This window comes from Novosphingobium sp. SG751A, from assembly GCF_013149295.1.
GTDB lineage: Bacteria > Pseudomonadota > Alphaproteobacteria > Sphingomonadales > Sphingomonadaceae > Novosphingobium.
The window spans coordinates 1-56644 of sequence record NZ_JABGCB010000009.1 but is presented as its reverse complement, the minus strand read 5'-3'; the positions used below and the strand labels follow the sequence as shown (position 1 = coordinate 56644).

52 protein-coding genes (1 of these 52 cut by a window edge) are annotated in these 56644 nt (G+C 63.3%); 24 read left to right on the top strand and 28 right to left on the bottom strand.

Features of this window, described 5'->3' with window-relative positions; genetic code table 11:
• From FHW96_RS13385 to FHW96_RS13365, 5 genes are all read right to left on the bottom strand, one after another.
• A protein-coding gene (locus FHW96_RS13385) for a class III extradiol dioxygenase subunit beta (protein ID WP_172341088.1) crosses the window boundary here: on the bottom strand, window positions 1–721 show its 5' portion. The gene continues 119 nt to the left of window position 1, outside the view; the window shows 721 of its 840 coding nt (coding positions 1–721); it begins with the start codon at window positions 719–721; its stop codon lies off the left edge, out of view.
• A 1-nt stretch (window position 722) separates the two neighbouring features.
• Window positions 723–1169, bottom strand: a complete 447-nt coding sequence (gene ligA, locus FHW96_RS13380; RefSeq protein WP_172341087.1) for a protocatechuate 4,5-dioxygenase subunit alpha — start codon at window positions 1167–1169, stop codon at window positions 723–725.
• 56 nt (window positions 1170–1225) lie between these two features.
• Window positions 1226–2251 carry an amidohydrolase family protein gene (locus tag FHW96_RS13375; RefSeq protein ID WP_172341086.1) on the bottom strand — a complete coding sequence of 342 codons (1026 nt, stop codon included), beginning with the start codon at window positions 2249–2251 and terminating at the stop codon, window positions 1226–1228.
• Window positions 2252–2257: 6 nt separating this feature from the next.
• Window positions 2258–3097, bottom strand: a complete 840-nt coding sequence (locus FHW96_RS13370) for a DUF1932 domain-containing protein (protein WP_172341085.1) — start codon at window positions 3095–3097, stop codon at window positions 2258–2260.
• A gap of 93 nt (window positions 3098–3190) precedes the next feature.
• On the bottom strand, window positions 3191–4345 hold the full coding sequence (locus tag FHW96_RS13365) for a LysR family transcriptional regulator (RefSeq protein ID WP_172341084.1): 1155 nt from the start codon (window positions 4343–4345) through the stop codon (window positions 3191–3193).
• Window positions 4346–4459: 114 nt separating this feature from the next.
• On the opposite strand from FHW96_RS13365, the gene ligK reads away from it, so the two are divergent.
• The 7 genes from ligK to FHW96_RS13330 all read left to right on the top strand — a co-directional run bounded on the left by ligK (window position 4460) and on the right by FHW96_RS13330 (window position 12864).
• Window positions 4460–5134 (top strand): 4-carboxy-4-hydroxy-2-oxoadipate aldolase/oxaloacetate decarboxylase, encoded by a 675-nt coding sequence (ligK, locus tag FHW96_RS13360; protein WP_172341083.1) that lies wholly within the window; start codon window positions 4460–4462, stop codon window positions 5132–5134.
• Between the two features lie 271 nt (window positions 5135–5405).
• Window positions 5406–6467, top strand: a complete 1062-nt coding sequence (locus tag FHW96_RS13355) for a 4-oxalomesaconate tautomerase (protein ID WP_305849699.1) — start codon at window positions 5406–5408, stop codon at window positions 6465–6467.
• A gap of 42 nt (window positions 6468–6509) precedes the next feature.
• Entirely contained in the window at window positions 6510–7388 is an 879-nt protein-coding gene (locus FHW96_RS13350; RefSeq protein ID WP_172341082.1) for an amidohydrolase, read from the top strand.
• 67 nt (window positions 7389–7455) lie between these two features.
• On the top strand, window positions 7456–8385 hold the full coding sequence (locus FHW96_RS13345) for a LysR family transcriptional regulator (protein WP_172341081.1): 930 nt from the start codon (window positions 7456–7458) through the stop codon (window positions 8383–8385).
• A gap of 220 nt (window positions 8386–8605) precedes the next feature.
• Window positions 8606–10036, top strand: a complete 1431-nt coding sequence (locus tag FHW96_RS13340; RefSeq protein ID WP_253950946.1) for an efflux transporter outer membrane subunit — start codon at window positions 8606–8608, stop codon at window positions 10034–10036.
• Between the two features lie 6 nt (window positions 10037–10042).
• A complete protein-coding gene (locus FHW96_RS13335) occupies window positions 10043–11239 on the top strand; it encodes an efflux RND transporter periplasmic adaptor subunit (RefSeq protein WP_371815715.1) in 1197 nt (398 codons plus the stop codon).
• Window positions 11240–11328: 89 nt separating this feature from the next.
• Window positions 11329–12864 carry a DHA2 family efflux MFS transporter permease subunit gene (locus FHW96_RS13330; RefSeq protein WP_172341264.1) on the top strand — a complete coding sequence of 512 codons (1536 nt, stop codon included), beginning with the start codon at window positions 11329–11331 and terminating at the stop codon, window positions 12862–12864.
• 56 nt (window positions 12865–12920) lie between these two features.
• Here the strand turns inward: FHW96_RS13330 and FHW96_RS13325 are convergent, their stop codons facing one another.
• Both FHW96_RS13325 and FHW96_RS13320 read right to left on the bottom strand, forming a co-directional pair.
• Window positions 12921–13556 carry a CoA transferase subunit B gene (locus FHW96_RS13325; RefSeq protein ID WP_172341079.1) on the bottom strand — a complete coding sequence of 212 codons (636 nt, stop codon included), beginning with the start codon at window positions 13554–13556 and terminating at the stop codon, window positions 12921–12923.
• Window positions 13557–13559: 3 nt separating this feature from the next.
• Window positions 13560–14264 carry a CoA transferase subunit A gene (locus FHW96_RS13320; protein ID WP_172341078.1) on the bottom strand — a complete coding sequence of 235 codons (705 nt, stop codon included), beginning with the start codon at window positions 14262–14264 and terminating at the stop codon, window positions 13560–13562.
• A 323-nt stretch (window positions 14265–14587) separates the two neighbouring features.
• On the opposite strand from FHW96_RS13320, the gene FHW96_RS13315 reads away from it, so the two are divergent.
• The gene (locus FHW96_RS13315) at window positions 14588–15454 is read left to right on the top strand and encodes a LysR family transcriptional regulator (RefSeq protein WP_172341077.1); all 867 of its coding nucleotides are present in this window, start codon (window positions 14588–14590) and stop codon (window positions 15452–15454) included.
• Window positions 15455–15682: 228 nt separating this feature from the next.
• Here FHW96_RS13315 and FHW96_RS13310 read toward each other — a convergent pair whose 3' ends face one another.
• The 3 genes from FHW96_RS13310 to FHW96_RS13300 all read right to left on the bottom strand — a co-directional run bounded on the left by FHW96_RS13310 (window position 15683) and on the right by FHW96_RS13300 (window position 17910).
• On the bottom strand, window positions 15683–16075 hold the full coding sequence (locus FHW96_RS13310; protein WP_172341076.1) for a dihydroneopterin aldolase: 393 nt from the start codon (window positions 16073–16075) through the stop codon (window positions 15683–15685).
• Window positions 16076–16092: 17 nt separating this feature from the next.
• Window positions 16093–16965 carry a formyltetrahydrofolate deformylase gene (gene purU, locus FHW96_RS13305; RefSeq protein ID WP_371815714.1) on the bottom strand — a complete coding sequence of 291 codons (873 nt, stop codon included), beginning with the start codon at window positions 16963–16965 and terminating at the stop codon, window positions 16093–16095.
• 69 nt (window positions 16966–17034) lie between these two features.
• Window positions 17035–17910, bottom strand: a complete 876-nt coding sequence (locus FHW96_RS13300) for a methylenetetrahydrofolate reductase (RefSeq protein ID WP_172341074.1) — start codon at window positions 17908–17910, stop codon at window positions 17035–17037.
• 183 nt (window positions 17911–18093) lie between these two features.
• On the opposite strand from FHW96_RS13300, the gene FHW96_RS13295 reads away from it, so the two are divergent.
• Window positions 18094–18789 carry an alpha/beta fold hydrolase gene (locus tag FHW96_RS13295; protein WP_172341073.1) on the top strand — a complete coding sequence of 232 codons (696 nt, stop codon included), beginning with the start codon at window positions 18094–18096 and terminating at the stop codon, window positions 18787–18789.
• 28 nt (window positions 18790–18817) lie between these two features.
• The gene (locus FHW96_RS13290; protein ID WP_172341072.1) at window positions 18818–20206 is read left to right on the top strand and encodes an aminomethyl transferase family protein; all 1389 of its coding nucleotides are present in this window, start codon (window positions 18818–18820) and stop codon (window positions 20204–20206) included.
• Between the two features lie 42 nt (window positions 20207–20248).
• Here the strand turns inward: FHW96_RS13290 and mtnP are convergent, their stop codons facing one another.
• On the bottom strand, window positions 20249–21115 hold the full coding sequence (mtnP, locus tag FHW96_RS13285; protein WP_172341071.1) for an S-methyl-5'-thioadenosine phosphorylase: 867 nt from the start codon (window positions 21113–21115) through the stop codon (window positions 20249–20251).
• A gap of 120 nt (window positions 21116–21235) precedes the next feature.
• Between mtnP and FHW96_RS13280 the strand changes: the two genes are divergently transcribed.
• The gene (locus FHW96_RS13280) at window positions 21236–21862 is read left to right on the top strand and encodes a glutathione S-transferase family protein (RefSeq protein WP_172341070.1); all 627 of its coding nucleotides are present in this window, start codon (window positions 21236–21238) and stop codon (window positions 21860–21862) included.
• Between the two features lie 41 nt (window positions 21863–21903).
• Here FHW96_RS13280 and clpB read toward each other — a convergent pair whose 3' ends face one another.
• Both clpB and FHW96_RS13270 read right to left on the bottom strand, forming a co-directional pair.
• On the bottom strand, window positions 21904–24483 hold the full coding sequence (gene clpB / locus FHW96_RS13275; protein ID WP_172341069.1) for an ATP-dependent chaperone ClpB: 2580 nt from the start codon (window positions 24481–24483) through the stop codon (window positions 21904–21906).
• A gap of 176 nt (window positions 24484–24659) precedes the next feature.
• Window positions 24660–26426, bottom strand: a complete 1767-nt coding sequence (locus FHW96_RS13270; RefSeq protein WP_253950945.1) for a M28 family metallopeptidase — start codon at window positions 26424–26426, stop codon at window positions 24660–24662.
• Between the two features lie 240 nt (window positions 26427–26666).
• Here FHW96_RS13270 and FHW96_RS13265 point away from each other — a divergent pair, with 240 nt between their 5' ends.
• Together FHW96_RS13265 and FHW96_RS13260 are read left to right on the top strand one after the other, a co-directional pair.
• Window positions 26667–27257 (top strand): outer membrane protein, encoded by a 591-nt coding sequence (locus FHW96_RS13265; RefSeq protein WP_172341068.1) that lies wholly within the window; start codon window positions 26667–26669, stop codon window positions 27255–27257.
• An 88-nt stretch (window positions 27258–27345) separates the two neighbouring features.
• Window positions 27346–30210, top strand: a complete 2865-nt coding sequence (locus FHW96_RS13260; RefSeq protein WP_172341067.1) for a pitrilysin family protein — start codon at window positions 27346–27348, stop codon at window positions 30208–30210.
• Window positions 30211–30462: 252 nt separating this feature from the next.
• Here the strand turns inward: FHW96_RS13260 and gatB are convergent, their stop codons facing one another.
• The 5 genes from gatB to rpsU all read right to left on the bottom strand — a co-directional run bounded on the left by gatB (window position 30463) and on the right by rpsU (window position 35044).
• A complete protein-coding gene (gatB, locus tag FHW96_RS13255) occupies window positions 30463–31968 on the bottom strand; it encodes an Asp-tRNA(Asn)/Glu-tRNA(Gln) amidotransferase subunit GatB (RefSeq protein WP_172341066.1) in 1506 nt (501 codons plus the stop codon).
• Between the two features lie 177 nt (window positions 31969–32145).
• A complete protein-coding gene (gene gatA, locus FHW96_RS13250; RefSeq protein ID WP_172341065.1) occupies window positions 32146–33627 on the bottom strand; it encodes an Asp-tRNA(Asn)/Glu-tRNA(Gln) amidotransferase subunit GatA in 1482 nt (493 codons plus the stop codon).
• A complete protein-coding gene (gene gatC, locus FHW96_RS13245) occupies window positions 33627–33929 on the bottom strand; it encodes an Asp-tRNA(Asn)/Glu-tRNA(Gln) amidotransferase subunit GatC (RefSeq protein WP_168603735.1) in 303 nt (100 codons plus the stop codon). The genes gatA and gatC overlap by 1 nt, the downstream gene beginning before the upstream one ends.
• 139 nt (window positions 33930–34068) lie before the next feature.
• On the bottom strand, window positions 34069–34608 hold the full coding sequence (locus FHW96_RS13240) for an FKBP-type peptidyl-prolyl cis-trans isomerase (protein ID WP_172341064.1): 540 nt from the start codon (window positions 34606–34608) through the stop codon (window positions 34069–34071).
• A gap of 229 nt (window positions 34609–34837) precedes the next feature.
• On the bottom strand, window positions 34838–35044 hold the full coding sequence (gene rpsU / locus FHW96_RS13235; protein ID WP_168603737.1) for a 30S ribosomal protein S21: 207 nt from the start codon (window positions 35042–35044) through the stop codon (window positions 34838–34840).
• 305 nt (window positions 35045–35349) lie between these two features.
• On the opposite strand from rpsU, the gene FHW96_RS13230 reads away from it, so the two are divergent.
• The 5 genes from FHW96_RS13230 to FHW96_RS13210 are packed head-to-tail and all read left to right on the top strand — an operon-like array spanning window position 35350 to window position 38861.
• Complete coding sequence (locus FHW96_RS13230) at window positions 35350–36687, top strand: RluA family pseudouridine synthase (RefSeq protein ID WP_172341063.1); 1338 nt, start codon at window positions 35350–35352, stop codon at window positions 36685–36687.
• Window positions 36687–37286, top strand: coding sequence for an FMN-binding negative transcriptional regulator (locus FHW96_RS13225; protein ID WP_172341062.1), 600 nt, complete (start codon window positions 36687–36689; stop codon window positions 37284–37286). Before FHW96_RS13230 ends, FHW96_RS13225 begins: the two co-directional genes overlap by 1 nt.
• Window positions 37283–37948 carry an HAD-IA family hydrolase gene (locus tag FHW96_RS13220; RefSeq protein ID WP_172341061.1) on the top strand — a complete coding sequence of 222 codons (666 nt, stop codon included), beginning with the start codon at window positions 37283–37285 and terminating at the stop codon, window positions 37946–37948. The genes FHW96_RS13225 and FHW96_RS13220 overlap by 4 nt, the downstream gene beginning before the upstream one ends.
• Window positions 37945–38166, top strand: coding sequence for a hypothetical protein (locus FHW96_RS13215; RefSeq protein WP_172341060.1), 222 nt, complete (start codon window positions 37945–37947; stop codon window positions 38164–38166). The genes FHW96_RS13220 and FHW96_RS13215 overlap by 4 nt, the downstream gene beginning before the upstream one ends.
• The gene (locus FHW96_RS13210) at window positions 38166–38861 is read left to right on the top strand and encodes an ATP12 family chaperone protein (protein WP_172341059.1); all 696 of its coding nucleotides are present in this window, start codon (window positions 38166–38168) and stop codon (window positions 38859–38861) included. Before FHW96_RS13215 ends, FHW96_RS13210 begins: the two co-directional genes overlap by 1 nt.
• Window positions 38862–39003: 142 nt before the next feature.
• On the opposite strand, the gene FHW96_RS13205 is transcribed toward FHW96_RS13210, so the two are convergent.
• The 4 genes from FHW96_RS13205 to FHW96_RS13190 are packed head-to-tail and all read right to left on the bottom strand — an operon-like array spanning window position 39004 to window position 42503.
• On the bottom strand, window positions 39004–39582 hold the full coding sequence (locus FHW96_RS13205) for an ABC-type transport auxiliary lipoprotein family protein (protein ID WP_172341058.1): 579 nt from the start codon (window positions 39580–39582) through the stop codon (window positions 39004–39006).
• A complete protein-coding gene (locus FHW96_RS13200; RefSeq protein WP_172341057.1) occupies window positions 39579–40517 on the bottom strand; it encodes an MlaD family protein in 939 nt (312 codons plus the stop codon). The genes FHW96_RS13205 and FHW96_RS13200 overlap by 4 nt, the downstream gene beginning before the upstream one ends.
• Window positions 40518–40524: 7 nt before the next feature.
• Window positions 40525–41367 carry an ABC transporter ATP-binding protein gene (locus FHW96_RS13195; RefSeq protein WP_172341056.1) on the bottom strand — a complete coding sequence of 281 codons (843 nt, stop codon included), beginning with the start codon at window positions 41365–41367 and terminating at the stop codon, window positions 40525–40527.
• A complete protein-coding gene (locus tag FHW96_RS13190; RefSeq protein ID WP_371815713.1) occupies window positions 41364–42503 on the bottom strand; it encodes an MlaE family lipid ABC transporter permease subunit in 1140 nt (379 codons plus the stop codon). The genes FHW96_RS13195 and FHW96_RS13190 overlap by 4 nt, the downstream gene beginning before the upstream one ends.
• A gap of 108 nt (window positions 42504–42611) precedes the next feature.
• Between FHW96_RS13190 and FHW96_RS13185 the strand changes: the two genes are divergently transcribed.
• From FHW96_RS13185 to FHW96_RS13175, 3 genes are read left to right on the top strand one after another with little or no spacing between them, the layout of a single operon-like run.
• Window positions 42612–45311, top strand: coding sequence for a valine--tRNA ligase (locus FHW96_RS13185; protein ID WP_172341055.1), 2700 nt, complete (start codon window positions 42612–42614; stop codon window positions 45309–45311).
• Window positions 45308–46051: a radical SAM protein gene (locus FHW96_RS13180; RefSeq protein ID WP_172341261.1), complete on the top strand. Its 744-nt coding sequence runs from the start codon at window positions 45308–45310 to the stop codon at window positions 46049–46051. Before FHW96_RS13185 ends, FHW96_RS13180 begins: the two co-directional genes overlap by 4 nt.
• Window positions 46048–47487 (top strand): MATE family efflux transporter, encoded by a 1440-nt coding sequence (locus FHW96_RS13175; RefSeq protein ID WP_172341054.1) that lies wholly within the window; start codon window positions 46048–46050, stop codon window positions 47485–47487. The genes FHW96_RS13180 and FHW96_RS13175 overlap by 4 nt, the downstream gene beginning before the upstream one ends.
• Here FHW96_RS13175 and FHW96_RS13170 read toward each other — a convergent pair.
• The 5 genes from FHW96_RS13170 to FHW96_RS13150 all read right to left on the bottom strand — a co-directional run bounded on the left by FHW96_RS13170 (window position 47484) and on the right by FHW96_RS13150 (window position 53732).
• On the bottom strand, window positions 47484–49118 hold the full coding sequence (locus tag FHW96_RS13170) for an ATP-binding protein (RefSeq protein ID WP_172341260.1): 1635 nt from the start codon (window positions 49116–49118) through the stop codon (window positions 47484–47486). The genes FHW96_RS13175 and FHW96_RS13170 overlap by 4 nt on opposite strands.
• Window positions 49119–49270: 152 nt before the next feature.
• Window positions 49271–50023, bottom strand: coding sequence for a TIGR02186 family protein (locus tag FHW96_RS13165; protein WP_172341053.1), 753 nt, complete (start codon window positions 50021–50023; stop codon window positions 49271–49273).
• Window positions 50020–50931: a sulfite exporter TauE/SafE family protein gene (locus FHW96_RS13160; RefSeq protein WP_172341052.1), complete on the bottom strand. Its 912-nt coding sequence runs from the start codon at window positions 50929–50931 to the stop codon at window positions 50020–50022. The genes FHW96_RS13165 and FHW96_RS13160 overlap by 4 nt, the downstream gene beginning before the upstream one ends.
• A 69-nt stretch (window positions 50932–51000) precedes the next feature.
• Window positions 51001–52284: a hypothetical protein gene (locus FHW96_RS13155; protein ID WP_172341051.1), complete on the bottom strand. Its 1284-nt coding sequence runs from the start codon at window positions 52282–52284 to the stop codon at window positions 51001–51003.
• Window positions 52284–53732 carry a glycosyl transferase family protein gene (locus FHW96_RS13150; protein WP_172341050.1) on the bottom strand — a complete coding sequence of 483 codons (1449 nt, stop codon included), beginning with the start codon at window positions 53730–53732 and terminating at the stop codon, window positions 52284–52286. Before FHW96_RS13150 ends, FHW96_RS13155 begins: the two co-directional genes overlap by 1 nt.
• A gap of 88 nt (window positions 53733–53820) precedes the next feature.
• Here FHW96_RS13150 and nhaA point away from each other — a divergent pair, with 88 nt between their 5' ends.
• The gene (nhaA, locus tag FHW96_RS13145; protein WP_172341049.1) at window positions 53821–55005 is read left to right on the top strand and encodes a Na+/H+ antiporter NhaA; all 1185 of its coding nucleotides are present in this window, start codon (window positions 53821–53823) and stop codon (window positions 55003–55005) included.
• A gap of 19 nt (window positions 55006–55024) precedes the next feature.
• Here the strand turns inward: nhaA and FHW96_RS13140 are convergent, their stop codons facing one another.
• A complete protein-coding gene (locus FHW96_RS13140; RefSeq protein WP_172341048.1) occupies window positions 55025–55453 on the bottom strand; it encodes a VOC family protein in 429 nt (142 codons plus the stop codon).
• Between the two features lie 254 nt (window positions 55454–55707).
• On the opposite strand from FHW96_RS13140, the gene FHW96_RS13135 reads away from it, so the two are divergent.
• On the top strand, window positions 55708–56505 hold the full coding sequence (locus FHW96_RS13135) for a metallophosphoesterase family protein (RefSeq protein ID WP_253950944.1): 798 nt from the start codon (window positions 55708–55710) through the stop codon (window positions 56503–56505).
• A 44-nt stretch (window positions 56506–56549) separates the two neighbouring features.
• A partial coding sequence (locus tag FHW96_RS26495) for a hypothetical protein (protein WP_172340799.1) occupies window positions 56550–56644 on the top strand: 95 nt, incomplete at its 3' end.

Here is a 56644-nt window from a genome sequence, read left to right as displayed (position 1 = left end):
TTTCGATGCCCTCGCTGCCGGTTTCGCGCAGATATTCGATATGCGGGATATGGCGCACATCGTCATTGTCGCTTTCCAGCATGTCGAGGAACTTGTTGTCCCATTCGCGGTTCAGCAAGCCCGCGCGCGGCCCCTGAAGCTGGTGGCTCATGCCGCCCGTGCCCCAGATCTGGACGTTGAGATCTTCGGGAAAGCTCTCGACTGCCTTCTTGATCGCCTCGCCGATCGCCCAGCAGCGGTTGCCCGAGGGCACCGGATAGGTCACGACATTGACGGCAAAGGGAATGACCTTGCAAGGCCACTTTTCGGGCTGGCCGAACATCATCGAGAGCGGCACGGTCAGGCCATGATCGACATCCAGCTTGTTAAAGATGGTCATGTCGAAATCATCGAGGATCAAGCTCTGGGCGATATGCCATGCCAGATCGGGATGGCCTTCGACCTCAGGCACCGGGCGCGGGCCCCAGCCCTCATCGCAAATGCCGAAACGCTCACCGCAACCGATGGCGAAGGTGGGCACGATGTTCATGTCGAAATAGCTGGCATGGTCATTATAGACCAGCACAACGACATCGGGCTTTTCGGCCTTTTCCCATTCGCGGGTCCAGTCATAGCCACGGAAGATCGGGCCGAAATAATCGTCCTTTTCCTTGCCCTGATCCACGGCCACACCCAGCAGGGGCACGTGGCTGGAGCCGACACCGGCGGTAATCTTGGCCATCTTAGTTGCTCCCTTTTGCCGCGGCGGCGGCGGCAAGATTTTCGCGGATCGAGCGGTTGCCCTCGGGCTTGCGGCCGCCATCCAGCATCATCTGGCGATATTCGGGCCAGGTCATGTCGGTCATCGTGCTGCATGCCTCGGCAAAGGGAATGCCGTCGGCCGAAAACAGCTTCGACAGGTAATAGACATTCCCGCCCAGTTTGAGCAGCGCGTTATAATCGCGGCGCAGCAAGGCCTGCTTGCCTTCCTCCGAAATATCCCATTCGTCCAGATAGGCGCGCTCGTCCTTCTTGAAACGCTCGCGGTTTTCCGGCTTCATCATGCTCATGGCAAACTGGTTGATCCAATAGCCCTTGCGCGCACGCGCGGCAGTATAGACCAGCGTGCCGGGAATATCGTCGAATTCGGCCAGATATTCGTGAATATTCTGGATGGGGTTTTCAGCCATCTTCATTCTCCCAAACCCGCCCCCGCCCGGCGCACCGGACGGGGGCAAGTCGTTGATTACAGGCCGCGCGCCTTCAGCTTGGCGTCCAAACGCGGGAACACACGGCGGGCATTGCCCTCAAAGATCGCGTGACGTTCGGCGTCCGAAATCTCCAGCGCATCGACATAACGCTTGGTGTCGTCAAAATAGAAACCGGTGGTGGGATCGATCCCGCGCACCGCGCCCACCATTTCCGACCCGAACAGAATGTTCTTATTGTCGATCACATCGGCCAGCAGGTTGATGCCGGGCTGGTGATAGACGCAGGTGTCGAAAAAGATGTTGTTCATCAGATGGGTGTCGAGCGACGGCTTTTTCAGCATGTCGGCAAGGCCCCGATAACGGCCCCAGTGATAGGGCACTGCGCCGCCGCCATGCGGGATGATAAAGCGCAGCGTGGGGAACCGGCTGAACAGATCGCCTTCGAGCAATTGCATGAAAGCAATCGTGTCGGCCGCGATGTAATAGCCGCCCGTGGCATGCATCGCCGGGTTGCACGAACCCGAAACGTGGATCATCGCCGGAACGTCGAGTTCGACCATCTTTTCATAGAAGGGGAACCAGTATTCATCGGTCAGCGGCGGATGCTTGAAGTGGCCGCCGCCCGGATCGGGATTCAGGTTGCACCCGATAAAGCCCAACTCGGTCACACAGCGTTCCAGCTCTGCGATCGAATTGGTCAGGTCGGCCTCGGGCGACTGGGGCAGCATGCAGACCGGTTCGAACACGCCGGGGAACAGGTCCACCACGCGCCCGATCAGATCGTTGCAGGCCCGCGCCCATGGCACGGCCACGCTCTGATCGCCCACATGCGGGGCCATCGCGCTGGCGCGGGGGCTGAAGATGGTCAGGTCCGCGCCGCGTTCCTTGATCAGGCGAAGCTGGTTGGCCTCGATCGTCTCACGGATTTCATCGTCGCTGATCTTCGGATAGGCCGGAGCAGCAACGCCGGCCTTGAAGGCGGCCTTCTGTTCCTCACGCCACGCGTCATGCCCCTTGGGCAGCACGGTGTAGTGGCCATGACAGTCAATAATCAGGCTCACGGGGGTTTACTCCTTTCCCTCGATCAATCTTTCTGTGCGACCGGCCATCTCGCGCTGGCGCAGGACGGTGCCGTTGGTCATCATCGGCTCGATGCCAAGCCCGGTCAGAGTCTTGGCGGATTCCTCCATTTCGGCGGCGCGGCGCACACCATGCGTCACCATGCGCTCGATGTTATAGGCCGCGCGCTTGGCCCAGGGCCAAGCCTTCTCGCTGGCGTCCAGGCTGGAGAGCACTTCATCGACCACGCCCGCTTCCTGCGCCGCCAGCATCATTTCCGCGGTCAGCGCCTCGACGCCCTTGACCATGACCGAGCGGATCATCTTGATCGCGGACGCCCGCCCCACTTCATCGCCCACGATGCGGATATTGGCGAAACCGGCCTCGCGCAGCAGCGCCTCGGCCCGCCCCGCCTCGCGCCCGGCCAGCAGCAGCGGCACATTCAACCGTGCCGGATCGACCGGGGCCAGAACAGCCACATCGACATAGCAACCGCCCGCTGCCTCAACGGCGGCGGCGGCCTCGCGCTTCGTCCCCGGCGCCACCGAATTGCAATCGGCCCAGATCGCCCCCTTGGGCAGGAATGCGGCGTATTCCTGAGCGGCGGGCAAGGCGCTATCGGCGGTCACCAGCGAAAGGACCATCTCGCGCCCGGCCATCGCCTCCTGCGCATTTGCGGCCACCATCAGCCCGTCCTGCGCGGCCAGCGCCAGCCTTTCGGGGCGCAGATCCCACACACCGGCGCGGGCATTGCCGCCTGCCCCGTCCGCTGCCTCACCCCATCCGCCCGCGCGGGCAAAGGTGGAGCCTGCCTCGCCATAGCCGATCAGGGATATAGTATGTGACACGAACGAATCTCCTTATCACTACAGCCATGCCGCCAAGCCTCGCGCGCGCACCAATCGAAAGGCATCCGCCACCATAAGTTTTTGCAAAGCCCGTCAGCCTCCGCACTCGCGCAGCATCGCTACGAAAGCCTCCTGCGTTGACGTTGGCCGCCATCCCGCGCGGGTGGTAATCCCGATGCTGCGCGAAAACCCCGAGGCAAGGTCGCGCGCGGTCAACACGCCCGCATCCAGCTCGACCGAAACCTGCGACCGGCTGAGCAGGGTCAGACTGTCGCTGTCGAGCAGCAATTGCCGGATCGTCATCACCGACCCGCATTCGATGGCCACGCGCGGCGGCTCGGCCCCCAGCGCGCGCAGCATCGCCTGCCAATGGCGGCGCAGCGGCGTTTCGGAACCGGGCAAAATCCACGGATAATCGGCCAGCTCAGCTCCGGGCGCGGTCACATTTTCCAACGGGTGCCCCTTGCGCATCACCAGCACCGGCGTATCGGCAAACACCGCCTCGCCCGCCAGCCCCTCGGCCTCGGCCCCTTCGCGCAGGGCGCCCAGCATCAGGTCGATTTCACCATCACGCAACGGACCGGAGAGCTCGCCATGACTGCCTTCGACCACCATCACGCCCACGCCGGGATATTCGCGAGCGAAACGACTGATCGCCTCGGGCAGCCAGCGCGCCCGCGATAAGGGCATGGCACCTACGATAATGCGCCCCGCCGCCTTGCCCTGCCATGTGGCGACCTCGGCAAGACCTGCGCGCAATTCGGCCATGGCCAGGCCAAACCCGCGCGCGCGGCGCTGTCCGGTGGGGGTCAGCGCGACATGCTGCCCGCGCCGGTCCACCAGCCTTTGGCCCAGCGCCACCTGCAGATCGGCCACCGCGCGATGGAGGCTGGCCGAGGACAGGCCGGTTGCCTCAGCCGCCCCGGCATAGCTGCCCGCCCGCGCCAGAGCGAGCAGCGCGCGAAGCTGGGTTCCGGTGACGCGGGGGCTGCCGATATGGTCAATCGCGGCCTCAGCACGCGGGGCCATCAGCAGCGCCGGTTCGGTCGCCGTCATGCCCTGCGCGCTGCGCTCAAACAGGGTCACGCCAAGGCTCGATTCAAGACCTGCGATGGCCTGGGTCAGGGCGGGCTGAGTCAAGTTTACCGCGCGGGCGGCGCGGGTCAGACTGCCATGGCGCACCGTGGCAGCCAGAGCGGCAAAATGGCGGATATTGAGCGGGCGATCCCCGATTCCATTTTCTATCATGCTTGCACGTTTAGCAGAAACTTATGACCTTAGACAACTTCGCATTGGAGCGTGACTGCGCCCCGGCGCATGTCGCATGCCAGCCAACCTATCGACCATCCAGAGAGGATCTTCATGTCTTCCATCGTCGTCCAGAACATCGAGCGCGCACCCCTTGATGTCATCGACGGTCTCGCCGCCTGCGGCGTTGCCACCGTCCACGAAGCGCAAGGCCGCAAGGGCCTGCTGGCCAGCTATATGCGTCCGATCTATCCCCGCGCGCGCATCGCGGGCAGCGCCGTGACGATCAGCGCCGCGCCCGGCGACAACTGGATGGTCCATGTCGCCATCGAACAGTTGAAAGAAGGCGACATTCTCGTCCTCGCCCCCACCTCCCCGTGCGAAGACGGCTATTTCGGCGACCTCCTGGCCACCAGCGCGCAGGCGCGCGGCTGTCGCGGCCTCGTCATCGACGCGGGCGTGCGCGACGTGCGCGACCTGACAGAGATGAATTTCCCCGTCTGGTCCAAGGCCGTCTATGCCCAAGGCACCGTCAAGAACACGCTGGGCAGCGTCAACATCCCCATCATCTGCGCCAACCAACTGGTCAACGCAGGCGATGTGATCGTGGCCGATGACGACGGCGTCTGCGTCGTGCGCCGCGAGGAAGCCGCTGAAGTACTCAAGGCCGCGCAGGCTCGCGAAGCCAATGAAGCGGCCAAGCGCGAAAAGCTGGCAGCGGGCGTGCTGGGTCTGGACATCTACAACATGCGCGAGCGGTTGGAGAAGGAAGGTTTGAAGTACGTTTGATGTGAGCCGCTTAGAAGGTGCCTCCGGCGAGCCAAGGGCCTCGTCCCTTGGCAATCCCGTTAATGGGGTTGCGCCTTGATAGCGAAGGGAGCTTTTTGGGCGAGGCCATTATGAAAGCCTGCGGCGCGGCGGCGTTGCGCTGATCGGCACCGCAAGCTTTCATTACCAAACACCGCGTCCGGCACCCAAGGCCGAACCCTTGGCGCAACATAGCGGGAGCGCGAGGGTCTAGCCCCTCGCATTTCTTGCTTATCTATTAGGAACCAATCCCATGCCCACCAACCTCTCCTCCCCCTGTATGTGGATGCGCGGCGGCACCAGCAAGGGCGGCTATTTCCTGAAATCCGATCTGCCCACCGACGCCGTCACGCGCGATGCGTTTCTGCTGGGCGTAATGGGCTCGCCCGATCCGGTGCAGATCGACGGTATGGGCGGGGCTGATCCGCTGACCAGCAAGGTTGCGGTCGTCAGCAAATCCGAGCGCCCCGGCATCGACGTTGACTATCTGTTTTTGCAGGTTTTCGTTGATCAGGCGATTGTGACGGATGCGCAGAATTGCGGTAATATTCTGGCTGGTGTGGGGCCTTTCGCGATTGAACGCGGGCTGATCCCCGCCACCGGCGACGAAACCCGCGTGGCGATCTTCATGGAGAACACCGGGCAGGTGGCCGTGGCCACGGTCCAGACGCCGGGCGGCAAGGTTTCCTATAAGGGCGAGGCCAAGATCGACGGCGTTCCCGGCAGCCATGCCCCCGTGCCTCTCGAGTTCCGCGACACGGCCGGCTCGTCCTGCGGCGCGCTCTTGCCCACGGGCAACACGGCCGACGAGGTCAATGGCGTACGCGTTACGCTGATCGACAATGGCATGCCCTGCGTTGTGTTCAAGGCCGAGGACGTCGGCATCACCGGCTATGAAGACCGCGACTGGCTGGACGCCAATGTTGAACTCAAGGCCCGGATCGAGGCTATCCGTCTGGTCGTGGGCGAGAGGATGAACCTTGGAGATGTGAAGGAAAAGTCCGTCCCCAAGATGATGCTCGTGGCCCCGCCCAAGCATGGCGGCGCGGTCACTGTGCGCAGTTTCATCCCCCATCGCGCTCATGCCACGATCGGCGTTCTGGGCGCGGTCAGTGTGGCCACGGCCTGCCTGCTCAAGGGCTCGCCAGCCGCGGAGGTAGCGCAGATCCCCGAAGGCGCGCGCAAGACCCTGTCGGTCGAGCATCCCACCGGCGAGATGACCTGCGTGCTGGAAACTGACGAAGCGGGCGATGTGAAGACCGCCGCCCTGCTGCGCACCGCGCGCAAGCTTTTTGATGGCATCGTGTTCGGATGAACACATTCACACACATCGTGTTCGGCTGAACAGGAGAGAATAATGTCTGAACGTATCACCAGTTGGCACGGCAACCCGTCCAAGCCGACCTATACCCCGCCGCCGGGCGCGATTGACGCGCATTGCCATGTGTTTGGCCCGATGGCGGAATTTCCTTTCAGCCCCAAGGCGAAGTATCTTCCAGAAGACGCTGGTCCAGACAAGCTGTTCGCCCTGCGCGACCATCTGGGCTTTTCGCGCAATGTGATCGTTCAGGCCTCATGCCATGGCACCAACAATGCCGCCACGCTCAACGGCATTGCCGTCTCGGGCGGGAAAGCACGCGGCGTCGCCGTGGTCGATCCGGCGATCAGCGACGAGGACATCGCGGCTCTGCACGAAGGCGGTATGCGCGGCATCCGCTTCAACTTCCTCAAGCGTCTGGTCGATGACGCGCCCAAGGACAAGTTCCTTGAAGTGGCCCATCGCCTGCCCAAGGATTGGCACATCGTCATCTATTTCGAAGCCGACATCCTTGAAGAGATGCGCCCTTTTATCGCCGCCCTGCCGCGTCTTGTGGTGGTCGATCACATGGGCCGCCCCGATGTGACCCAAGGCCCCGATGGCGCCGACATGAAGGCCTTCCGCAGCCTGCTCGACTCTCGCCCCGACATCTGGTTCAAGCCCACCTGCCCGGATCGTCTCGATATGACCGCCGGCGATCCGTGGGACAATTTCGCCCGCGCGGTCGCGCCGCTGGTGGCCGATTATTCGGACCGCTGCATCTGGGGCACCGATTGGCCGCATCCGAACATGGAAAAGGCGATCCCCGACGATGGCCACATCGTCGACATGATCCCGCGCATCGCGCCCACGGCGCAGCTTCAGCAAAAGCTGCTCGTGACCAACCCGATGCGCCTTTACTGGCCCGAAGAACTCTGATGGTCTGAGGGGGAGGCGAGCGCAAAGCCCCCTTCCCCTTCTTCCGCGCATGGGGCAAAAGAGCGCCATGCCGCATTCGCTCCCCGATCTTGAAGCATGGGCCATTTTTGCCAAAGTGGCCGAATGCGGCAGCTTCAGCCGCGCGGGCGAGCAACTGGGCCTGGCCAAGACCACCGTGTCCAAGGCCGTCACCCGGCTGGAACAAAGGATGCGCGCCAGCCTTTTCCACCGCACCACCCGCAAATTGTCGTTGACCGAAACGGGCCGCCTCGCGCTGGAACGCGCCGCGCGCATTCTGATCGACGGCGCGGCGATCGAGGCCGACATTCTGGACGAAGCCGCCACCCCGCGCGGCCTTGTGCGCATCGCCTCGATCAGCGCGGTGGGCGTTGAAGTGATCGCGCCGGTCCTGCCCCAATTTCTCAAGGCCAATCCGGAAATCGAGGTCGATCTGGTGCTGACCGAAAACCGGGTCGATCTGGTGGCCGAGGGGTTCGATGCGGCCATTCAGGTCGGTCTGGACGGCGATTCCGCCAGCCTGCGTACGGTGCGCCTCTCCTCGCTGCGCCGCCCGCTGGTGGGCGCGCCCGAATTGCTCGAACGGCTGGGCATGCCGCAGTCACCGCAGGATCTGGCCCGCTATCCCGCCGTTCTGCCCAGCCACATCGCCAACAGCCACGAATGGCAATTCGCGCGCGGTGATGAGGACCCGGTAACCGTGCGCGTCAATGGCCGCTATCGCGCCAACCATGCCGATGCGCTGGTGCCCGCGCTGGTGGCGGGGGTGGGCATCGGGCTGATGGCCGAATATTTCGTGTGGGATCATATTCGCGCGGGACGATTGGTCGAATTGCTGCCAGAATGGAGCACCCCGCCCGGCCCGCTCTATCTGATCACGCCGCCGGGCCGGGCGCGTCCGGCGCGGGTGCGCGCACTGCTCGATTTTCTGCGCCCGCATCTGACCCTGCCCAAATGGACCAATGTGCCCAAGGGTTAAGTCGCGATTATAGTCAATTGAGAAACACTATTATGCCGCATGGGCGGATAATCCTTGACGCTGCACTGCACTATAACACAATTGTCAGTATCAGGACGGGCCGCCTATGGCCCGCCCTTGCAAAACTTTCTGTCGGCTCTCGGAAAACCGTCAGGAAGAGGAACGAAAGCTACCCATGACTCAAGCCCTTACAAAGCCGCGGGCATCGGCAAAGATGGCCATGGCTTTGACTCTGTCCCTGCTGGCCGGGCCGATGCTGGCCGGTTGCGCCAGCCTGCCCCATGACAAGCCGCAGTTGAAACCGCGCGAAGCCGCCGATCTGGGGCTTACCAATGCCGCGCCGGTTCCGGTCGCCGCCGACTGGTGGCAGGCGCTGGGCGACCCCCAGCTTGACCGCATCATGGCCGACGCGCTGGCGGGCAATCCTTCGCTCGATGAAGCGGCCGCTAGGCTGCGCATGGCGGGCAGCCTGATCGCCTCGGCGCGTTCGGGCCTGTTGCCGCAGGTTTCGGCGGACGCCTCAGCCATGGATCAGCGCCTGTCGAACCGCTATATCTATCCCGCGCCGCTGGGCGGATCGTGGACGTGGATCTCCAATGCGCAGGCCAATCTGGACTGGTCGCTGGATCTGGCCGGGCGGCAAAAGGAACTGGTGCTGGCCGCCAAGGTCTATACCCATGCCAACGAACTGCAATTGTCCGCCGCCCGCGTGGCGCTGGCGGGCAATGTCGCGCAGGCCTATGTGAATTTCGCCCGTGCCGAGGCCCAGGCCCGGATCGCACGCGAGTTTGTCGCCTCGCGCTCGGCCTCGCTGCGGATCGTGACAGGGCGACGCGACGCGGGCCTCGGCAATGAATTCGACATCGCCAGCGCGCGCACACTGCAATCGGAAGCCGAACAGGCGCTGACCCGCGCGCTGGGCGCAAGGGCGCTGGCGGTTCACGCACTGGCCGCACTGGCCGGGCGCGGGCCTGACTATGGCGCCAATCTGACCACGCCCACGCTGGCATTGGACAAGGCGCTGCCCGTGCCCGAAACCCTGCCCGCCGACCTGCTCGCGCGCCGCGCCGATCTGCTGGCCGCGCGCGAACAGGTCAAATTGGCGATGGCGGGGGAAAAGATCGCCAAAACCGATTTCTATCCCAACGTCAATCTGCGTGCCTTTGTGGGTGCGCAGGCGCTGGGCATCGGTTCACTCTTCACCGGCAGCGCGCTGACCGGCGGGTTTGGCCCGGCCATCCATCTGCCGATCTTTTCGGGCGGGGCAATCCGCGCGCAATATCGTCAGGCCGTGGCGGGCGCCGACATTGCCATCGCCCAATATAACAAGGCCGTGGTGGGCGCGGTGCGCGAGGCGGCCGATGCGCTTTCGAGCGTGGAGACCAACCGGGCAGATGCGCGCCAGCAGGCCGAGATCCTCACCGGGCTGGAAAAGACCGTATCGCTCGACAAGGTGCGGCTGCAATCGGGCCTCTCGACCAATCTGGACGTGCTCAGCGCAGGCGAACGCCTGCTCAGCGCGCGTCAGGCGCAGGTCGATCTGGCCGCCGATGGGGCCGTCAAACGCATTCAGTTGCTGATCGCGCTAGGCGGCGGCTTTGCCCCGATCCCCGATCAGCAGGCGGGCGCAGCTGCCCCGGCCGGAAAGTAATTCGCCATGAACCAGCAAAACCATTCTTTCGACAAGGACAATGCCCCTGCCATGGCCGACAGCTACAGCCCTCCTTCGGCCAAGAACGCCGCCCGCCGCAAAGGTCTTTTGATGCTGGGCGTGGCGGCGCTGATCGGGGCGGCCGGTTACGGCGCCTATGTGATGATGAGCGCGGCCAGCGAGGAAACCGATGACGCCTATGTCGCGGGCAACATCACCCAGATCACCGCGCGCGATCCCGGCACCGTCATCGCGGTCCATGCCGAAAGCACGCAGGGCGTGAAGGTGGGTCAACCGCTGGTCGATCTGGACCCGGCGCTGGCGGACGCGCAACTGGCCGCGGCCGAGGCCGAACTGGCCCGCGCGGCGCGCACGGTGCGTTCGGGCTTTACCAAGGTGGGCACCGCCGAGGCCGAAATCGCGCAGGCAGAGGTTCGCCTTGCCGCCGCCAGGAACGATCTGACGCGCCGCGAAAAGGCTGTCTCCTCAGGCGCAATTTCCGCCGAAGAAGTCGCCCATGCCGGCGAGGCCGTGCGCTTGGCGCAGGCCAATCTCGACCTTGCCCGCAGCCATCGCGCCGATGCCGAAAGCACCGTGGGCGGAACCGATGTGGCGGGCAATCCGGCGGTGCTGGCCGCGATCGCGGCGGTCAGGCGCGCGGCCATCATGCGTTCGCATATGCATCTTTCCTCGCCGGTCGATGGCGTCGTGGCCCAGCGCGCCGCGCAGGTCGGTCAGCAGGTCGCCCCCGGCGCACCGCTGATGTCGGTCGTACCGCTGAGCAAGGTCTGGGTGGACGCCAATTTCCGCGAGACGCAACTGGCCAATCTGCGCATCGGGCAAAGCGCCACGCTGCATTCCGACGCCTATGGCAAGAAGGTGACGTTCCACGGCAAGGTCATCGGCCTGTCGGCCGGTTCGGGCGCGGCCTTCGCGCTGCTGCCCGCGCAGAACGCCAGCGGCAACTGGATCAAGGTGGTTCAGCGTGTACCGGTGCGCATCGCGCTTGATCCCAAGGAGTTGGACGCGCATCCGCTGCGCCTTGGTCTGTCGGTCAATGTCGAGGTGGACACCTCGCAAGGCACCGGGCAGCCCGTGACCGCGATCCCCGCCGTGGCGCAGGCCAGCGAGCCGGTCGATACCGTCAGCCCCGAGGTCGAGGCCCGCATCCGCCGGATCATCGCGGTCAACGCAGGTCGCTGAAGGCAAATGTCATGAGCCAATCCCCCTCGCAAGATCTGGACGCGAGCGAATTCACCGTTGAGGAAGAGGATGAAAGCCCCTCCTCCTCTATGGCGACGCCGCCGCCGCTGCATGGCTTTGCGCTGTTTTCCGCCGCCTTTGCACTGGCGCTGGGCACCTTCATGCAGGTGCTGGATTCCACCATCGCCAATGTGGCGCTCAACACGATCTCGGGCAATCTGGGCGAAGCGAGCAGCACGGCGACATGGGTGATCACCGCCTTTGCCGTGGCCAATGGCGTGACCGTGCCGTTGACCGGGTGGCTGATGCGGCGCTTTGGCGTGGTGAACACGTTTATCGCCTCGGTGGCGCTCTTCACGCTGGCCTCGTTCCTTTGCGGGATCGCATGGTCGCTGCCCTCACTGATCCTGTTCCGCCTGTTGCAAGGCGCGGTCTCGGGTCCGATGATTCCGGGCAGTCAGGCTCTGTTGCTGGCGATCTTCCCCCCCGAAAAGCGCACCGTGGGCCTGTCGATCTGGTCGATGACCGCGCTGGTCGGGCCGGTGTTGGGGCCGATCCTTGGCGGCTATATTTCGGACAATTATCATTGGGGCTGGATCTTCCTCATCAACGTGCCGGTGGGTTTCATCACCGTTGGCGTGCTGATGGCGCGGATGCGGGCCTATAACACGCCGCCGGTCAAGCTGCCCTTTGACTGGGGCGGCGTAGCGCTGCTGATCCTGTGGGTGGGCTCGCTTCAGGTCGTGCTCGACCTTGGCAAGGATGAGGACTGGTTCAATTCGACCTTCATCTGCGTGCTGGCGGCTGTCGCGGTGGTGGCGTTCCTTGCCTGGCTGATCTGGGAATTGACCGAGGAGCATCCTGCGGTCGATCTCTCGCTGTTCAAGAGCCGCAATTTTGCCATCGGTACGCTGTGCTTCTGTCTGGGCTACGGCTTCTTCTTTGCCAGCAACCTGCTGATGCCGCTCTGGTTGCAAACGCAACAGGGCTATACCGCGACGTGGGCGGGGCTGGTGTCGGCGCCGGCCGGCATGGTGGCCTTTTTGCTGGCGCCCTTTGTGGCGCGGGCGGCGGGCACCATCGACCTGCGCTATGTCGCCACCTATGCGCTGCTGGCCTTTGCCGCGTCCTATATGATGCGCACCGGCTTTGCCCCCGATACCGATCTTTGGCACTTCATCCTGCCCTCGATCGTTCAGGGCACGGCGATGGGCACGTTCTTCATGTCGATGACCACGCTGTCGTTTGACCGACTGGGGCCGCATCGCATCCCCTCGGCCACGGGCATTTCGAACTTTGCCCGCATCACCGGGGGTGCCTTTGCCGCCTCGATCACCACGACGTTTTGGGACCGGCGCGAGGTCCTGCACCAGAGCCGTCTGGTCGAGGCCGCCAATCCGTCCAATCCGGCCTATGTGCAAGCGATGGACCATTTGCAGACCATCGGCATGAGCAAGGCGCAGGCCACCGGCGCGCTGACCGGCCAGGTGGTTAACCAGTCCTATCTGATGTCCTCGCTCGACATCTTCTGGTTTGCCGGGATGGGCTGTGTGGCGATGCTGGCGCTGCTGTGGTGTACGCGTAAGCCTGCGCCGCCGCAGGGTGGCGCGGTGGTAGTGGACTAAAGAAAAGGCCGGGGCAGTGATCCGCCCCGGCCTCTTTTATGGCGTTTGAAAGCGCCTTATTCGGTGTAATGCGCGCTGGTCTTGGCGCGCACTTCCTCCGCCGTCACGCCGGGGGCCAGTTCAACCAACTTGAACGGACCGCTGTGATCCGGGCGGGCAAACACGGCCAGATCGGTTACGATCATGTCCACCACATTACGCCCCGTCAGCGGCAAGGTGCAGGAGGGGATGAACTTCGGGCTGCCATCCTTGGCGCAATGTTCCATCACGACGATGATCTTCTTGACGCCCGCGACCAGATCCATCGCACCGCCCATGCCCTTGATCATCTTGCCCGGAATCATCCAATTGGCGATGTCACCGCCTTCGGACACTTCCATCGCGCCAAGGACGGTCAGGTCGATATGCCCGCCACGGATCATGGCAAAGCTCTGCGCGCTGTCGAAATAGGCCGAATGGGGCAGTTCGCTGATCGTCTGCTTGCCCGCGTTGATGAGGTCAGCGTCTTCCTCGCCCTCATAGGGGAACGGGCCGATGCCCAGCATCCCGTTCTCGCTCTGCAGCGTCACGGTCAGCCCTTCAGGCACGTAATTGGCCACCAGCGTCGGAATGCCGATGCCAAGGTTCACATAAAAGCCGTCCTGAAGCTCACGCGCGGCGCGGGCGGCCATTTCATTGCGGGTCCATGCCATGGCTCAGGCCTCCTTCGGACGGGTGGTGCGGAATTCGATCTTCTTGTCATAACTGCCCAGCACGATGCGCTGAACATAGACGCCGGGCAGATGGATCGCGTCAGGGTCAAGCTGACCCGGCTCGACGATCTCCTCCACCTCGACCACGGTGATCTTGCCGGCGGTGGCGGCAGGCACGTTGAAATTGCGCGCCGTCTTGCGGAAAATCACATTGCCCGTCGTGTCGGCCTTCCAGCCCTTCACAATAGCAAGGTCGGCAAAAATGCCCTGCTCCAGCACATATTCCTGGCCGTCAAAGACCTTGGTTTCCTTGCCCTCGGCCACCAGCGTGCCCACGCCCGTCTTGGTGTAAAAGCCCGGAATGCCAGCCCCGCCCGCGCGCAGACGCTCGGCCAAGGTGCCCTGAGGCGTGAATTCCACCTCAAGCTCGCCCGCCAGATACTGCCGCTCAAACTCCTTGTTCTCGCCCACATAGGACGAGATCATCTTCTTGACCTGCCGCGTGCGCAGCAGCTTGCCGATGCCCTCATTGTCGATGCCCGCGTTGTTGCTGGCAAAGGTCAGATCCTTCACCCCGCTGGCCTGAATAGCATCCAGCAAACGCTCTGGAATGCCGCAAAGGCCAAAGCCCCCGCTGGCAATCAGCAAACCATCGCGCAACACCCCTTCCAGCGCCGCTTCTGCGCTGGGATAAACCTTGCTCGCCATACAGCTCCCTCTCTCTCGGGGTAAATTCCGGGGCGAGTGTATCGAAGGAAAATGATGCGTTCTAATGATAGTTTTTTTGGGGTATTAATAGAAGATGGTGATGTATTTTAAGGTGCCTCCGGCGGGCAAAGGGCGGGGCCCCTTAACAATCCCGATACTGTCAATGTCGCGCCATGGGTTCAGCGTTGCGTGAAACGGCCGCGCCGCAGGCTATAAACCGCTTCGCGGAAGGGCGCATTATGGCAAACCATGCGCCACCTCATAACGGGATTGCAAAGGGCCCCCGCCCTTTGCCCGCCGGAGGCAAAAGAGACCTAAAACATATGAACCGCATCGCCCTCTACCACCTCGAAACCTTGCTCTGGATCGCGCGCCTCGGCACCTTCGCGGCAGCGGCGGAAAGATTGAACACCACCCAACCCACCATCTCGGCCCGCGTGCGCGAACTGGAGGCGCAGATCGGCTATCCGCTGTTCCGGCGCGAGGGGCGGCGGATGCTGCTGACAGTGCGCGGGCGGCAATTGGTGCGCGATACCGAACCACTGTGGGCGGCACTCGAACGCACATTGGCGGCGGGCAATCTGGCAGGCGCGCGGGGCGTCGTGCGGATCGGCACCGGCGAGATCGCGGCAGCCTCCTGCCTGCCCGGTTTCGTGGCCGAGATTGAGCGCGACATGCCCGCCGTCACGCTGGACATCACGATCAGCCTGACCGCGCAATTGCTGCAGGATTTGTTGGGTGCAACCAGTGATCTGGTGTTTCTGGCCGGGCCGGCGGCCAGTCCGGGGTTGCAAACCGCCTCGATCGGTGCGGTGGCGCTGCAATGGCTCGCCTCGCCCACGACGGCTGACGCGATGCGCGATGGCGCGACGCCCCCGCTCTGGTCCCTGCCCCGCCAGTCGCCGCTGCACCAGGTCATGCTCGAAACCCTCTCGGGCGAGGCCCTGCCTGCGATCCGCACCTGCAACAACGCCCGGATGCTGATCGACATCATCGCGGCGGGGCAAGGCATGGCCCTGCTGCCCGAAACCATGACGCGCGAGGCGGTCGCGGGTGGGCGCCTGCAAGAGGTCTGGCCCCGGCCAAAACGCGGGATCGAGTTTCAGGCCGCGATCCGCGCGGAAGAGAGTGATCCGCTGGTGCTGGAACTGTTCAGGCGGGCGGCGGGCTTGCGGATTGATCCTCGGTAGTGGAGGAAAAGTTTGCCTCCGGCGGGCAAAGGGACTCGTCCCTTTGCAATCCCCATACTGTCCATGTTGCGTTATTGGTGCGGCGTTGCGTGAACTTGCCGCGCCGCAGGCTATAAAGCCGCTTCGCGGGTAGGCCTAAATCAATCCATGTAGCGCAACCCCATTAATGGGATTGTTAAGGGCCACCGCCCTTAACCCGCCGGAGGCATAAACCCTAAAAACAAAACCCTAAACCGCCCGCACCATCACCGTCACCGAAGCCATCCCATTATCGACAGCCTCGGGCTTATCAATCCGCACCCGCGCCCACAAAACCGACCCCATCCCAAGACAAGCCTCACCCAATTGCCGGGCAAAGCTCTCGATCAGGTCGATGTGGGTGCGTGCCAGCCGTTCCGCCGCCGCGCCAATGTCGCGGTAATCGACGGTTTGCTCCAGCCGGTCGATGACGCCCACGCCAAGGCCCAGTTCGGCGTAGATCACCAGCGGTTGCCGCCGCCCGATTTCGCCATGGTTGACGCCAACGGCGGCCATCACCTCGAAACCCGACAGACGCACCACCGTTTCGGCCACCTCATAGCCCGCAACAGGCGCGGGGCGCAAAGAGATCACACTTTCCATACACCCCGCCTCCTGTATCAGCCCGGAAAGACCACGGTGCGGTGGCCATTGAGGAACACGCGGTCCTCGAGATGCGCCTTGACCGCCTCGGCAAGGACGCGGCGTTCGATGTCGCGCCCCTTGCGGACAAGGTCTTCGGGAGCATGGGCGTGGCTGATGCTGCCCACGTCCTGCGCGATGATCGGGCCTTCGTCGAGGTCGGCGGTGACATAGTGCGCCGTTGCGCCGATCATCTTGACCCCGCGCTCATAGGCCTGATGATAGGGCTTGGCACCCTTGAAGCCAGGCAGGAACGAGTGGTGGATATTGATGCAGCGGCCCGACAGGAAGCCCGCCAGATCGTCGCTCAGAATCTGCATATAACGCGCCAGCACCACCAAATCGGCCCCCGTTTCGGTCACGATGGCCTTTATCTGCGCTTCCTGTTGCGCCTTCGTGTCCTTGGTGATCGGCAGATGATAGAACGGCAGATCGCCGATCAGACTGGTGGTGATATGCTTGCGGTCATGGTTGCAGATGATAGCCACCACATCCATGTCGATCTCGCCGATGCGCCAACGATAGAGCAGATCGCCAAGACAGTGGTCGAATTTGCTGACCATCAGCACGACCTTCTGCTTTTCGCCATGGACGCGCAGGCGCCAGTCCATCGCATGTTCGGTCGCCAGATCGCCGAAATGGGCACGCCATTCCTCGGCCGTATCACCCTGGGGCAAGGCAAAAATCACGCGCATGAAAAAACGGTCAGTCAGGCGGTCGTTGAACTGCTGGGCATCGAGAATGTTGCCGCCGCGTCCGGCCAGATAGCCCGCCACCTTGGCCACAAGGCCGGGCTGGTCCCCACAGGACAGGCTCAGCGTACAAACAGTGTCGTGGTCAGACGTGGTCACTTGCATTGATCCTTTCTCTCTCCCGCACGGCACCTTTTCGCACCGGCGCTTATTCCTTTTCGCAGCCGATCAGCCGCGCGATTTGCGATACGAGTTGATCCACGCCACGGTTTTTTCCAGCCCGCCAAACGGATAGAAATGCAACCGCACCGGTCCATGGCTTTCATTCAGCCCCTTGGCAAGCGCGTCAACCAGCTTGTCCGGCCCGGCGCTGCCCAGCAATTGCGTGATCGAAATGCCATATTTGGCCAGCACGCTGGCCGAGGCGCCAACGCCGCAGCGCGCGGCAAAGCGCATCAGGGTCTTGATCCCCGCCGGCCCCGGCACGCCGATGCGCACGGGCGCAACAATCCCGCGCTGGCGCAAGGCAGCGAGCCAATTGAGCGCCGCATCGGGATCGAACCCGAATTGCGTGACCACCAGCGGGGCCATGCCGCGCGCGTCGATCTCGACGCATTTGCGGGCCAGCACCTCCCAGCACTGCTCTTCGGTCATGTTGGGATGGCCTTCCGGATGTCCGCCCACGCCGATCGCCTTGATGCCCGCCTTTTCAAACAGGCCGGTGGCGATCAACTCGCTCGAATCATTATAAGGCCCAGCGGCATGTTCCGGGTCGCCCGCGATGACGAAGCAGCGGCGCACGCCCGCTTCCTGCACTACAGTGTTGAGATAATCCTCGAACTCGGCCTCGCTGGTGATCCGGCGAGCGGAGAAATGCGGCATCGGTTCAAAGCCCAGCGCGCGCACAGCCTTGGCAGCGGCGATTCGCGCAGGCGCTTCCTCGCCGGGCAGGAAGGTGACGGCGATGGGCGTTTCGGGCGGAATGGCGGGCGCCGCGGCGCGCAGCGAATCGACATCCTTGGCCGTAATTTCCAAGGAAAATCCGTCGGTAATGCCGTCCGGTGCGCGTTCCCAATTGGGGTGGATCTGCGAAATGGCCACCATGGTCCTCTGCCCTTTCTCTCTGGCGCCTGGCGATGGGGGCTTTCATGCCTGCTTCATCCCCGACGGTTATTTTGTATGCGACGCATACTAAAACGAAATGCGTGTAACTTGAAGTGTCCTCTAGCGCAGGGCGATAATTTCGTATAGATGAATTTTTCATGGACGAGAAAATTGTGGGATACGATGTCTGAAAACCTCCCATTGCTGCTGGTTCCCGGTCTGATCTGCGATTCGCGGGTCTTTGCCGCGCAATGTGCCGCCCTGCCGCAGGCCGTTGCGCTGCCTGGCTGGGGCGTGATGGATTCGCTGGGCGCGATGGCAGAAAGGTTGCTGGCGCAGGCGCCTGAACGCTTTGCCCTGCTGGGTCATTCGATGGGCGCGCGCGTGGCTCTGGAAGTCGCGCGCCGTGCGCCCGATCGAGTCGAACGCCTCGCACTGGTTTCCACCGGCACGCATCCTGTCGGCACGGGCGAGGCGGACAAACGCTATGCCCTGCGCGACAAGGGCCGTGCAGCCGGGATGGAGGCGCTGGTGGCCGACTGGCTACCGCCGATGATCGCGCCGGGCAATCGCCCCGCGCTGATCGGGCCGCTGACCGCCATGTGCCTTGAACAGGGCCTTTCCGCCTTTGAGGCGCAGATCGAGGCTCTGCTCTCGCGCCCCGCGCTTGAGGATTTCCTGCCCACGCTGACCATGCCGGTATTGTCCTGCACCGGCGCGCTGGACGTATGGAGCCCGCCCGAACAAGCCGCCGCCATTGCCGATGCCATCCCCTGCGCCGTGCTGGAAATCGTGCCCGAAGCGGGCCATTTCCTGCCCATCGAACGCCCGGAAGCCTTCACCCAGATCATCGCCCGCTGGCTGACCCAGCGCGCCTGAAAACCAAGATCCACATAAGGAGAGCAAGATGACCCAGAGCCTGCAAGACGTCCTCGATGCCAGCGGCGACATTGTCGAGCTGCTGCGCAACGCGCAGGTCGGCCCCAATGTCTATCCCGGTGTTCCGGCAGAATATTCTAACTGGCGCACCGAGCAGCAGGCTTGGGCCAAGACCGCCGTGCTGTTCAACCAGTCGTACCACATGGTCGATCTGGAAGTTTCGGGCCCCGATGCTTTCGCGATGCTCAACTATCTGGGCATCAACAGCTTCAAGGGTTTCGTGCCAGATCGCGCCAAGCAATTCGTGCCTGTCACGGCCGAAGGCTATGTCATCGGCGACGTGATCCTGTTCTACCTCGCTGAAAACCTGTTCAATCTGGTGGGCCGCGCGCCCACCATCGAATGGATCGAATATCACGCCCAGACCGGCAAGTGGGACGTCAAGGTCGAGCGCGACGAACGCTGGGCCATGCGCACCGACGGCAAGCGCAAGTCCTATCGCTTCCAGCTTCAGGGGCCCAACGCGATGGCCGTGCTGTCCAAGGCGCTGGGCTATCAGGCGCCGGACCTCAAGTTCTTCCACATGACCACGCTGGAATTCGGCGGCGCCAAGGTGCGCGCGCTGCGTCACGGCATGGCGGGCCAGCCGGGCTATGAACTGTTCGGCCCGTGGGAAGATTACGCCGCCGTCCATGGCGCGCTGGTCGATGCGGGCAAGGAATTTGGCCTGACGCTGTGCGGCGGCCGCACCTATTCGTCGAACACGCTGGAATCGGGCTGGATCCCCTCGCCGCTGCCCGCCACCTACACAGGCGAAGGCTCGAAGGGTTTCCGCGCATGGGCCAGCGCCAACTCCTATGAAGCCAAATGCTCGATCGGCGGTTCGTATGTGCCGGAAAGCATCGAAGGCTATTACCTGACCCCGTGGGATCTGGGCTATGGTCCGTTTGTGAAGTTCGACCATGACTTCATCGGTCGCGAGGCGCTGGAAGCCAAGGCCGCCGGCCCGCATCGCCGCAAGGTGACGCTGGCGCTGGACAATGAAGACGTGATGCGCGTCCAGTCCTCGGCGCTCTCGAAGGGCGACCGCGCCAAATTCATGGAATATCCCAGCGCGGTCTATGCCATGCACCCCTTCGATCAGGTGCTTCAGGACGGCAAGCTGGTCGGCCTGTCCACCTGGATCGGCTATACCGCCAATGAGGGCAAGTTCCTGACGCTGGCCATGGTGGACGAAAGCGTCGCCACACCCGGTACGCAGGTAACGCTGCTGTGGGGCGAACCCGATGGCGGCACGCGCAAGCCCACCGTCGAACGCCATGTCCAGACCGAGATCAAGGCCGTGGTCGCCTCGGTGCCCTATTCGGAAGTGGCGCGCGACGCCTATGCCGACAGCTGGCGCAACCGTCAGGCGTAATGCCTGAAGCCCCCGGCCCGCAAAGGCCGGGGGTTTTCCTTTTTAGCGCAAGACCCGGCCTGCCACCGCATCCAACCGCGCCAGCAAAGCCGGATCACGCTGCGCCGGGGCCGTGGCAAAGGCACCATCCAGCGCCCGGTCGATCGGGCTGGCCTCGCGGCTGTCGGGCAAGAGGCGCACCAGTTCGCGCACCGCCGCGCGGGCCAGCGCCGCATTGGCCTTCATCGTGGCAAAGACCTCATGGGCCTCAACGCCCGCTTCCTCATCACGCCATGCGTCATAATCGGTGACCATCGCCAGCATCGCATAGGGCAGCTCGGCCTCACGCGCCAAGCGCACTTCGGGAAAGCCGGTCATGCCGATCACATCGGCGCCCCAGCCGCGATACATCCGGCTTTCGGCGCGCGTGGAAAATTGCGGACCTTCGATGGCGATATAGGTGCCCTTGGGATGCACGGTGCCGCCCGCATGATGCGCCGAGAGCGCCAGCAGTTCGGCCAGACGCGGGCAAACCGGATCGGCCAGCGCCAGATGCGCGACCATCCCGCTGCCGAAAAAGCTGCGCGCGCGGCCCTCGGTGCGGTCGATCATCTGATCCACGCAAACGAAATGGCCCGGCGCAAATTCCTCTCGTAGCGACCCCACCGCCGAGAGCGAGATCAGATCGGTCACGCTGCAACGTTTCAGCACGTCGATGTTCGCACGGTAATTGACCTCGCTGGGCGGGATGGCATGGCCCGGCCCGTGGCGCGGCAAAAAGGTGAAGCGCACGCCGTCCAGCGTGCCGGTGGTAACGCTGCCGCTGGGCGCGCCAAAGGGGCTTTCGACGGTAATCTCCTGCGCGCCTTCAAGCCCGATCCCTTCGGCCAGACCCGATCCGCCAATCACCCCGATATGCCATGCGCTCATCGAATAAACTCCTGTGTCTTATGCGCTGCCTAGCCGATGCCGGGCGGCGCTGAAACCGCTTTTCGCTTCTCTTGCCAAGAGTTGCGCGCCCGTGCAGTCTGTAGCCGAAAGGAAATCCTCATGCTTTTGATTGGCCAGTTTGACAGCCCCTTTGTCCGCCGCGTCGGGATTGCGCTCAGGATTTACGGCATGGCTTTCGAACACAGCCCTTTTTCGGTGATGGGCGATGGCGACAAATTCGCCCATCTCAACCCGTTGAAGCGGGTGCCGACTTTGGTGCTCGACGATGGTGAAGTGCTGATCGAGAGCGGGGCGATCCTCGATTATCTCGACGAAGCCTATGACCGCGACAAAGCCCTGATCGCCGCTTCCGGCCCGGCCCGCCGCGCAGCGTTAAAGCGCATCGCCACGGCCACCTCGGTTGCCGACAAGGCGGTGGCCTATTTCTATACGCGGCGCTTTGGCGGCGAGGTCGATCCGTTTTTCACCCAGCGCAGCGAAGCGCAAATCCGCGACGGCATGGCCGCATTGAACGCCGAATGCGCCACGCGCGATGACGATTGGTGGCATGGCGATGCGCCGGGCCATGATGACATCGCCGTGGCCGTGGTCGCGCGCTTTGTGTCCGAGGCCTATGGCTGGCTGGTATCACTGGCCGATTATCCAGCCCTTGCCGCCCACAGCGCCCGCGCCGAGGCCCGCGCCGAATTTCAGGCGATCCAGCAGGAATTCATCCCGCCAAGCTGACGAAAAAGGGGGCCGGGATTTCACCCCCGGCCCCCTTTTTTTCACGCGACGTCGATATGCAGCGCGCCATCGCCCTCGTCGATATTCACCGTGCTGCCATCGGGCACCTCGCCCCCCAGCAGCTTTTCGGCCAGCGGGTCCTGCAAATAGCGCTGGACCGCCCGCTTCAGAGGCCGCGCGCCATAGACCGGATCATAGCCCACCCGGCCCAGCCAGCGCTTGGCCGCCTCGGTCATGGCCAGCGTGATCTTGCGATCTTTCAGCAGCTTCTGCACCCGGCCCACCTGAATATCGACGATGGGCGCCATATGTTCATGGCCAAGCCGATGGAAGAGGATGATCTCGTCCAGCCGGTTGAGGAATTCGGGCCGGAAATGGCCGCGCACCACCTCCATCACTTGCGGCTCCACGCTTTCCACATCGCCGCCCTCGGGCAGATTAGCCAGATACTGGCTGCCAAGGTTGCTGGTCAGGATGATAAGCGTGTTGGTGAAATCCACCACGCGCCCCTGCCCGTCGGTCAGACGGCCATCGTCAAGCACCTGAAGCAGCACGTTGAACACATCGCTGTGGGCCTTTTCCACCTCGTCGAACAGCACGACCTGATAGGGCCGCCGCCGCACCGCCTCGGTCAGCACCCCGCCTTCATCATAGCCGACATAGCCCGGAGGGGCGCCGATCAGGCGCGAAACGGCGTGCTTCTCCATGAACTCACTCATGTCGATGCGCACCATCGCGCTGTCATCGTCGAACAGGAACCCGGCCAGCGCCTTGGTCAACTCGGTCTTGCCCACGCCCGTCGGGCCAAGGAAGAGGAAGCTGCCCAGCGGGCGGTTGGGGTCCTGCAAACCGGCGCGGGCGCGGCGAACAGCCTTGGAGACGGCCACGACCGCATCCTTCTGGCCGATCACACGCTGACCGATCACTTCTTCCATGCGCAGCAGCTTTTCCCGCTCTCCTTCCAGCATGCGGTCAACCGGCACGCCGGTCCATTTGCTGACCACACCGGCAATGTCATCGGCGGTCACTTCCTCGCGCAACATGGCGTTTTGCGCCTGAGACTGCGCCTCGGAAAGCTGACGCTCCAGGTCGGGGATGCGGCCATAGGACAGCTCGCCCGCGCGGGCCAGATCGCCCTTGCGCTGCGCCTGTTCCAACTCGATGCGGGCTGCATCAAGCTGCTCCTTGATCTTACCCTCGGCGGCGATCTTGTCGCGCTCGTTCTGCCAACGGGTGGTCAGCTCAGCCGACTTCTGCTCAGCATTGGCCAGTTCCTCGCGCAGAGCAGCCAGCCGATCCTTCGATGCCTGATCCGATTCCTTGGCCAGCGCCATTTCCTCGATCTTGAGCTGGATGATGCGCCGGTCGAGGTTTTCGATTTCCTCCGGCTTGCTCTCCACCTCCATGCGGATGCGGCTTGCGGCCTCATCCATCAGGTCGATGGCCTTGTCGGGCAGGAAACGGTCGGCAATATAGCGGTTCGACAGGGTGGCCGCCGCGACAATCGCATTATCCGCAATCCGCACGCCATGGTGCAGCTCGTATTTCTCCTTCAATCCGCGCAGGATCGAGATCGTGTCCTCCACCGTCGGTTCGCCCACGAAAACGGGCTGGAACCGGCGCTGCAAGGCAGGGTCCTTCTCGACATACTTTTGGTATTCATCCAGCGTGGTCGCGCCGATGCAATGCAATTCACCGCGCGCCAGGGCGGGCTTGAGCAGATTGCCCGCGTCCATCGCGCCTTCGCTTTTGCCAGCCCCGATCAGCGTGTGCATCTCGTCGATGAACAGGATGATCTCGCCTTCCGCGCCTTTCACCTCGTCCAGAACCGCCTTCAGACGTTCCTCGAACTCGCCGCGATATTTGGCGCCCGCGATCAGGCTGCCCATGTCGAGCGCCATCAACCGGCGATGCTTGAGGCTGTCGGGCACGTCGCCATTGGCAATGCGCAACGCGAGGCCTTCGGCAATCGCGGTCTTGCCCACGCCCGGTTCGCCGATCAGCGCAGGGTTGTTCTTGGTGCGGCGGGCGAGGATCTGCACCGTGCGGCGGATTTCCTCGTCGCGCCCGATGACGGGGTCGAGCTTGCCGTCCTTGGCCGCCTGCGTCAGATCGCGGGCATATTTCTTCATCGCGTCATAGGCGTTTTCCGCGCCCGCGCTGTCCGCCGTGCGCCCGCCGCGCAGGGCCGTGATCGCGGCCTCCAGCGCCTGCGGCGTGACATTGGCGGCCTTGAGCGCCTGTCCCGCCGCCGTGGTCGTGGCCAGAGCCAGCGCGACAAGGATGCGCTCTACGGTGACGAAACTGTCGCCCGATTTGGTGGCGATCTGCTCCGCGCTGTCCAGCACGCGCACGGCATCATTGTCGAGGCCGGGCTGCGCCTGCGCGCCCGATCCCGACACCGCCGGGATCTTGCTCAAGGCCTTGTCCAGTTCGGCGCCGGCAATCGCCGGGTTGCCACCGGCGCGCTGCAACAGCCCGCTGGCCATGCCCTCGCTGTCCTCCAGCAGGGCCTTGAGAATATGTTCCGCCGTGATGCGCTGATGGTTCAGGCGGATCGCCAAGGTTTGCGAGGCTTGCAGGAAACCCTTGGCGCGGTCAGTAAACTTTTCGAGGTTCATGGGGTCGGTTCCTCCGTTGCCTCACAAGGTAGTGTGACAAAATCGCCACACAAGCCCTTGCAACAAGAATTTACCGCCCCATGTTCCCCGGTTCTTTGATCTCAGGCAACCCGGATGGGCGATGAGAGAGATCATCGCCCAACGAACGCTCAAACGCCGCGCGGGCTTACTTGGGATTATTTGGCAGCCTTGGCCGACCCCGAGGCATAAGTATCGCCAAAGAAATCGCCCTTGAACCACAGCGGCGGCGTGTTGCCATCGGCCATGGCGCGGGTGATGCGATAATTGGCCTCGGCAAAGCGGGCGCCCGCACGCCAGTCCCACGCCTGATTCATGTCGTCACCCGGCTGGTGATAGGTCTTGGCCAGAAACGCCTCATTGGCCGCCGCCCCGCCATTGGCATAGCCCGTGGCCAGAAACACCGCCGGCACGCCTTTGCGCACAAAGCGATAGTGGTCTGAGCGCACAAAGATCGTTTCAGCCGGAATTGGATCGGGCGCAAGGCTCACCTGCATCGGCCGCACCGCCGCCGCCACAATCGGCCCCAGCGTCGAATGATCCGCTCCATAGGCCACCACATCGGTAAACGGATAGAGCAACACCGGCATGTCCAGATCGACATTGCCGACAATGCTGGCGGCCGGAACCGTGGGATGGTTGGCGTAATAATCGGCGCCCAGCAGGCCCTTTTCCTCCGCCGTCGAAATCAGGAACACCACCGAGCGGCGCGGCCCCTGCTTATCCTCGGAAAGCACGCGGGCGACCTCCAGCGTGGTCGCGCTGCCTGCGGCATTATCCATCGCGCCATTGTAAATGCGGTCCTTATCCGGCGCATCGCCCGGCTTGGCCACGCCCACACCAAGGTGATCGAGATGGCCTGAGAGCACCACGGTCTGATCCTTCAGATCGCCGCCGGGCAGCATGGCCACGATGTTCGGGCTGGTCACGCGCTCGGACTTGCTGCTGACGAAAGCGCGCAAGGAGGTCTTGAGTTCAAAGCTCTTGGGCCGCCCGCCGACCTTGTCCGCCTCGGCGCGGATCTGCGCCAGTGTGCGGGGCGCCCCCGCCAGCAGCGCAACGGCGGCCTCATCGCTGATCGACCCGGCCATGCGGATGCCAGGCGCAGCCTCATTGGCCTTGCCGTCCTCGCCCACCCAGGCATAGCTGGGATAGAAGGCATATTGCAGCGCCCGCTCCCAGGGCCGCGCCCGCGCCGAAATATTGGTGGCCAGTGTGATCACGCCGATTGCGCCATGCGCCTGCGCCATCTGCGCCTTGGTGGCCGAGAGATGCGCGCCCTCCTCGCTGGCCATGCCCGCCGGATAGCCGCGCAGCACGACCACGATCTTGCCCTTTACATCCAGCCCCTTGTAATCGTTGATGCCCAGCAGATCATTGTCGACGCCATAGCCGACGAACACCAGCGGCGCGGAAATATCCAGCTTGGGCTCATTGGCGCTGGCGCTGATCATCACCTGCTTGCCATGCTCAAAGCTGACCTTGCCCTTGGGTCCGGTGATTTCCATCCCCGCCGGGCCATCGGCATACGAGGTCTTTTGGAAGGTGATGCGCTGCAACCAGCCGCGCTTGCCGTCGGGGCCGATGTCGCCCATCGGCGTCAGGCCCAGCGAGGCAAAGCGCTGCGCCACAAAACGCGCGGCAATCTCATGGCCCCGGCTGCCCACATCGCGCCCTTCAAGCAGATCATCGGCCAGAAAAGCAATGTCGGACCGGATGCGCTGGGCCGAAAAACGCGGATCGAGCGGCAGGTCGGCTTCGGCGCGGACAGGCGCCTCGGCTTTGACCGCAGGCTTGGCGGCAACCGGCGCCCCGGCCTCTTCATACATAGCCTCGGTGGCCTCGACCGATTCAATGGCATGGGCCGGGCTGATCATCATCAACGCGGGGATCAGACAGGCGGAAAACTTGGCAACAGAGGGCATGTATCTCTCTTTTACGGAAACTGACATGCGTGTCAGCATAGGGGGCGGTCTTGCGACAGACAAGCACCGGTGCACCAAACCATTGCGCATAAAAATGCCATTAAAAATCAATAATGAAAACCAGTATTTAACCTTAAGACGACCAGTTGGGCGGGTTCGTCCCGTTTCATCCTCCCTCGGAGATACCCTTAAATGACCATTCTTTCCGCCGTCCGCCGGACGCTTGCGGCAACCGCAGTCATGGCCACATCACCCGCCATGGCGGCATCGCCGCGCATCGATTATCAAAATCCCGACATGGAGGTCTATGCTGGCCCGATCGTAGGCTATGACAGCGTGATCGGCAGCGATTCGACCACCTCCCTCGGCCGCAGCGGCGTAGCCTTTGGCGGCGTGGTGGGCGTGGACACCAGCACGGGGGAGCGCAGCCGTCTCGGCTTTGAAGTCGAAGTGATGGGCAGCTCGGCAGCCCTTCGCGAGACGATGGCCGGGGTTGGCTCTCTCAAGGTCGGCGTAGGCCGCGACATCTTTGTCGGCGCCAAATTCGGCTATATGGTCGCCCCGCATCTGCTCACTTATGCCAAGGCGGGCTATTCCAATGCGCTGGGCACGCTTGATGTGGCCGATGCCACGGGCGCCAATATCTATCACGGCAGCACGACGATGGACGGCATCCGCGTCGGGGTCGGCACCGAATATATGCTCAACAAAGTGCGTATGCGCCTCGAATATCGCTATACCAACTATGGCGAACTTACCCTCAACGGCGCCAAGACCGGCGTCAGCTTCGACCGCCATCAGGTGGTTGCAGGCATGATCTACGGCTTCTGAATGCTCTTCCCTTCCTGACGCGCGGTTCATCCTTGCGACAGGAAGGGGATGAAACTACCCATGGTGCATTCCATTGACGGGAAACACCATGCGACACCAGATTTCCGCGCCGCTGCTGGCACTTGCCCTAGCCCTCTCCGCCCAGCCCGCCTCTGCTCAAGCCCCATCGACCACGCCGCCCACCACGCCTTTGGCCGAACTGGTGAAGAAGGTCGATATTCCCTATGAGAGCTTCAAGCTGGCCAATGGGCTGACGGTTCTGGTCCATACCGACCGCAAGGCGCCGATCATCGGCGTCACCACCTATTTCCGCGTCGGGTCCAAGCATGAGCCGCGCGGCAAGACCGGCTTTGCCCATCTCTACGAGCATCTGTTCTTTGGCGGCAGCGAGAATGTGGCCAATTTCGACGTGCCGCTAGAGGCCGCCGGTTCGACCAGCACCAATGGCAGCACATGGTACGACCGCACCAATTATGTCGAAACCGTGCCGACTGGCGCCTTGCCGCTGGCGCTGTTCCTCGAAAGCGACCGCATGGGCCATCTGCTGGGGGCGGTGACGCAGGACAAGCTGGATAAGCAGCGCGGCGTGGTGCAAAATGAAAAGCGGCAGGGCGATAATCAGCCCTATGGCCTCTTGCGCTATGCCGAAACCGATGGCCTATTTCCCATCGGCCACCCCTATCGCCACCAGACCATCGGCTCGATGGCCGACCTTGATGCGGCCAGCCTTTCGGACGTGCGCCACTGGTTCACCGACCACTATGGGCCGAACAATGCCGTGCTGGTGCTGACGGGCGACATTGACGCAGCCAGCGCGCGGCCTCTGGTGGAAAAGTATTTTGGCGACATTCCCGCCGGGCCGGTGGTGAAACCTGTTGTGGCCGGGCCGGTGACGCTCAAGGCCCCCAAGCGGGTCGAAATGCAGGACAAGGTGGCCACCACGCGGATCATGCGGATCTGGTCCGGGCCGGGGCTGAATGACAAGGACGCCGCCGCGCTGGATTTGGGCATGAGCGTGCTGGGCGGGCTGGCCTCCTCGCGGCTCGACAATGCGCTGGTGCGGGGCAAGCAGGTGGCCGTGTCGGTCAGCGCCGAATTCGAGACGCATGAACAGGTCGGCTTCCTTGAAATCTCGATGGATGTGAAACCGGGTGTGCCCCGCGCCAAGGCCGAGGCGGCGCTGGACGCGGAAATCGCGCGCTTCCTGGCCACCGGGCCGAATGCCGATGAGGTAAAGCGGGCGGCCACGCGCTCTGTCTCGGCGGAGATCGGCGCTTTGGAGGTTGTCGGCGGCTTTGGCGGCAAGGGCTCGACGCTGGCCGAGGGCCTGATGTATTCGGGCGATCCGGCGCAGTATAAGAAGGATCTGGCCGAGTTGGCCGCACTGACCCCCGCAGCGATCAAGGCGGCTACGGCGCGCTGGATGAAGCGGCCCGTGCTGGCCATTGCCGTAACCCCGGGTGAGCGCAAACAGAAGGGCGAGTTGCTGGGCGGTTGGGGCGATGAGGCCACCCGTCCCGCGCCCAAGCCCGACGCCAAAGCCCCCGTGCCCCCCGTGCCGCAATCGCCCCCGCGCGCCACGCCCGAGGTGGCCCCGGTGGGCGAACTGGCCTTCCCCTCGGTCGAACATGCCACGCTGTCCAACGGGATGCCGGTGACGCTGGCGCGGCGCACGGCGGTGCCCAAGGTGCTGGTCAGCATCGGTTTTGACGCGGGGATTGCGGCGGATTCGCAGAACACACCCGGCACGCAGGGGCTGATGCTCTCGATGCTGAAGGAAGGCACGGTCAAGGACGCCACCGGCGGCGTGAACCGCAGCGCGGTGCAGGTGCTGGAGGAAGAGGAACGGCTGGGCGCGAGCATCGAGACGGGCAGCAGTCTGGATACCAGTTCGATCACGCTTTCGGCGCTCTCGACCAATCTGGCGCCCTCGCTCTCGCTGATGACGGACGTGCTGCTGCACCCCGCCTTTGCGCCTGCCGAAGTGGCGCGGGTCAAGGATCAGCGTCTGGCCGCGTTGGCCCAGACCATGGCCAATCCGCGCGGTGTGGCGCTGCGCGCGATCAATCCTCTGCTGTTCGGGCCAAACCACCCTTATGGCCATGCCTCCGATGGCTTGGGCAATGCGGCGTCCTTGAAGGCGCTGACCTCGCAGGATCTGCGCGCCGCGCATGACCAGTGGCTGCGCCCCGATCTGGCCCGTGTGACCGTAGTGGGCGATATCACAATGGCTGAATTGCTGCCCCGGTTGGAGGCGGCGCTGGGCGTATGGAAGGCTCCGGCAGGCGCAAAGCCGACCAAGGCGTTGAACGCCGCGCTGCCCACGGTGCGCCCGCGCATCGTGCTGATCGACCGGCCCGGTTCGCCCCAGTCGATGATCGTGGCGGGCAAGGTGCTGGCCATCGACGGGCGCGCGCCTGGGCAGGAAGCGCTCGATCTGGCCAATGAAGTGCTGGGCGGCGGGTTCCTCTCGCGCCTCAACCTCGACATCCGTGAGGAAAAGGCTTGGTCCTACGGCGTCTCGACCGCCGTGCGCCAGCCTCTGGGCGCGCGCAGCATGATCCTGTTCGCCCCGGTCCAGACCGACCGCACCGGAGATTCGATCAAGGCCATGATCGCCGACATGAAAGCGTTTCCGGGGGCCAAACCCGTCACCGCCGAGGAATTGCAGCGCGTGACCGACGGCAACATCCGCGGTCTGCCCAACAAGTTTGAAACCAATGGGCAGGTGCTGGGCGCAATTGCCGCCAATGAGCGGCTGGGGCGGCCCGATGATTACTATCGCAAGCTGCCCGCCCTCTATCGCGGCATCGACGCCAAGGCGCTGGAGGCCAAGGCGGCGGAATATCTGCAACCCGAGGGCCTGACCTTTGTCGTCGTGGGCGACAAGGCCAAGGTTGAAGCGCAGTTGAAGGATGTGGGGTTGCCGGTGGAGGTGTCGGCGGGCAAGTAAGTTTGCCTCCGGCGGGCAAAGGGACTCGGTCCCTTTGCAATCCCATTATGGGGTGGTGCCTCGGCTTGGCCGGGGCGCTGATACGCAAGCCGATTAAAATTAAAGCCTGCGGCGCCAGCTAATCGGCGCCGCAGGCTTTTTCAATTCAAACGCCGCGCCATTCAACCTCAGTCGAACTTACAGCGCAAAGCATACAGTATGGGGATTGTTAAGGGCCAAAGCCCTTAACCCGCCGGAGGCATCCCCTTTGCTTCACCCAGCCAAAGCCTTCTTCAGCAGCTCATTGATGATCTGCGGATTGGCCTTGCCCTGCATCGCCTTCATGGTCTGACCGACGAAGAAACCGAAGAGGGCCTCCTTGCCGCCGCGATACTGCTCGACCTTGTCGGCATTCTTGGTCAGGATTTCGGCAATCACCGCCTCAATCGCGCCGGTGTCGGAGTTCTGCTTCAACCCTTCGCGCTCGACGATCACGCCGGCGGCATCGCCGGTTTCCAGCATCTTTTCCAGCACCTGCTTGGCGATGGAGCCGGAGATCGTGCCATTGCCGACCAGCGCGAGGAGTTCGGCCGCACCTTCGGGGCTGATCGGGCTGGAGGACAGATCCTTCCCCAGCTTATTCAAAGCCCCGAAAAATTCCGACAGCAGCCAGTTGGCGGCCTGCTTGGCCACATCGGCTTCAGGCTTGTTCTGGGCCGACGCCGTAGCCGCCAGCAGTGCCTCGAACCAGCGCGCCGTATCGACATCGTTGGTCAGCACGCCCGCATTATAGGCCGACAGGCCTAGCCCATCGACATAGCGTGCGCGCTTGGCATCAGGCAGTTCAGGCAACGAGGCGCGGCATTCCTCAAGGAAGGCATCGTCGAGCACAAGCGGCAACAGGTCGGGATCGGGAAAGTAGCGATAGTCATGCGCATCTTCCTTCGACCGCATCGAGCGCGTCTCGTTCTTGTCCGGATCATAGAGGCGCGTTTCCTGCACCACCTTGCCCCCGTCCTCGATCAGCGCGACCTGACGCTTGGCTTCCGATTCCACCACGGCCATTACGAAGCGCACCGAATTGACGTTCTTGGTTTCGGTGCGCGTGCCGAATTCATCGCCCGGACGGCGCACCGAGACATTGACGTCCGCGCGCATCGAGCCCTGATCCATATTGCCGTCGCACGAACCCACGTAGCGAACAATCTGGCGCAGCTTCGACAGGTAAGCCCCTGCTTCGGCGGGCGAACGCATGTCGGGACGGCTGACAATTTCCATCAGCGCCACGCCACTGCGGTTCAGGTCGACATAGGACATCGTCGGGTGCTGATCATGCATCAGCTTGCCCGCGTCCTGCTCGACGTGAATGCGCTCGATGCCGATGACCTTGGGCTCGGGGATCCCCGCTTTCTCATCCGCCTCAATGGTCAGCGATCCCTCGCCCACCAGCGGATGATAGAGCTGGCTGATCTGATAGCCCTGCGGCAAATCGGCATAGAAGTAGTTCTTGCGGTCAAAACGCGACCACTTGTTGATCGCCGCCTCAATCGCCATGCCGGTGCGCACCGCCTGACGGATGCACTCCATGTTCGGCACGGGCAACATGCCGGGCATCGCCGCGTCCACCAGGGACACCTGGCTGTTCGGCTCTGCGCCAAAGGCCGTCGCGCTGCCCGAAAACAGCTTGGCGTTGCTGGTGACCTGCGCATGGACCTCAAGGCCGATCACGACCTCCCATTCGCCCGTTGCGCCCTGAATGCGATAGGTTGATTCAGTCATTGTCTGTCGGTCCACTCTTGGAGCGAGAGAACAGCCGATGCCGTCCCTTCGCCCCCTCATCTTTTAGCCGCTTCGCCCGTTGCCGACGCGGCGCGGCATCATCATCGTTCCGCCGGAACCGGCCCAGAGGGATGAAATCAAATACATCCCCGGCCAGTTCCAGCAGATCGAGCAAGCTTACCACCACTTCTCCGGCTTGGCCGAGAACTGCGCCCGCTGTTCGATTGCAAGGCCCGCGTTCAGCACGCCCTGTTCATCAAACGGCCGCCCAATGATCTGCAAGCCCAGCGGCAAGCCATCGCTCGACAGCCCCGCAGGCACGCTCATCGCGGGCAGGCCCGCCAACGAAGCGGGCACCGAGAACACGTCGCCCAGATAGAGGTCGAGCGGATTGCTCTTTTCGCCCAGCGCAAAGGCAGGCGTCGGCGCGGTAGGCGCGAGGATCACGTCACACTGCCTAAAGGCTTCTTCAAAGTCGCGCGAAATCAGCGTGCGGACCTTCTGCGCCTGCGTGTAATAGGCGTCATAGAAACCGGCCGAGAGCACATAGGTCCCGATCAGGATGCGACGCTTGACCTCTGCCCCGAAACCGGCGGCGCGGGTTGCGGCATACATGTCCTGAAGGTTCGCGCCATCGGGCAGATCGCGCAGACCATAACGCACGCCATCATAACGCGCGAGGTTGGACGATGCCTCGGCAGGAGCGATGATGTAATAGGTCGCCAGCGCATATTTGGAATGAGGTAACGAGATGTCCACCACCTCGGCCCCGGCATCCTTGAGCCATGCGATGCCATCATCCCATGCCTTGGCAACATCGGCGTTCAGGCCCTCGATGCGATATTCGCGCGGAATACCCACCTTCTTGCCCTTGAGATCCGCGTTCAGCAGCGCCGACCAATCCGGAACCGGCATATCGAGCGAAGTCGCATCCTTGGGATCGAACCCGGCCATCGCTTCAAGCATCAGCGCGCAATCAGCCACATCATGCGCCATCGGCCCGGCCTGATCGAGCGAGGAGGCGAAAGCCACGATGCCCCAGCGCGAGCAGCGGCCATAGGTCGGCTTGATGCCCGAAATGCCGGTAAAGGCCGCAGGCTGGCGGATCGAGCCGCCGGTGTCGGTGCCGGTTGCCGCCGGGCACAGCCGGGCCGCCACCGCCGCCGAGGAGCCGCCCGACGAACCGCCCGCTGTCAACGCCGCCGTGTCGCCCTTGCGGCGCCATGGGCTGATCGCGGGGCCAAAGGCGCTGCTCTCATTGCTCGAACCCATCGCGAACTGGTCAAGGTTGAGCTTGCCCAACATGCCCGCGCCCGCATCCCACAGCTTTTGCGAGACGGTCGATTCATACTGCGGCGTAAAGCCTTCCAGAATCTTCGACGCGGCCGAAGTCTGTACGCCCTTGGTGGCGAACAGATCCTTCATGCCGATGGGCACGCCCGCCAGCTTGCCCAGTTCCTTGCCCGCCGCGCGGGTTGCATCGACCTTTTCGGCCGCAGCCAGCGCCGCCTCGGGCGTGGTCACGATAAAGGCGTTCAACGCCTCCTGCGCCTCAGCCACGGCGGCGTTGAACGCCTGCGCCACTTCAACAGCGGTAAATTCGCCCTTGGCCACGCCGTCGCGGATCGCGATCAGGCCCAGATCGGTCAAACCAGTCATTATTCAATCACCTTGGGCACGCCGAAAAATCCATGCTCGGCCGCCGGCGCATTGGCCAGCACCGCATCGCGAATGCCGCCGCCCGTCAACGGATCGGCATTCACCACATCCGCGCGCAGGCGCAGCGTATTGGGGATCACGGCCGTCATCGGCTCGACCCCTTCGACATTCACCTCGCCCAATTGCTCCACCCAATTGAGGATGCCATTGAGTTCAGGAACCATTGCTTCCAACTCGCCTTCGCTCACCTTGATGCGGGCAAGACTGGCGATCCGGGCCACTGTGGCGGTATCGACCGACATGCAACAACCTTTGCCGTTAAAACCGGGCCGGATCATCCGGCCCATAACAAAGCGAGGGGCAGCCTGCCACCTGTGGCACCCGCCCCTCGCGCTTATTCAAACGCTAGCACCGCCTCTGCGGCGCTTCAAGCAAGGCGCTTTACTGAGCGCCCGGAACCGCCGGAGCCTCTGCGGCCGGGGCTTCCGCGCCCGGAGCACCGCCCTGCGCGCGCGACATGCGCTCCATCATGCGCTGCTGCATTTCCAGCTCGGCACGGTTGCGGAAATCGATCACTTCCAGCTCGAACGTCAGGTTCGAATTGGCCGGAATCGGCCCGGCACCCTTGTCGCCATAGGCCAGCTTGGCCGGGATCTTAACCAGATACTTGCCGCCGCGCTGCGTCTGGGCCAGCGCCTTGGCGAAACCGGGGATCGTGCCCTGCATCTGCATCACGACATTCTTGTTCTGGTCGAACACGGTGCCATTATCCAGCTTGCCGACATAATTGACCATCACCAGATCGGCCACGGTCGGATTGGGGCCTTCACCGGCCTTGAGCGTCTTGACGCCCACCAGCGGCGGCCGCGCGGCCACGGCCACGGTACCGCCCACCAGCACGGCCACCAGCGTGCCAAGCCAGATTTTCGAAACCGAACCCTTGCTCAACGGCTGAAGGGGAACGCGGGTGATCTCGGTCATGGTGCAATCCTGTCCTATGCGATCAATGGCCGGATACGGCCCAAACACTTGGCCGCCTCCCTACAGCCGCGCCATGGTCTGTGCAAGCGCAACACAGGTCTTAAAGACCACGAATTTGCCGAAGAGCGCCCGGACAGCACGCAGCAAAAAGCCCGCCGACCATGGCCATCTTTTCAGACAGCCGGGCCGGCGGGCTTTTTGATTCGGTCAGTGAAGACCGAAAGACGCCTTACTTGGCGCCGTCACGCTCGGCGCGCTTACGCTCCAGCTTGCGGGCGCGACGCACAGCGGCGGCCTTTTCACGAGCACGCTTTTCCGAGGGCTTTTCATAGTGGCGACGCAGCTTCATCTCGCGGTACACCCCCTCGCGCTGCAACTTCTTCTTGAGAGCGCGCAGGGCCTGATCGACATTGTTTTCGCGGACGAGAATCTGCATAAAAAGAACCACCTCAAATATCTGTCGGCCAGAGCCCCACCCATCTCGATAGAGCGGGGGTTCACCCAAGGGATTGCAACGAATCTTGCGCCGAATCCCTGTGGGGTCGGCTGGATTTGCGGCCCGCTAGCAGAGTCGCGGGGCAAAGGCAAGCTGCCATCAACCGAAACGTGACTCGCCAACCAAGGCGCGCGGCGCGCCCTAAAGCCTATAAACGGGGCGATGGCAACTGCTTGGCCGCACTTTTCCTGTACGCCGGCCCCCCGGACTATACGCAAGCCCCGCCATACGCTAGGGGGCGGCCTATGAGTCATGAAGCATCTTCCAATCAGGTCCGCCAATTTGTCGTCGGTCGCGATGACGACGGCATTCGTCTGGACCGCTGGTTCAAGCGCCACCTGCCCCAGATCGGCTTTGCCACGATCAGCCGCTGGGCCCGCACCGGCCAGATCCGCATCGACGGCAAGCGCGCCGCCCCCGAAGACCGCGTGGCCAAGGGCCAGACCGTGCGCGTGCCCCCCGGCGACAGCATCGTGGGAATCGGCGGCGGCAAGGGCGTGCGCGCCCGCAAGCCTTTGACCGAGGCGCAGCTCGAACTGGCCGATTCCATCGTCCTACACCGCGACCCCAGCGCCATCGTCATCAACAAACCCCCCGGCCTGGCCACCCAGGGCGGCAGCGGCACGTTCGAGCATGTCGACGGCCTGCTCGACGCCTATGCCAATGGCGGCCCGCGCCCGCGCCTTGTCCACCGTTTGGACAAGGACACGTCGGGCGTTCTGCTGGTCGCCGCTACGCCGGGCAGCGCGGCCTTCTTTTCCAAGCGTTTTTCCGGGCGCACGGCCAAGAAAGTCTATTGGGCGCTGGTGGTGGGCGTACCATCCATCGACGAAGGGCTGATCGATCTGCCTTTGGCCAAGCAGCCCGGTTCGGGCGGCGAAAAGATGATGGTCGATCAATCCGAACAGGGCCAACCCTCCAAGAGCCGCTATCGCGTGATCGACCGCGCGGGCAACCGCTGCTGCTGGGTCGAGTTGCAACCGTTGACGGGCCGCACCCATCAGTTGCGCGTGCACATGGCCGCGATCGGCCACCCCATCGTGGGCGATGGCAAATATGGCGGGCCGGACGCTTTCCTTTCAGGCAGCATCAGCCGCAAGCTGCATCTCCATGCCCGCCGCCTGATCATCGAGCATCCCGATGGCACGCCTTTGGATGTCGAGGCGCCCCTGCCCGATCACATGGCGGCCAGCCTTGCCCAGCTTGGCTTTGAGGAATCCGAGGGCGAATATATTCCCGATCCCACCGGCGAATGGGGGCGCGAGGAAAAGAAGGCCGCAGCCAAGGCCCATGCCAAGGACTACCGCAAGGAGCGCAAGGGCGAGCGCCGCGGTCGCGCCGATACGGGCCGGACGCGCAACGATTCGCACAAGGGCGATTCGCGCCGTCCCGATGCCCGCAAGAGCGATTCCCGCAAAGGTCCCGGCGTCCGCACCGAAGCCCCGCGCAAATCCGGCCCGAAAAAAGGTCTGGGCAGCAAGCCCAGCGCCAAGCCCACCGGCCCGCGTCCCGCCGGCAAGCCTGCTGGCAAGCCCGCAGGCCGCCCCACCGGGAGGCCGCCCGCACCGCGAGGTCAGCGTTAATGCATCCCAATCCCGCCTTTCGTCAGGGCGACCGCGCGCTGTTTGAACGGCTGATTGGCGGGATCGGCTTTGCCATGATCTTTGCCACCACACCCGATGGGCCGCGCGTGGCGCATGTACCGCTGATTTCAACCGGAAACGGGACGGTGCAGTTCCATCTGGCGCGCAGCAATGCGCTGGCGCGCCACATTGACGGCATGGTGGCTCTGGCGGTGGTCAATGGGCCTGACGCCTATGTCTCGCCGCGCTGGTACGGTGACGACCCCAATCAGGTGCCGACATGGAACTATGTCGCGCTGGAAATGGAGGGGCCGGTACGCCGGATGGACCACCACGGGCTTTACGGCCTGCTGGAGGCCCTGTCCGCGCAGGAGGAGGCCAAGCTGCCCCCGCCAGCATGGACGATGGAGAAATCCGATCCGGCCTATATCGACAAGCTGATGGGCGCGATTGTCGGCTTTGAGATGGAGGTGCAGGCATGGCGCCCGACCTTCAAGTTGTCGCAGAACAAGAGCCCCGAACTGCGCGAACAGGTCGCCGCCGGACTGGAAGAAGCCGGGAGCCATGCGATGGCCGCGATCATGCGGGGGCTGGTATGACGCAGCCTAATGCAACCCGGCTGGCCGTGTTCGATTGCGATGGCACGCTGGTCGACGGCCAGCATGATATTCAGGCCGCGATGGTCGATGCCTTCCGCGCGCAGAGCCTGACTCCTCCCTCGCGTGAGGCAGTGCGCCAGATTGTCGGGCTCAGCCTGCCGGTGGCCATGCGTCGCCTCCGCCCCGATCTTGAGACCGAGCAACAAGCCGCGCTGGTCGAGGAATATAAATACGCCTATCGCAGCGCGCGCGATTCCGGGCGGATCGGTGAGCCTTTGTATGACGGCATCCGGGGCCTGCTCGACGGGCTGCGCAGCGATGGCTGGGCCATGGCGGTGGCCACAGGCAAAAGTGATCGCGGGTTAACGCATTGTCTGGCGATGCACGGGCTGTCCGACCATTTTATCTCACTGCAGACCGCCGACCGCCATCCCTCCAAGCCCCATCCTGCCATGCTGGAAGCCGCTCTGTTCGAGGCCGCCGCAATGCCGCAGGACAGCGTGATGATCGGCGACACCAGCTTTGACATGGCCATGGCGCGCAGCGCGGGCGTTCGGGCGCTGGGCGTGGCCTGGGGCTATCACAGCGTGGCGCAATTGATGGCCGCGGGCGCCGATGCGGTCGCGCGCGATCCGGAGCACTTGCGGGAGTTACTGGGATGAGCATGGACGCGGAAATGCTGGCCAAGGCGCGGTTCAAGCGGTTGAACGTGGTGCGCTTTGTCGGCGTGCTGGTGGCGATGGTGGGCGCGGCGATCATGGCGGGCAAGGTTGATCTGCCGCGTCTGGTCGGCCTGCTGGTCCTGCTGGGCGGGATCTATTACGCGCTGATCTTTCCCAGCCGGTTGGTGAAACGCTGGAAGAAGCAAGACGGGGCGTAATGAAGCGGTTTTACAAGGAAGTATCGGTCGCCGGGCAAAAGGGCGCCTGGCAGGTGACGCTTGACGAGCGCGCGATTCGGACGGTGGGCGGACAGCCGCAAAAGGTGCCGACCAAGGCTCTGGCCGAGGCGCTGGCCGCCGAATGGGCGGCGCAAGGGGAAGAGATCGACCCTACCAGTTTCATCCTGCGCGATATGGCCGATTATGCGCTGGACGTGGTCGGGCGCGAACGGGCCGAGGCCATCGCCTCGCTGCTGCCCTATGCCGAAACGGACACGCTGTGCTATCGCGCCGATCCCGAGGACGCGCTGTTTGAGCGTCAGAACGAGGTGTGGGAGCCATTTCTGGCCGCCGCCGAAGCGCGCCACGGTATCCGGATGCAGCGCATCAGCGGCATCATGCACAAGCCTCAGCCCGCAGAAAGCCTCGCTATCCTGCGCGCTCGGCTGGAGGATGCCGATGCGTTCACACTGGCGGCCCTGCGCAATATGGCCAGCCTTGCGGCATCGTTGCTGATCGCGCTGGAGGCTGCGGAACCGGAGGCGGATGTGGCTGCGCTCTGGGCCGCCGCCAGCCTTGAGGAAGAATGGCAGGCCGACCTCTGGGGCCGCGATTGGGAAGCCGAGGAACGCCGCGAGAAGCGGGCGAAGGCCTTTGCCTTGTCGGCGGAGTTTGTCGGGATGGTGCGGGGGTAAGGAATTGACCTAAGGCGGGCAAAGGGCGGCGGCCCTTTGCAATCCCGTTATGGAGTGGCGGACAATTTGCAAGGTTATGTGATTTGTAAGGCCTGCGACGCGGCGAAATAGTGCTGCCTGGCGCCGGAGGCATATTACCCCCTCACCCAACCCAATCGGCAACCTCCGCCGCCAATTTATCCGACATCCGCCCCAAAGCCTCGGCCACAGCTTCCGGCTTGGGCGCGACGCCCTTTTCCACCGCCTCGAACCGGCGCTGGGCCAGCGTGCCGTCCAGCTTGGTCAGCAGCGCGTCATAGCGGATCACGGCCGAGCGGGTGCGGTCGTCATAGCCCATGAAGATCAGACGCCCGCCAAGGTGCTGCCCGGCCTGCGCGCCATCTTCGCTATCGATCAGCACGAGGCGTATGCCGCGCGCGCGGATCACCTCGGCGATATGGTTGCGCAGCAGGCGCGCGGGGCGTTCGCTCCACAGGCCTTCCTTCATATAGGCGATCGAGCTGTCATTGACCCGCACCGCGATCCGGGTCAGGCCAAGCGCGCGCTCGGTGTCCGGCTCGGACACGGCCAGAGTGGTGATGGGCGTGGCCGTAACCAGCGCTCCGGCGGGAGCGGCAACCGGCGGCAGGGTAAACAGCTGGCGCGGCGGCTTGCCCCCCTCGCCCACCTTGACGCAGCCGCCCAGCAGCAACACCGCGATCAAAACAGCGCGCTTCTTCATGGATGATACTCCGGCAGCTTGGGTGGCGAGAGCGCGGCGGCAGCACCCTGATTGTCGATCTTTTCGGTCAGTTCACGCAGCGCCCGGCTTGCCGCACGCAATTCGCGCACCGCGCTCTCGGCCTGCGGCAGCGTTTCCTCACGCACGCGGCGGATGGCCGGGTCGGTCTGGCCCAGCGTGGATTTGAGCGCATCGGCCGCCCCCTGCGCCGAACGCAGCGTCTGGTTCAACTGGGCCACCACCGTATTACCATTGCCGTCAAGCTGACCATTGAAAGTGGCGGTCAGCTTTTGAAACTCGGCCATCGAATCCTTGGCCTGCACCAGCGCGGCGTCGAGATCGCTCACCACCTGCTTCAACTGGGGCGAAGCATCGGCCAGATTGGCGGTCATCCGGTTGGTGTTGGCCAGAATGCCCTCGATATTCTTCTGGTTCTTGTCCGACAGCAGATTGGACAGCTTGTCGGTCAGCGTGCCGATGCGTTCGAGCAATTGCGGCGCGCTGGAGAGCAGATCGCCAAGGCCCGACAATTTGGTCGGGATCACCGGCGCGCCATCGGGGCCAATGGCGGTGATCGGCGGCTGCCCGGGCTTGCCGCCTGCCAACTGCACATTGGAAACGCCGGTAAAGCTGCCCTGAATGGTGGCCGTCGTGCCTTGCAGGACGGGGATTTCGCGGCTGATGGCGATGCGCACGCGCACCACGCTGGGGTCCTCGGGTGACAGTTCGATCTCGGTAATCTGGCCTGCGGGCACGCCCTTGTAATTGACCTGAGTTCCTTTGGCCAAACCATCGACCGACTGGCGGAAATAGATATCATAGGGCTTGCGTTCATGGCGCGAGAGATGCGCCAGCCACAGCGCAAAGCCCGCCGCCATGGCCAGCAGGATCAGCGTTACCGCCCCTACCCAGATATGATTGGCGCGTGTTTCCATCGCTCTACTATGCCTTTGCCGGATTGGGGCTGTCCAGCCCATCGTCTTTGGCCCCATGGGTTTGCTCGCCTCCGCGCGACATGAGCGCTGAACGGCCGCGCGGCCCGCCGAAATATTCATGAATCCACGGATGGTCGCTGGCCATCAGCTCGGGGATTGTGCCCACCGCAATAACCTTCTTGTCGGCAAGCACCGCCACGCGGTCGCAAATCTCGTGCAGCGTGTCGAGGTCATGGGTGATGAGGAACACCGTCAGCCCCAGCGTCTCATGCAATTCGCGCGTCAGGCTGTCAAAGGCCGCAGCGCCAATGGGGTCAAGGCCCGCCGTCGGCTCGTCCAGAAACAGCAGTTCGGGGTCAAGCGCCAGCGCGCGGGCCAGACCTGCGCGCTTCTTCATACCGCCCGACAGTTCGGAAGGATATTTCGCCGCCGCATTATCAGGCAATCCTGTCAGACTGACCTTATAGCGCGCGATTTCGTGGCGCAGTTCGGGGTCCATGTCGGGGTAGAATTCTTTCAGCGGCACCTCGACATTTTCCGCAACGGTCAGTGTGGAGAACAGCGCCCCGCCCTGAAACAGCACGCCCCAGCGGCTGCGGATGTCGGCCTCGCCCGGCGCGCGCGGGGCGCCCATTTCACGGCCCAGCACCTCAATACGCCCATGGCTGGGCGTCTGAAGTCCGATGACAGAGCGCATCAGGACCGATTTTCCCGTGCCCGATCCGCCCACCACGCCGATGATCTCGCCCCGGCGCACGTCAAGGTTGAGCCCTTCATGCACGGCATGATCGCCAAAGCGGTTTTCCAGATCCTCGACGCGGATCGCCAGATCGGAGGATGCCTCGCTCATATCCAGCCCACCTCGGAAAAGAACACGGCAAAGAAGGCGTCGATCACGATCACGGCAAAGATCGCCTGCACCACCGCCTGGGTCGTGTGCAGGCCCACTTCCTCGCTGCTGCCCTTGACCTGCATGCCCTGATAGCAGCCCGTCATGGCCACGATCAGGCCAAACACCGGCCCCTTGATCAGGCCCACCCACAGGTCGATCAGCGGCACCACCTCCTGCACCCGCGCAAGAAAGTTGAAGAAGGGAATGTCGAGCGTGAAGGCGCTGATCGTGGCGCCCCCGACAATGGCGATCAGCGCCGAATAAAGCCCCAGCAAAGGCATCATCACCACCGCCGCCATCACGCGCGGCAGCACCAGCGCCTCCATCGGAGAGACCCCGATGGTACGCATCGCGTCAATTTCCTCGGTCAGCTTCATCGTGCCGATCTGCGCGGCAAAGGCACTGCCCGAACGGCCCGCCACCATGATCGCAGTCATCAGCACGCCCAGTTCGCGCAGCGAAATGCGCCCCGTTAGGTTGACCGTGTAAATCTCGGCGCCGAATTGCTGAAGCTGGACCGCCCCCTGCTGGGCAATCACCACGCCGACAAGGAAGCTCATCAGCCCGACAATCGCCAGCGCATCAACGCCCACCAGCTCGGTCTGGCGCACCAAGGCGGTCCAGCGGATGCGCGAAGGATGGCGGATCACATTGCCCAGCGCGGAAATCAGCGCGCCAAGAAAGCTCAAGATCGCGCCCGAACCCCGCCACAGGCCGATCATCACCAGCCCGACCGTCTCCACGATTCGGATCATGGGCGGCGCCCGCGGCGGCGCAATCGGCGCATCGCCGCTGCAACATTTGACCGCCGACATCAGCCGCTCGGCCTTCTCGCTGGCCCCCACCACCTGCGCCCCGGCATCGCGCGCAAGGCGCCACACCAGCCATGCTCCGGCGGTATCGAGTTCTTCGAGCCCGGCAATGTCGAGATCGCTGAATTGCGGGTTTTCGCGGCGCATCGCATGATCGAGCATGCCGACACTGGCAATCGTCAGCACGCCTGACAGGGTCAGTGTGGACTTGCCATCGGCATCCGTGGCCAACAAGAATTCGCAATCGGGCGCCATGTAATCAACCTTGTGGGCGAAAATCATGCCCCTCGCAAGAGGTGGTTTCGCCCCCTTGATGCGGGTTTACCCGGTGCGCCCTTGCGAAAGGGGGGCCATGCTGGCAAAGGCCGCTGCCAAATAGCTGGAAATGACATGACGCAAGAAACCGCCAATATGCTCGACAAGACCTTTGATCCAGCCGGGATCGAAGCCAAGTGGTATGGCCATTGGGAGGCGAACAATCTGTTTCGCCCCGAGCGCCCCGATGCGGCGCCCTTTACCATCGTCAACCCGCCGCCCAACGTGACGGGCTCGCTGCATATCGGCCATGCGCTGGACAATACGCTTCAGGACATCGTGATCCGTTACGAGCGCCTGCGCGGCAAGGATGCGCTCTGGGTGGTGGGTACGGACCATGCCGGCATCGCAACCCAGATGGTGGTCGAGCGCCAGATGGAGGCGCGTCAGGACAAGCGCACCAATTACACGCGCGAAGGTTTCGTCGAAAAGGTCTGGGAATGGAAAGCCGAGAGCGGCGGCACCATCACCGGCCAGCTGCGCCGTCTGGGCTGTTCGATGGACTGGAGCCGCGAGCAGTTCACGATGGACCCGCATTTCACCCGCGCGGTGGTGAAGGTGTTTGTAGACCTGTACAATCAGGGGCTGATCTATCGCGACAAGCGTCTGGTCAATTGGGACCCCAAGCTGAAAACCGCGATTTCCGATCTTGAGGTGGAAACCCGCGAGGTTCAGGGCAATTTCTGGAAGTTCCGCTATCCGCTGGCAGACGGCGTTCGCCTTGCCGATGGGCGCGATCATATCGTGGTGGCCACCACGCGCCCGGAAACCATGCTGGCCGATATGGCCGTGGCGGTGCATCCCGACGACGAGCGCTACAGTTCCGTGATCGGCAAGTTTGTTAAGCTGCCGATCACCGGGCGTCTGATCCCGATCGTGGCCGATGAACATGCTGATCCGGCGTTGGGCACGGGCGCGGTCAAGATCACGCCGGGCCATGACTTCAACGACTTTGAAGTGGGCAAGCGCGCGGGGATCGCAGCGAACCAGATGCTCAACATGCTCGATGCCGATGCCAATGTGGTGCAGGTGGCCGATGGGCTGATCCCGGCGGAATTTGTCGGGCTGGAGCGCTTTGACGCGCGCAAGGCGGTGGTGGCACGATTGAAGGCTGATGGCAGCCTTGTGCCTCACATCACCAAGAACAAGGAAGGCGAAGAAGTCGAGCATGACGCTGAACCTCGCGTGATCCAGACGCCCTATGGCGACCGTGGCGGTGTGGTGATCGAGCCTTGGCTGACCGATCAGTGGTATGTGAATGCCGGTGTTCTGGCGCAAAAGCCGATTGAGGCAGTGCGCAGCGGCGCTATCGAAATCGTGCCCAAGAGCTGGGAAAAGACCTTCTTCAACTGGATGGAAAACATCCAGCCCTGGTGCGTGTCGCGTCAGCTTTGGTGGGGCCATCGCATTCCGGCGTGGTATGCCGAAGATGGCGAAATCTTCGTGGCCGAAACCGAGGAAGAAGCGCAGGCTCTGGCGGGCAACAAGGCGCTGACCCGCGATTCCGACGTGCTCGACACGTGGTTCTCCTCGGCGCTGTGGCCCTTTGCCACGCTGGGCTGGCCGGATGAGGACGCGCCGCTGCTGAAGAAGCACTATCCCAACGATCTGCTGGTGTCGGGCTTTGACATCCTGTTCTTCTGGGATGCGCGCATGGCGATGCAGGGCATGCACTTCATGAAGGAAGTGCCGTGGAAGAAGCTCTATCTGCACGGGTTGGTGCGCGCCGCCGATGGCGCGAAAATGTCCAAGTCCAAGGGCAATGTGGTCGACCCGCTGGGCCTGATCGACCAGTATGGCGCGGATGCTCTGCGCTTCTTCATGGCGGCTATGGAATCGCAGGGCCGCGATGTGAAGATGGATGAAAAGCGCGTGGAGGGTTATCGCAACTTTGCGACAAAGCTCTGGAATGCCGCGCGTTTCTGTCAATCGAACGGCATCACGGCGTCTACCTCGGTTGCCGCTCCACAAGCCACCAGCGCGGTCAACAAGTGGATCATCGGCGAGGTAGTCGAAACCGTTGCCGCGCTCGACAAGGCGATGGAAGATCTGCGCTTTGATGCGGCGGCCAGCGCGATCTATCAGTTCGTGTGGAACAGCTTCTGCGACTGGTACATCGAACTGATCAAGGGTTCGTTCGATGAAGAAACCAAGGCGGTGGCCGGTTGGGTGCTGGATCAGATTCTGGTCATGCTCCACCCCTTCATGCCCTTCGTCACCGAAGAACTGTGGAGCAAGCTGGGTGCGCGCGATGGCGAGCTGATCGTGGCGGCATGGCCTGCCCCGGCCGCGCAGGTGGACGCCGAAGCCAAGCGCGAGGTCGAATGGCTGATCGCGCTGATCGGCAATCTGCGCGGGGCCAAGGTCGAACTGGGCCTTGCGCCCGGCTCGCGCCTCACCGCCTATCTGCCCGATCCAAGCGAGGCCACGCGCGGTATCATCACCCGCAACCCGGTGGCGATTGACCGTCTGGCGCGTCTGGATGCAATCCACTTTGCCCCGGCCCCTGCCGGCGCGGCGATGCAGGTTGGCGCGGGCGACGCCAATATCATCGTTCCGCTCGAAGGGCTGATCGACGTGGCGGCGGAAAAGGCGCGTCTGGCCAAAGCCTTGGCCGCCAGCGAGAAGGAGCGCGATTCGCTCTCCAAGCGCCTGTCGAACCCGGCCTTTGTTGAAAAGGCCAAGCCCGAGGCCATCGACAAGGCCCGCGCAGACCATGCCCATCACGAGAGCGAGGCCACGCGCCTTGCCGCCGCACTGGCGCGTTTGGGATAATGCTCGCGCTGGCAACGATCACACCGGGAAAACCGGAAATCTTTGCCGCGTTGCAGGGTGAAGGGGCGTCCATCGGGCGCCCCTGCGTCTTCCTGCGCCTGTCGCGCTGCAATCTGGCGTGCCAATGGTGCGATACAGCCTACACGTGGCGCTTTGAGGGCGACAACCGGCCGCACAAGGACGGGATCGCCTTTGACCGGGCCGACAATCAGTTGGTCTGGGAAGAAGCGGCGGTTGCCGAGGCGATTCACGCCTTTGGCCAAAGCCGACTCGTCATCACCGGGGGCGAACCTTTGCTTCAAGCCCCCGCCCTTGTGCGGATGCTCGACTATCTTTTTGTGCTGGGCAATTATCAGGTCGAGATCGAGACGAATGGTTCGGTCGTCCCTTCCCAAGCGCTGGCCGCGCGGGTGGGGCAATATAATGTCAGCCCCAAGCTGAGCCATTCGGGCAACCCGCGCGATCTGGCCATACGGCCCGAAGCTTTGCGCTTTTTTGCCCAATATCCCAAAGCGTTCTTCAAATTCGTCGTCGCTGCCCCGGATGATGTCGAAGAGGTCGCCGCGCTGGCGGCCGAGCATGGCCTGCCTGCCGAGCGCATCTTTCTGATGCCCGAGGGCCGCGCCCCGGCAACTCTGCGCGCGCGGATGGTATGGATTGCTGATCTTTGTCTGCAGCGCGGCTATGCGATGACAGACCGCTTGCATATTCATCTTTCCGGCGACACCAGAGGCACATGAGCGAATTTGTCACCGAAGAAGCGCCGCCTTCCAATGCGCGCCCCCATGGCCACGCCACCCCGATGCGGGGCGATCTGACGCAGGGGCCGATCCTGAAAACATTGTTGATGTTTTCGATTCCCACCCTGCTCTCCAACCTGCTGCAAACGCTCAACGGCACGGTCAATTCGATCTGGGTAGGCAAGCTGATCGGGGAAAGCGCGCTGGCGGCCACGGCCAATGTCAACATCATCATGTTCCTGATGATGGCCACGGTATTCGGATTTGGCATGGCCACGACCGTGCGCGTGGGGCAATCTTTCGGCGCGCGCGATATGGACAGCGCGCGGGTGACTTTCGGCTCGGGCATGGGCTTTTGCGTCGCGCTATCGGTGCTGATCGGCATCATCGGATCGGTGCTGGCGCCCAAATTGCTCCACCTGATGGCAACACCTGAGGCAAGCCGGATCGAGGCGCTCGACTATCTGCGCGTGGTGTTCATCACCATGCCGTTTGGGTCGGTCTCGATCATGCTCTCGATGGGGATGCGGGGCGTGGGCGATGCCAAGGTGCCGCTTTTCGCGATGATCCTGACCGTGCTGATCGACATCACGATGAACCCGCTGCTGATCCGGGGCTTCGGCCCGATCCCGGCGATGGGGATTTCGGGTTCGGCATGGTCCACGGCGGCAGCCAATTTCGCAGGGGCGGCGCTGATGCTGGGCTGGATCTATGCGCGCGACCTGCCCTTGCGGCTGCGCGGAGGCGAATGGGCCTATCTGCGCCCGCGCGGGGATGAACTGCGCTTCATCATCGCCAAGGGATTGCCGATGGGCGCGCAGATGCTTCTGGTGTCATCGGCCGGTCTGGTGATGGTCGGCCTGGTCAACCGCGAAGGCGTGGCGACCGCTGCGGCCTATGGCGCATCGATGCAATTGTGGAACTATCTGCAAATGCCCGCCTTTGCCATTGCCAGCGCGGTTTCGGCCATGGTGGCGCAGAATGTCGGCGCGGGCCTGCACAAGCGGGTCAGCAAGATCACCATGCGCGGGCTGATCGTGAATGAAAGCGTGACGGTGACGCTGGCGGTGCTGATCGTGATCTTCGATGCACCGCTCCTGCGGATGTTCCTCGTTCCCGGCAGCCCCTCGATCCCCATTGCCCAGCATATGCAGCCGATCGTGAGCGTCTCCTTCGTGCTGTTCGGCATCATGATGATCCTGACCGGCACGATGCGGGCCTATGGCGCGGTGATCATCCCGCTCGTCATCATGTTTGTGGCGATGTATCCGGCGCGTGTCGGCTTTTACTTCGCGGCCTTCCCCTACCTTGGGGCCGAGGCGCTGTGGTATGCCTATCCGTTCAGCGCGGTGGTGGCCGTGGCGATGACCAGCGCGATCTATTTGCGCGGAAACTGGCGCAAGGTGACGCCCAAGGCGGGTGGCCGTCCCGCTTAACGCCCCTGCGTGCGCCAACGCTGGACGGTGCGCATCACCATCTGGTGATCGTCGCCGCTCTGGCGCCATAGCTGGCTGAAAGACGGATCGGAGGAGGCGGGCCGCTTAGCTTCCTCCAGATCGTCGAAGGATACGCGCATCGGGATCGCCACGCCCTCACCGCAGATGATGCATTCGCGGTTGCGCAGGGCGGGGATCGAATCGAGAAAGCCGCGCGCGCCCTCAGGCATGGCCGCGCGCACAAAGGCCTGATCGCGCTCGTTGTTCAACCGCATCGACAGGATCGTGCCGCACTGGCTCAGCACGCCCTCGGCAAGGTCGGAGGGCCGCTGGGTCACAAGGCCCAGCGAGACGCCATATTTGCGCCCCTCCTTGGCGATGCGCGAGAGGATGCGGCCCACCGAGGAGCCATCGGCATTCTTCTCATTGGGCACATAGCGATGCGCTTCCTCGCACACCAGCAGGATGGGGCGGGTATCCTCCTCGCGCGCCCAGATCGAGAAATCGAACACCAGCCGCGAGAGCAGCGCCACCACCGTCGAGGTCACCTCCGAGGGTACGCCCGACACGTCGATGATCGCAATCGGCTGTCCCGCCGATGGCAGGCGGAACATGCGCGAAAGCACATCCACCATCGTATCGCCCACCAGCATCCCCGAAAACAGGAAGTTGAAGCGCGGATCGCCCCGCAATTCATCGATACGGCTTTTCAGCCGGACATAGGGCGCAGTGGTCGTCGCCTTTTCCAGCTTGCCCATCTCATTGTGCAGGATCGCCTGAAGATCGCTGATCAGATAGGGCACCGGCGAATCCACCGTGATCCGCCCGCCCAGCGCTTCGGCCAGACGGTTCTTCTGCCGCGCGGCCAGCAGGCATTTGCCAAGGATCTCGGCATCGACCTGCCGGTTATCGCCCTGACTGGAAAGGAGGATCTCGCAATGCTCCTCGAAATTCATCAGCCAATAGGGCAATTGCAGGTTCGACACGTCTAGGATCAGCCCCGTATGCCGAAAGGCGCTGGCATATTCACCATGCGGGTCGATCATCAGAATATGGCCCTGAGGCGCCAGTTCGCAGATCCGGTGCAGGATCAGGGCCAGCGCGGTCGACTTGCCGGTGCCGGTCGAGCCCAGCAGCGCGAAATGCTTGCCCAGCAGCGAATCGATATAGAGGCTGGCGCGGATCGTCGTGGTGGGATGAACCTTGCCAATGTTCACCACCGCGCGCCCATCGCCAGAATAGATCCGGCGCAGATCGCTGGTGCCTGCCGGATAGGCCAGCGCGCCGGGCAGCGGATATTGGGTCACCCCGCGGCGAAAGCTGGTCAGCGCACCGGTTTGCGGATCGACCGCCCCCTCGCCCAGAAAGTCGACCCTGGCGATGATGCCTTCATCGGCCCGCCGCCCCTGCTTCTGATCGCGGATACTGGCCAGCAGGCAGTTCGAACCGGCCAAGATACGGATCTGGCTGCCCACGAGGCCCGATTGCGCGATGGAAGGATCAGCATCCGCGCCGCATTCGGCCAGACGTTGCAGATCGAGTGCGATCAGCCCGCCCGCGCCGGAAATTTCCAGAACCACGCCCATCGGCTGGGATGCATTGGACGCGCCCTCATGCCCGCCCAGCCCCATCCGGTCTGTGCCCTGCGCTTCATAGACGGCGCCGTAGCCCGGATTGGTCATGTCATTCATGCCAATCCGACCTTTGTCGAGATGCGAACCCCTGTCATTACATCAGGAGATAGGACCGAAAAGGTTAATATTAGGCTTAATTTTTACCCAGCTCAGAACAGCGCAAACAGCCGCCCCGCGATCCAGCCCATCACCACCGAAACCGCCACCGCCATCAAGCCATAGGCGAGCGCGGCCCTTTGCGAAAAATCGGCGACGGCTTTTTCAAAACCCTGCTTGCCCACCTCCACCCGCGCAGTGGCCGATGCCACCACCCGCCCCTTGCGCACGGCAAAGGTTTCGGCGGTGTAGACGCCGGGCTGCACGCTGGAGGGCAGGTCGATGCGGGCCGAATAAAGCACCCCGCCATTGATGGTTACGCCCGAATCGTCCTGATGAAACAAGCCCTGCCGCTGCATCAGATCGACAAGACCCTTGGCGAAATGGGTTTCGCGTGCGGGGTCGATGCTGTCGCTGGGCGAAAGTTGCAGCGAATCGAGACCCAACTGGTAAATGGCCGCCGTGCGCGGGTCAGTAATCTGCCGGATCGGTCGATTGGCCACCACGGCATAGAAACTGGGCACCGAACGCAGTGTGGTATATTCAGCATTGACCCACATGCCCGCCACCTTGCGCTTTTCGCGCAGGACCATCTGGCGCGCAGGCCCTTCCAGCACCACCACCACATCGTAATCGCGCACCGCATTGGCGCCCTCGGGCGAGGTGATCGCGCCGAACAACAGCAATTGCGCCCCGGTAAAGCCCTGACGCAATTCGATACGATGCTGCGAAATATCGGTGACCAGCACCGGTTCGCTTGCTCCGGTCAGCAGGAAGAAGGCGAGCAGGGCCAGCAGGCGCTTCACAGCAGGCTCACCGTAAAGATCTCATCAGGCCGCCATGTCAGCCCCAGCGCCATGCGCGCCGCCACCGCCAGCACGATGGCCGCCAGCGCAAGGCGCAGCTTCACCGGGCTGGCCGTGGTGGCAAAGCGCGCGCCCAGTTGCGCCCCCGACACCGACCCGATCAGCAGCAGGCCCGCCAGCACAATATCCACCGCACGCGTGGTCAGGGCATGCATCATCGTGGTGGCCATGGTCACGAACAGGATCTGAAACAGGCTGGTGCCCACCACCACCTGGGCGCTCATGCCCAGAATATACAGCATGGCCGGGACCAGCACGAAGCCGCCGCCGATCCCCATCAGCATGGTCAGAATACCGGTAAACATGCCCAGCAGCAAAGGCGCCAGCGGCGAGATATAAAGCCCCGAGCGATAGAACCGCCACCGCCCCGGCAAACGCGCCACCAGCGGATGATGGCGGCGTTTGCGCGCCGGGCGCGCGCCGCTGCCGCCCGCGCGCAGGGTCTGAATGCTCTCGCGCGCCATCATCGCGCCGATCCCGCCCAGCATCGAGACATAGAGCAGGTTGATGACCGTATCGATCTGGCCCAGCGCCTGAAGCAGGCTGAAGAGCAGCGCACCCAGCCCCGTGCCCAGCACGCCGCCCAGCACCAGCACAACGCCCATGCGGTAATCAACCCCGCCGCGCTGATGATGGGCCAACATGCCCGACACGCTGGCGCCCGTCACCTGGCTGGCTGCCGAGGCCGCCGCAACCGTTGGGGGAATGCCATAGAAGATCAGCAGCGGCGTGGTCAAAAACCCGCCGCCCACGCCAAAGATGCCCGACAACATGCCCGTGAGCAGCCCGAGCCCGACGATAATCAGGCCGTTGACCGACAGATTGGCAATGGGAAGATAGACATCCATAGCCAGGCCACGCTAGCGTCTGATCGAAGCGCGGGAAAGCCCCGCCCGACCTATACCCCCATTCCGGCGTCAAAAACCTGCGGACAGCGTGAGCGCCGGTCCTGAACTGGGCATGGCATTGCCCCGCACCCGCAGGCGATAATCGATGGCAAGCCGCGCGCCCACCCGCCCCTGACGCATCCCGAGACGCAGGGTCGGGCCGACATCCAGACGGTTCGCGCCTTCCTGCGCGCCGCCCCAAGCGCCAAGGCCCACGCGCAATTCGGCCCGGTCGACATGGGCGACCACCTGCTCCACCCGGATCTGACCATCAATAAAAGGGGTTGAGGCCGCACCGCCCACGTAGCCAGCCTGAAGATAAGTCTCGGCCTCGATCTGTCGCCCCAGTGAAACGGGCGGAATTTCGGTGACCAGACTGACCGCCGGGCGGACGTGGGTGCGGCCCGACTGAAACTGGCTGGCGCGCATTTCGGCCATGGCGATCACAGGCACCGCGGGAATGGGGCGCAACGAAAGGCCCGCAGCCACCTCGCGCTCACCCGTGCCGTTGAGCGCACCATAGCCGCGCGTATAGGCGGTCAGCTTATGCGCCTCGCCCGGAAGCAGGCGATAGCGCAACACCGCTCCGACCTGGTTTGCACCATAGGTCGGCCCATAGGGAGCGCTGCCCCCGGCAAGCTCGTGATTGTTGCCCCCCTGACGCATCAGCAACCAGCCGTCGCCCGACCAGCGACTTTCCGCAACGCTTTGCCGACCTCCTGAGAACTGCGGGTTCTGGCGGGCGACCACCAGCGCGCCACCCTCGTCATCATGCGTTGCGGCCCGCACGGAGGTCACATTGCCCATGCCATCGCGCACCACCTCGGGCTTGCGCCGCCGCTGCGGCTTGGCCTCCATGCCCACCGGCAACGGCAGGCCTGCGATGGCCGCCAGATAGAGTACCTGTTGCGTCACAGCGGTTCTTACCCCCGCCCTGCCCAAACCGGTCAGGGGATCAACCACAGACAGCGGCAAAGGATGGATCGGGGCCATCGGCATCGGCGACAAAGCCGCCGCCGATGGCAAAACCCGATGATGGGCCGCCCCATCATGCCGAGGGAGATCGATCGGAACAGGCCGGCCCCCCGCGATCAGGGAAGCACGGCGGGCATTTTGCCATTTCCCCGGCATAATGTGCGGCACGACGGACAATTCACTCCCTAGATCGCCCGGGTGGACCGCCATCGACAATTCCTCCCACATCGCCGAGCGCCCGCCCATCCAGATCATCAGCACGACCATGAACATCACCAGCGGCTCGCCGCGCTTTCTGGGCCGGCGAAACCGGTCCGGCAAGGCATCGGCCCGCAGCATCAGGCGGCATTTTCCATCGGGCCGGACGGCGCGGCGACCGAAGCCGTCAACGCGGGATGAACCACATGCTCGGTTTTGTCCCAGACCAAGCGCGCGCCGCGCAGGCTACGGCAATAGGCCCAAAGCGCCCGACGTGCCGCCAGAATCATCACCACATTGGCCACCGGCAGACGCAACGGCGCCAGCAGCCCCTCGCGCCAGCCATATTCGCGCCCGGTGAACAAAGCGCGCATGAAGGATCGCCAGATCAGGCCCAGCACGCACAAATTGACGCCATAGCGCAGATAGACGGGCGGCTGGGCCAATTGCGGCATATCATCGCCCAGCCACAGCCCAGCCACACTCAACAGGCCTTCGACCACCAGCAGAGCATAGGCGGCAAACAGCACCAGCGCGATGAGCGGCCCCCGCCGGTCGCGAATCGACATCCAGATGTCGACCAGCCGCCCATTCCACCCCAGACGGTCCCAGCCCTGAAGACAGATCCCATGCATCCAACGGGTCTTTTGCCGAACGGAAGTGGGCACCGTATTGGGGAAATAGGAACGCGTGCCGATCAGATTGCCATCGGCATCGCGACAACGCAGAAAGCAGCCCCGCCCGCCAAGGCGCGGGATCAGCATTCCCAGTTCATAATCCTCGGTCAGGCAATCAGCAGCGAAGGGACCATCGGCCGCCTCCATCATGCGCACTTGACCGATCAGTTCGAGCATGTCTCGCGAGAAGCCGCAACTGACCCCGGCCGCAGGCAATCCGGCGCCCAGCGCGTCACGCACCACCATGGTACGTGCATGAGCCTCGGCAAATTCGTCGCAATAATGGCCCGCCACCCAATGGGGCCCTTCGGGAATTTCGGGGCGGACCGGCAATTGCACAAATTCCACATCCGAGAGCGCCCGATCAATCAGCATCAGTTCAAGCGGATGGACCATATCCTCGCTGTCATGCAGCACGATGCCCTTGAAGCGCTGGCCCAGCCTTTGCTCATCCGCGCACATTGCCTTGTAAATGCGGTTCAGGCAGTCAGCCTTGGTGGTGGGGCCGAATTTATCATGGATGACGATGCGCAAGCGCGGGTCGCTGCCGCCGATGGCGGTTATTGCCTCCACCGTCGCCGGATCATTGCAATAGCATCCAATATAAAGAATATATTCGCCTTCTTTCCAGTTGCGCAGCATATTGGCAACCGTGACACCAATGATATCAGCCTCGCGCCAGCAGGCGACAAACACGGCAATGCGCCCGCCAAGACGGCCTTGCGATACTTCACGCGAGAGATGTGGTGTACAAAAACCCGGTCTGAGGCGCAGGCAGAACCAGATGGCATCAACCACCAATTCATCGACCATACCGATCACAAACCAGAAGAGCGCAAAGAGCAGCAATTCCCGCTCGATCAACAGCAGCCACTCAACTAAGGTCCAGCCACCCGACGCGGCAAAGGACATCAACGAGACCCCCCTGTTGGCACTTACGGTTATACGAGTAGTAAGAATCACTTATTGAAGCAATGCCAATTCTCGACACGAGGGGCAAGTGACGCCATTTTTCATTAGAACACGCAGTTTTGTCCAAAGCTTTGCGCGCAATCAGGAAGTTCTCTCCGGGCTTTTACTCGCACTCTCGGCCTTGATCGCCATTGTGATAAGTAATTCGCCGCTGGCCTCGGCATGGGCAAAAATGCTTGATAGCCCGCTATTCGGCTCGGACATGCCTCATCTCGCGTCTTTGCGCGATCTGATGGGCAATGGGGTAATGGTCGCGTTCTTCTTCACCGTGGGGCTGGAGGTGAAACGCGAGGTGCTGATCGGCAATCTGGCCGACGCGCGACAAAGGCGACTGCCGGTGCTGGCGGCGCTGGCGGGCATGGCGGTGCCTGCGGCGATCTATCTGATCGTAGCGCGTCATCGCCCCGACCTGCAACGCGGCTGGGCGATTCCCTCGGCCACCGACATTGCCTTTGCAATGGGGGTGATCGCGCTGCTGGGCCGATGCGTGCCAAGATCCCTGCGGCTGTTCCTGCTGACCGTGGCGGTGGTGGATGACATAGGCGCGGTGATCGTGATCGCGCTGGGCTATACCGCGCATGTCGATCTGGCATGGCTGGGTGCGGGCGTGGGCGTGCTGGGCGTCGGCATCGCGCTCAATCGGATGGGGTTCAGCAAGGTCTGGCCCTATAGCCTGATGGCGGTCGCGCTGTGGTGGTGCGTTCTGCATTCAGGGGTTCATGCCACCGTGGCCGGGGTGCTGGCCGCGCTGACGGTGCCCATCGCGCTGGACGAGCGCCATGACAGCCCCCTGCTCCGCCTCGAACATGCGCTGGCGCCATGGAGCGGATTGGTCATTGTGCCTCTGTTCGGGCTGGTCAATGCTGGGGTTCGGCTGGGCGGCGGGGCGGCCGACATGACGCTGCCGCTGGCGATCGGGGCGGGGCTGGTGGTGGGCAAGCCGATTGGCATCCTGGGGGCCATCTGGCTGGCCGAGGCCTCAGGCTTTGCCCGCAGACCCGAAGGAGTGAGCTGGCTTCAAGCGCTGGGCGCGGCCCAGTTGGCGGGCATCGGCTTTACGATGAGCATGTTTATCAGCACGCTGGCCTTTGCGCCCGATCCGGCGCGGGAAAATGCCATAAGGATGGGCATTCTGGCCGGATCGCTGATCTCGGGCGCCATCGGCGCGATGCTGCTGCGGCTGGGCCGGAACAAGTTGGGCCGAAGCGGCTGAAGCGCCCCGGCCCGCGCTTTTACCAGCTGCCGGTGTTAGGCATGGACGCCCAAGGCTCGGCAGGCTCCAGACGGCCATTTTGCAGCAATTCGATGCTGATGCCGTCCGGCGTTTTGACAAAGGCCATATGGCCATCGCGCGGCGGACGGTTGATCGTCACGCCCGCATCGGCCAGCGTCCGGCAGGTGGCGTAAATATCCTCGACCTGAAACGCCAGATGGCCGAAATTGCGCCCGCCGGTGTAGGTCTCGGCGGCGCCATCGTCGGCGGGCCAGTTATAGGTCAGTTCAACCTCGTAATCCTGACCGGGGCAGGCCAGATAGATCAGCGTGAATCGGCCCTTTTCGCTGGAAAAGCGGCGTGTTTCGCTCAGGCCCAGCAGGCCGAACAGGGCGATGGTCGCGTCCGGATCGGTCACGCGGATCATCGTATGCAAAAATTTCGTCACGGCTCAAAACTCCACTCATCGCCGGTCATGCCATCTCAATTGACGTTATCGCATGATATGCATGACATAGCGCCCCGCCATCGGGGAATTGGGGCACGAATTACAATGGCCGCGACACGACGCGGTGAGCAAGACGGAAATTCCGATCATGCCCCTTTTCCCTGGAGTGGCCCCTTGAACTTGACCATATTCTGTGCCCCCCTTAAGGCCAGACGGTTGACGGAATTGGGACAGATGAAACTATGCTAGGAGCGTTGCGCAAGTTGTTCGCAGGCACCGCCTCGGCCAGCGCGCCGCGCATTCCCGATGGCGAAAGGGTTTTTGCCATCGGCGACATCCATGGACGCCTCGATCTGTTCGAGGCGCTGATGAGCGCCATCGAGGCCGAGGACCAGAAACGCGGCCCGGCCCGCACCACGGTCATCCTGCTGGGCGACCTGATCGATCGCGGCCCGGCCAGCCTGGGCGTGCTGGCGCTGGCCCGGCAATGGCAACGGGAACGCCGTGCGGCGGGGCAGGCAATGCATATCCTGATGGGCAACCACGAGGAAATGCTGCTCGAATCGCTCGAGCGGGTCGAGGTGCTGCGCCATTTCGTCCAGCATGGCGGACGCGAAACGCTGCTGAGCTTCGGAATCGACGAAAAGACCTATGCCGCCGCCTCTTGGGAAGAATTGCAGGTCTTGATGCAGCAGGCTATTGCGCAGGAGTGGATTGATTTCATTGGCACCTTTGAAGCCAGCCTGCGTCTTGGCGATTATGCCTTTGTCCATGCCGGTATCCGCCCCGGGGTTGCTCTGGAGGCTCAGACTCTTGCTGATCTGCGCTGGATCCGCGAGCCCTTCCTGTCGAGCGAACAGGCCCATGGCAGCACGATTGTTCATGGCCACACGATCACCGAAGCACCTGAAATCCGCCGCAACCGGATCGGCATCGACACGGGCGCCTACCAATCGGGCCGCCTGACGGCGCTGGTGTTGGAAGGCGAGGAGAAAGCGCTGCTTTCCACCATGGTTAACGAAGACAAAATCAGCATTTGTCTCGAAAAATGAACGAATTCCGGCGAGTCTGCAAAGCGCCAAAGGAGTAGATTTATATGAAGATAGCAATGGTTGGCTCGGGCTATGTTGGTCTTGTGTCAGGCGCGTGCTTTGCCGATTTTGGTCACGATGTGGTTTGCATCGACAAGGA

What these genes read in the sequence shown, in the direction of transcription:
- FHW96_RS13270 (WP_253950945.1), bottom strand. Translation starts at nt 26,426, where the DNA reads ATGCCCTCTGTTGCCAAGTTTTCCGCCTGTCTGATCCCCGCGTTGATG.
- FHW96_RS13155 (WP_172341051.1), bottom strand. Translation starts at nt 52,284, where the DNA reads ATGCTGCGGGCCGATGCCTTGCCGGACCGGTTTCGCCGGCCCAGAAAG.
- FHW96_RS13210 (WP_172341059.1), top strand. Translation starts at nt 38,166, where the DNA reads ATGAAGCGGTTTTACAAGGAAGTATCGGTCGCCGGGCAAAAGGGCGCC.
- FHW96_RS13365 (WP_172341084.1), bottom strand. Translation starts at nt 4,345, where the DNA reads ATGATAGAAAATGGAATCGGGGATCGCCCGCTCAATATCCGCCATTTT.
- FHW96_RS13190 (WP_371815713.1), bottom strand. Translation starts at nt 42,503, where the DNA reads ATGATTTTCGCCCACAAGGTTGATTACATGGCGCCCGATTGCGAATTC.
- FHW96_RS13350 (WP_172341082.1), top strand. Translation starts at nt 6,510, where the DNA reads ATGTCTGAACGTATCACCAGTTGGCACGGCAACCCGTCCAAGCCGACC.
- FHW96_RS13220 (WP_172341061.1), top strand. Translation starts at nt 37,283, where the DNA reads ATGACGCAGCCTAATGCAACCCGGCTGGCCGTGTTCGATTGCGATGGC.
- FHW96_RS13330 (WP_172341264.1), top strand. Translation starts at nt 11,329, where the DNA reads ATGGCGACGCCGCCGCCGCTGCATGGCTTTGCGCTGTTTTCCGCCGCC.
- gatB (WP_172341066.1), bottom strand. Translation starts at nt 31,968, where the DNA reads ATGACTGAATCAACCTATCGCATTCAGGGCGCAACGGGCGAATGGGAG.
- FHW96_RS13295 (WP_172341073.1), top strand. Translation starts at nt 18,094, where the DNA reads ATGTCTGAAAACCTCCCATTGCTGCTGGTTCCCGGTCTGATCTGCGAT.
- clpB (WP_172341069.1), bottom strand. Translation starts at nt 24,483, where the DNA reads ATGAACCTCGAAAAGTTTACTGACCGCGCCAAGGGTTTCCTGCAAGCC.
- FHW96_RS13215 (WP_172341060.1), top strand. Translation starts at nt 37,945, where the DNA reads ATGAGCATGGACGCGGAAATGCTGGCCAAGGCGCGGTTCAAGCGGTTG.
- ligA (WP_172341087.1), bottom strand. Translation starts at nt 1,169, where the DNA reads ATGGCTGAAAACCCCATCCAGAATATTCACGAATATCTGGCCGAATTC.
- FHW96_RS13345 (WP_172341081.1), top strand. Translation starts at nt 7,456, where the DNA reads ATGCCGCATTCGCTCCCCGATCTTGAAGCATGGGCCATTTTTGCCAAA.
- FHW96_RS13175 (WP_172341054.1), top strand. Translation starts at nt 46,048, where the DNA reads ATGAGCGAATTTGTCACCGAAGAAGCGCCGCCTTCCAATGCGCGCCCC.
- FHW96_RS13230 (WP_172341063.1), top strand. Translation starts at nt 35,350, where the DNA reads ATGAGTCATGAAGCATCTTCCAATCAGGTCCGCCAATTTGTCGTCGGT.
- mtnP (WP_172341071.1), bottom strand. Translation starts at nt 21,115, where the DNA reads ATGAGCGCATGGCATATCGGGGTGATTGGCGGATCGGGTCTGGCCGAA.
- rpsU (WP_168603737.1), bottom strand. Translation starts at nt 35,044, where the DNA reads ATGCAGATTCTCGTCCGCGAAAACAATGTCGATCAGGCCCTGCGCGCT.
- FHW96_RS13195 (WP_172341056.1), bottom strand. Translation starts at nt 41,367, where the DNA reads ATGAGCGAGGCATCCTCCGATCTGGCGATCCGCGTCGAGGATCTGGAA.
- FHW96_RS13200 (WP_172341057.1), bottom strand. Translation starts at nt 40,517, where the DNA reads ATGGAAACACGCGCCAATCATATCTGGGTAGGGGCGGTAACGCTGATC.
- FHW96_RS13170 (WP_172341260.1), bottom strand. Translation starts at nt 49,118, where the DNA reads ATGGGGCTGGGCGGGCATGAGGGCGCGTCCAATGCATCCCAGCCGATG.
- FHW96_RS13240 (WP_172341064.1), bottom strand. Translation starts at nt 34,608, where the DNA reads ATGACCGAGATCACCCGCGTTCCCCTTCAGCCGTTGAGCAAGGGTTCG.
- FHW96_RS13185 (WP_172341055.1), top strand. Translation starts at nt 42,612, where the DNA reads ATGACGCAAGAAACCGCCAATATGCTCGACAAGACCTTTGATCCAGCC.
- FHW96_RS13260 (WP_172341067.1), top strand. Translation starts at nt 27,346, where the DNA reads ATGCGACACCAGATTTCCGCGCCGCTGCTGGCACTTGCCCTAGCCCTC.
- FHW96_RS13320 (WP_172341078.1), bottom strand. Translation starts at nt 14,264, where the DNA reads ATGGCGAGCAAGGTTTATCCCAGCGCAGAAGCGGCGCTGGAAGGGGTG.
- FHW96_RS13335 (WP_371815715.1), top strand. Translation starts at nt 10,043, where the DNA reads ATGAACCAGCAAAACCATTCTTTCGACAAGGACAATGCCCCTGCCATG.
- FHW96_RS13150 (WP_172341050.1), bottom strand. Translation starts at nt 53,732, where the DNA reads ATGTCCTTTGCCGCGTCGGGTGGCTGGACCTTAGTTGAGTGGCTGCTG.
- FHW96_RS13355 (WP_305849699.1), top strand. Translation starts at nt 5,406, where the DNA reads ATGCCCACCAACCTCTCCTCCCCCTGTATGTGGATGCGCGGCGGCACC.
- FHW96_RS13290 (WP_172341072.1), top strand. Translation starts at nt 18,818, where the DNA reads ATGACCCAGAGCCTGCAAGACGTCCTCGATGCCAGCGGCGACATTGTC.
- FHW96_RS13340 (WP_253950946.1), top strand. Translation starts at nt 8,606, where the DNA reads ATGGCTTTGACTCTGTCCCTGCTGGCCGGGCCGATGCTGGCCGGTTGC.
- FHW96_RS13205 (WP_172341058.1), bottom strand. Translation starts at nt 39,582, where the DNA reads ATGAAGAAGCGCGCTGTTTTGATCGCGGTGTTGCTGCTGGGCGGCTGC.
- ligK (WP_172341083.1), top strand. Translation starts at nt 4,460, where the DNA reads ATGTCTTCCATCGTCGTCCAGAACATCGAGCGCGCACCCCTTGATGTC.
- FHW96_RS13315 (WP_172341077.1), top strand. Translation starts at nt 14,588, where the DNA reads ATGAACCGCATCGCCCTCTACCACCTCGAAACCTTGCTCTGGATCGCG.
- gatC (WP_168603735.1), bottom strand. Translation starts at nt 33,929, where the DNA reads ATGTCGGTCGATACCGCCACAGTGGCCCGGATCGCCAGTCTTGCCCGC.
- FHW96_RS13280 (WP_172341070.1), top strand. Translation starts at nt 21,236, where the DNA reads ATGCTTTTGATTGGCCAGTTTGACAGCCCCTTTGTCCGCCGCGTCGGG.
- FHW96_RS13160 (WP_172341052.1), bottom strand. Translation starts at nt 50,931, where the DNA reads ATGGATGTCTATCTTCCCATTGCCAATCTGTCGGTCAACGGCCTGATT.
- FHW96_RS13300 (WP_172341074.1), bottom strand. Translation starts at nt 17,910, where the DNA reads ATGGTGGCCATTTCGCAGATCCACCCCAATTGGGAACGCGCACCGGAC.
- FHW96_RS13225 (WP_172341062.1), top strand. Translation starts at nt 36,687, where the DNA reads ATGCATCCCAATCCCGCCTTTCGTCAGGGCGACCGCGCGCTGTTTGAA.
- FHW96_RS13265 (WP_172341068.1), top strand. Translation starts at nt 26,667, where the DNA reads ATGGCCACATCACCCGCCATGGCGGCATCGCCGCGCATCGATTATCAA.
- gatA (WP_172341065.1), bottom strand. Translation starts at nt 33,627, where the DNA reads ATGACTGGTTTGACCGATCTGGGCCTGATCGCGATCCGCGACGGCGTG.
- FHW96_RS13310 (WP_172341076.1), bottom strand. Translation starts at nt 16,075, where the DNA reads ATGGAAAGTGTGATCTCTTTGCGCCCCGCGCCTGTTGCGGGCTATGAG.
- FHW96_RS13325 (WP_172341079.1), bottom strand. Translation starts at nt 13,556, where the DNA reads ATGGCATGGACCCGCAATGAAATGGCCGCCCGCGCCGCGCGTGAGCTT.